This window comes from Flavobacterium sp. (assembly GCF_024710485.1).
Lineage (GTDB): Bacteria > Bacteroidota > Bacteroidia > Flavobacteriales > Flavobacteriaceae > Flavobacterium.
In genome coordinates, this window is the sequence record NZ_JANJUQ010000031.1 from 1 (window position 1) to 57,671 (window position 57,671).

The following is a 57,671-nucleotide window of genomic DNA, read 5'->3' on the forward strand; positions in this document are numbered from 1 at the left end:
ACACTGTAGAAGTTCAATTTATCGGCTATAAAAAAATCACGCAAGAAGTTACGCTGTCTGAGAACAATAAAACAGTCAACTTAAACACCATTGCCATTGAAGAAGAAGCCGTACAGTTAGCCGGAGTTGAAATCGTAAAAGAGCGTTCTACCATCGAACAAAAAATCGACAGAAAAGTGGTGAATGTTGGAAAAGACCTCATCGCTTCCGGAAACACTGCTTCGGAAATTTTAAATAACGTACCAACCGTAAGCGTAGATCCGCAAACCAAAGAACTGAGTTTAAGAGGCAATTCCAATGTAAGAGTTTTAATTGACGGAAAGCCGTCAAATATTGATGCAGCTCAGTTGTTACAGCAAATCCCGTCTTCTTCTATTAAACAAATCGAATTGATTACTAATCCTTCCGCCAAATACAATCCGGAAGGCATGAGCGGTATCATCAACATCATTTTACACAAAAATTCACGAGAAGGCTTCAACGGAAGCATTAACTCAGGCGTTACTTTTGGTATTACCCCAAAAACCAATTCCGCTTTAAATTTAAATTACAAAGTAGGCAAAGTAAATTTCTATACCAACTACGGTTTTAACCATGGGAAAAATGCCAATGAAGGTTATATCAACAGTTCCCAACCGCTTTTTGAAAACAAACAAGAATTTGGCGGTTCCAATTTAAATACTTCGCATTTGGTTAAATTAGGTATGGATTATTATATCGATGAGAAAAACACCCTTTCCTTCTACACCAACCAAAATATTGTAAACGGTGGCGGAAATGGTTTTACCGACATCAACTATACCAATCCCGCCGGCAGAGATTCCAGACAATTGTCTTTTTCCGAAAATGACAATTACACGCAAACATATGATCTGGCTTATAAACATGACTTCACCAAAAAAGGAGAAACCCTCGATTTTCAAGCTAATTTTTCCAACACAGACAGCCCGGAATACTCTGATTATTTGTTCAACCAAGTCAATCCAACTTCAACGCGAATAACTACGAACGATATTGAAAGAAATACCGACTTTTTGCAAATCAACTTAGACTATGTAAACCCATTGTCGGAAACGGTAAAATTGGAGGTTGGTGCCGAAACCCGAATCCAAAAAATCACTAATAATTTTGACGAAACCATTAACGAAGCTTCGGCATCTTATAACCGTGTCGGCAATTCCAACTTTGTTTTCACCAGAAACATTCATTCTTTTTACGCGAATATCGGCAAACAATGGAAAAAATGGAGTGTACAAGCCGGTGTTCGTTTGGAACAATACGAGATCGACGGTGACTTCGAAAATATAGTAACTTCCACTACTCCATCTGAAAACCTTAATGACCAAAGCCGCATTGAAGATGATATTTTTGCCATTTATCCGTCATTGTTTTTCAACTATAAAGCGAGCGATAAAGATTCCTTCAACTTCAACGTCTCACGTCGTGTTGATCGTCCGAGTATCGGGCAAATCAGCCCTATCCGCGAATGGACTACCCCTTTAGTAGAATCCAGAGGAAATCCGGCCTTGGAACCGCAATTCACCAACTCTTTCGAAGTGAATTACACCCGAACTACCAAAATTGGCTCTATTACAACGGGGGTTTTCTACCGACAAATCAACGACGAAATCGGAAGAGTGATTTACAAAAACCCGGACAATATCAATCAGGATATTATCTCTTATGATAATTTTGACAACAACCAAGCTATCGGAACAGAAATATCTGCGAATTTAAAACTAGCTACTTGGTGGTCGGTTAATGCCAGTAGCGATGCCTATTTCAGAACGGTCCGAGGAACAGTTCAAAATGCTGATACACAAGAACAAGAAAGAGCCGAAGCCGATGTGGTGGCCTTTAACATCCGTATGAATCACAACTTTGTCGCCAATAAAAAATTGCGATTCAACTTATTTGCCATGTACCGCGGCAGAGATTTAGGCTTACAGTTTGAAAGAGAGCCAATGTACCGCATGGATATTGGTTCTACTTACACTATTTTAAAAGGAAAAGGAAGCATTACAGCCCGTTTCAACGATGTTTTTGAAACCATGAACTTCGCCTTCGATGGTAATATTCCGTACCGCCAAACCGGCGCTTTCTTTTGGGAAAGTCAAACGTTTTACGTCGGATTCAACTATATGTTTGGTGGCGGTAAAAACAGCGCCATGCAACGCAAACAAAGAGATCAAAATGAAACCCAAGGCAGTGGTGGCCTTTTATAAACACCACATATAAATTATAGATTAGTTGTTACAAAAAAAGCCAAACAAAATTGTTTGGCTTTTTTTATGACGGAAATATTTTTACCATTTAATGATGGCGCTGGCCCAAGTAAAACCACTACCGAAAGCCGCTAACACTACGGTATCGCCTTCTTTAATTTTACCTTGTTCCCAAGCTTCTGTCAACGCAATCGGAATAGACGCTGCCGTAGTATTACCATACTTTTGAATGTTATTGAAAACCTGATCATCGGTCAATTTAAATTTTTGCTGGATGAATTGAGAAATTCTCAAATTCGCCTGATGCGGAATCAACATATCAATGTCCGAAACCTGTAAATTATTAGCTTGCAAACCTTCGTTAATAACTTCGCTAAAACGAACCACCGCATTTTTAAATACAAATTGGCCGTTCATATATGGAAAATAACTTTCGTCATCGGGATTGTTATCTGCAATAATATCGGTAACCCAACGCTTGCCCATGCCCGGCGCAATAACCGTTAATTCTTCGGCGTGTTGACCTTCTGAATGTAAATGAGTAGAAAGGATTCCTTTAGTTAAATCTTCTTCTCTACTCAAAACAGCCGCTCCGGCTCCATCGCCAAAAATCACCGAAACACCCCTACCGCGAGTAGTCATATCCAAACCGGTAGAATGCAACTCCGATCCGATTACCAATATGTTTTTATACATTCCGGTTTTGATGTATTGATCAGCCACCGAAAGCGCATAGACAAATCCGGAACATTGGTTTCTCACATCCAAAGCGCCAACCGTTCTCAATCCTAAATCGCGTTGTACTAAAACACCCGGACCCGGAAAATAGTAATCAGGACTCAACGTGGCAAATATGACAAAGTCGATGTCGTTTCTATCAATTTTAGCTCTTTCTATAGCAATTTTGGCGGCTTTAACACCCATAGAAGTGGTCGTGTCTTCGCCTCTAATAACATGTCTTCTTTCTTGAATTCCGGTTCGCTCCTGAATCCATTCATCATTCGTATCCATTATTTTGGATAAATCATCATTGGTAACAATATTATCCGGAACGTAAAAACCTAAACCTGTGATTTTTGAGTGGTACATCATTTTTAGTTATTTAATAAAATCAGAATCGCAAATTTAAGAATCTTATAGTTCTAAAAGCCTTTTTTGAGTTCTAATTTAGATTTCTTTAAAAAAGCGCAAACTAAAACAGTAAAGCAGTGGCCAACTTTAACAAAATCTTCCCATTATTTGTTACCGAAAAACCGTAAATTCGACCCACTTTTAAACAATCATAAACTACGAGCATATGAAATTACGCTTTACTTTTCTGTTCTTACTCGGATTAGGATTTTCGGCTTTGGCTCAAGAAAACCTGACCTTTCAAAAACCATCTGCCGAAATTTTGGCTTTAGCCGATTATGAGCGAGCGCCATCAGTAAGCATGGATTCTAAAAAAGAATACATGTTGCTAAGCTACCGCAACACTTACAAAACACTGGACGATTTAAACCAGGAAGAAATGCGTTTAGGAGGTTTGCGCATCAACCCTATTACGAATATTTCGAGTACTGTAACTTATCTCAATAATTTGAAGTTGCGAAAAGTCAGCGATAAAGTCGAAACACAAGTTTCAGGATTACCGCAAAATGCCCGAATTACCAACATTTCTTGGTCGCAAAACGAAAAGAAAATCGGTTTTACCAATACTACCAATACCGGAGTAGAACTTTGGGTTATTGATGTAGCTACGGCGACCGCCAAAAGAATTACCGAAGCCAGTCTAAACGCCAACTTAGGAAATCCGTACAGCTGGATGAAAGATAACGAAACGCTATTGGTAAAAATGTTGCCGAAAAACCGCCCTGCTTTAATTGACAGCAAAAAAGATTTACCGAAAGGACCGACAGTTTCTACCAGCGATGGTTCGAAATCACAAAACAGAACGTATCAAGATTTGTTAAAAAATAAAACTGACGAAGCTAATTTTAATGCGTTAGTGACTTCCGAATTATACAGAGTTTCCCTAACCGGAAAAACTGAGTTATTCAAAGGAGCCGACATCTACGCCGGAGAAAGTTTCTCGCCTGATGGCAATTATTTGATGCTAACCACCATTCAAAAACCGTATTCATACATAGTTCCGTTGAGCCGTTTCCCACAAAAGTCTGTAGTTTACGATTTAAACGGAAGAGAGATCAAAGTGGTTAATGAAGTACCTCTTACTGAGGTGATGCCTAAAGGTTTTTCCTCTGTAAGAAAAGGCAAAAGAAGCATGAATTGGAGAGCCGATAAACCGGCAACACTTTCATTTGCAGTAGCCTTAGACGAAGGTGATCAAGCGAAGAAAGTAGATTTCAGAGATGAAGTTTTCACTTGGGATGCACCCTTTAACAATGAACCGAAATCAATCTTAAAAACACAACAACGCTACGGAGGTATTTTGTGGGGGAATGAAACTATTGCCTTTGCTTACGACGATTGGTATGATACCAGAAACCAAAAAGTATATTTGTTCAATCCGTCAAATCCGAACCAAGCGCCTAAAGTTGTTTGGGACCGAAATTCGCAAGACATTTACAGCGATCCGGGGAATTTTGAAACCAAAAGAAATCAGTACAACCGCTATGTGTTGGCTATCGAAAACAACAATGCGTACTTAATTGGCGACGGATTTACCAAAGAAGGACAGTTTCCTTTTATAGACGAATTCAACTTAACTACACTCAAAACCAAGCGATTGTACACTTCTAAAATGAAAGACAAAAAAGAAGATTTACAATCGATTGAAGACTTCAAAAAAGGCGATGTTTTGGTGCAAATCCAGTCGAAAAACGATTTTCCGAATTACTATTTCAGAAACATCAAATCGGGTAAACTCACACCGATTACCAACTTCAAAAACCCGTTTGAAAGCATTAAAAACGTGTACAAGGAAGTCATCAAATACAAAAGAAAAGACGGTGTGGAATTATCAGGTACTTTATATTTACCAGCCGGTTACGACAGAACTAAAAAAACCGAAAAGTTACCGTTGTTGATTTGGGCTTATCCTGAAGAATTTAAGGACAAAAACAGCGCCGGACAAAGCAACAAAAACCCGAACGAGTTTACATTCCCGAACTACGGTTCTTTTGTGTATTGGGTAACCAAAGGGTATGCGGTTTTAGACGATGCTTCTTTCCCTATTATAGGCGAAGGTACTACAGAACCTAACGATACTTTTATGCCGCAATTGATTGCTAATGCCGAGGCTGCGATTGATGCCGTGGACAACTTGGGTTATATCAACCGTAAAAAAGTGGCTATTGGTGGTCATTCCTACGGAGCGTTTATGACCGCTAATTTGTTAACACATACCAATTTATTCGCTTGCGGTATTGCACGAAGCGGTGCTTACAACAGAACGTTAACGCCTTTTGGTTTCCAAAGTGAACAACGCAATTATTGGGACGTACCGGAAATCTACAACGGCATGTCGCCTTTTATGAACGCCGATAAAATGAAAACACCTTTATTGTTGGTTCACGGCGATGCCGACAACAACCCGGGAACGTTTACCTTACAATCAGAGCGTTATTTCCAAGCCTTGAAAAATTTGGGCGCACCGGTAAGATTGGTTTTATTGCCTAAGGAAAGTCACGGTTATGCCGCCAAAGACAATATTTTACACCTGCTTTGGGAACAAGACCAATTCTTGGAAAAATATTTGAAAAACTAGTCAATTCTTTTTTAAAAAATAGAAAACCTCAAGGTGAATACTTTGAGGTTTTTTTGTGATTGACTGTTTTTTACTTTTTTCGAAAAAAAATTATTATTTATTGTTTATCAATAAATATTTATTATTTTTGAACCGTAATTAAAAATCTAAAAAAAATGGAAATCAGAATCACTACTAAAACGATACTCCAAGTATTGCACATATTATCTTGGATTATTTTTATCGGTTTGTGCGTTGAAGCCGGTAGCTTTTTGTTCAATGCTATATTCACTGTAGCTTTCAATCCGTTGGCTGCCGATTATTTCAAACTGACGGAACTGTACCAATACGACTACGGCTTTTTCTTAACCCAACTCTGTTTAGGCTTTATAGTAGCCATTTTGAAAGCCTTATTATTCTACTTGATTGTAAAAATACTACACGATAAAAAGCTCGATTTTTCTAAACCTTTCAGTCAAGCACTTGTTAAGTTTGTTTCTAACCTAGCCTATCTGACAATTTTCATTAGTTTTTTCTCCAATTGGGGCGCTAATTACGCCAAATGGTTAGCCGAAAAAGGCATTAATATGCCGGACATCGCTGAATTAAAATTAGACGGAGCCGATATTTGGCTGTTTATGGGAGTGGTACTTTTGGTCATAGCCCAAATCTTTAAAAAAGGAGTAGAAATGCAAACCGAAAACGAACTAACCATCTAAGTTATGCCAATAATTGTTAATGTTGATGTTATGATGGCCAAACGAAAAATGTCGTTGAACGAGCTGTCCGAGAAAGTCGATTTAACCCTATCGAATCTTTCCATATTAAAAACGGGCAAAGCCAAAGCCATTCGGTTCAGTACTCTCGAAGCCATTTGCAAAGCTTTGGATTGTCAACCGGGTGATATTTTAGAATATGTAGCCGAAGAAAAATAATAGGCGTTTTTAAGAAATAATGGACAGATAAACAACAGTTCCCAACGGAAAGGACTTCGAACTATCGAAGAAGATTGTCTGACCATTGATTGTCGCTTCCACCAAATAATGACTGCCTTTATAGTAGCATTGAGTAACTGTAGCCGGTAAATCCGATTGGGAAACCACTTGCATTTGGTGCGGATAAACATAGCGTTTGTTTCCGTTTATTTCGATTTCATTCACATCACCAAAAAGTGAGGCGATGTATTTACTGGTTGGATTTCGATATAAATTTTCAGGCGAATCAGAAGCGATAATTTGCCCGTTCTGCATCACCAAAACTTCATCGGCAAACGATAACACATCAGAACTATCGTGTGTGGCGACTATAGTAGTAATTTGCTTTTCCTTGAGATAAGCGAATAATTTTCGGCGCAAACTGTTCTTTCTGAAATTATCAATATGGCTGAACGGTTCATCTAACAACAACACTTCGGGCTCTAAAGCTAAAACCCGAGCCAAAGCCACCCGTTGCATTTGGCCACCGCTTAAATATTTGGCTTTTGTAGTAGCAAATTCGGTCATTTCGACAATCTCTAACAATTCGGCTATACGCGCTTGTTTGGCATCGGCATAAATATTCGACAAGTATTTCCCGACGTTTTCCGCTACGGTGATAAATGGCATCAAATCGAAATCTTGTGCCAAGTACTTCATATATTCCATCCCGGGAATTAAATGGTATTTTGGTCCGAGTACTTCATTTTCGTTCCAAAATATTCGGCCTTCATCCAAGTCGTACAAGCCATAAACGAGTTTGAGCAAGGTACTTTTCCCGCAACCGCTTTCGCCTATAATGGCAAGATTTTTACCTCTCTCTAACTGAAAAGAAAGATTACTGATGGTGGTTTGGTCTAAATAGGCAAAGGAAATGTGTTGGACTTGTAGCATGTTGATTTTCTGAAAGGCAAACTTACGAACTTTATTAAAAAGATAAGAGCGACAAGACTCAAACGTGGAGCGTCGCTCTTACCAACCTAACCAATAAATAAACAATTTTTAATGCGGTAAATATTTTTTAAACGACTTCGTGTCGATACGTGCTTTTAAATCGTGTAACAAATTGTACAAACCGAAAAAGGTTCGGTTGATGTACAAGAAATGCTTAGAACCTCTATTGCCGTTCATCTTGCGGAGTTGGGTATCTTTAGAAAAATCTTCTCCCATTTGGGCAATTTTACCGAAGAAATCCGCATCCGAGAAATCAAACTCATCGCCGTGAAACGGTTGTGTGAACAGGCTTAATAAGTCGTAGAATATTTTAGTAAAATACTCAATTTCTTTCGGGCTGTCGTCGTGACGCAATATTTCGAGTTCGTATAATTTCTCATTGAACAGCTTCGGATTATTGATGACTTCCGGTTTAGCCAATTCGAAATACGGAACATAAAATTCTTCCGGTACGTGTTTGATGCAACCAAAATCTATCGCCACCAATCGGCCTTCAGCATCAATCAGGAAATTCCCGGGATGCGGATCGGCATGTACTTGCTTCAAATGGTGCATTTGGTACATGTAAAAATCCCATAACGCTTGCCCGATTTTATCGCCTTTGGCTCGGTCTTTATTGTGCGCCGCAAACTCCGACAAATGCTCGCCTTGTATCCATTCCATCGTTAAAATCTTCTCCGAAGAATATTCCGGATAGTACTTAGGGAAACGCAAATTATCGATTTTACCACACCATTCGGACACTTCCAGACTTTGCTTTAGTTCTAACACATAATCCGTTTCTTCCAATAATTTGTCTTCCACTTCTTTGAAATACTTATCGGAATCTTTTCCTTTGATGTTAAACATTCTGATGGCAAACGGTTTGACCAAAGCCAAATCAGAACTTATACTTTCCGCCACTCCGGGATATTGGATTTTCACAGCAAAATTTTTCCCATCCTTGGTTGCTTTGTGTACCTGACCGATACTCGCGGCGTTCATGGCGTCCGGAGTGAAGGAATCGTATAAGTCTTCGGGATATTTCCCTAAATATTTTTTGAATGTTTTACGAACCAAGGGCGCAGACAATGGCGGCACTGAAAACTGCGATAACGAAAACTTTTCCACATACGCTTGCGGCATGATGCTTTTGTCCATGCTCAGCATTTGAGCGACTTTCAAAGCACTACCTTTGAGGTTTTTCAACCCGTCGTATATGTCTTCCGCGTTGTTTTCGTTGAGCTTGTCACGAGTTAAAGAAGGATTGACCATTTTTTCACCGTAATAGGCTACGTAATTGGTTCCGACTTTAAGTCCGGTTTTGACCAGCTGTCCGGCGCGTTCAATCTTTCCGGTTGGAATTTTATCTAAGGTTTTCATTTATTGCATTTTTTCTTTCCAAAGAAACTTGCCCAAATCGAACAAACTTTCTAAGGGTTTGGTATTTAATAAATCGACTACCGTGTTTACCGATTTTTCAATCAAAACATCCGTCTTTTCAAAACCTTTAGACGTATCGTCCATCCAAAACTTCAATAAGAATAAGAACTGTAGCCAGGCACCTTCAGCGTAAACGGGTTCGGTTACTTTCGCTACTTTCCCGAATGGCTCTGAAGGTTCCGACTTAATACTATCTACGATATATTTTTTAAAATGGTTTCGGAATTCCTTCAATTGTTTCAAATTCTTTAACCCTTCCTGATTTTCTTTGAGCGCATACACCACATAGCTTCTGTTCAAGGTTAAAATTTCGAACAGGGTAAAATACAGAGTCAACAATTTATTTTTATCTGTATAGCTTTCAAAAGCAGCTTCTTTTTCAATAGTCGCCACAGCATTTTCAAAAAACTTCACCCAAATATCTTGCTTGACCGCATCTAGCGAACCAAAGAAAGCGTAAAAATCACTTTCCTCTATATTGTGGTTTTTGCAGAAGACATAAGCATTTTTCGGTGCTTCATTGTTTTCCAATACTTCATTCATGTACAATGAAATGATGGCATTGTCATCTACTGTATTCTTTTTTGATTTTGTTTTTTTTGCTGTGGTCATAGTATTCCTTTTTAGAACAGTGTAAATTTAATAACGTTTAACTATTTTTAAAAATTATTAAACAAAAAGTTTTGTTAAATGTTGTTCAAAAAAATTGAAATCAAAAGAAAAAGCGCTCCTTTTTGAGGAACGCTTTTAACTATACAGTAGTACAACAGAAACTATTTTCCCGCTTCTTTTTGAGCATCTTGTACCATTTTTTCATTGGCAGTGATGGCAAATTCCACACGACGATTTTGACTTCTGCCTTCCGGTGTATCGTTGGTAGCAATCGGATCAGCGATTCCTAAACCGGAAGTTACAAAACGAGAACTTGCCAAACCTTTTCCAATCAAATACGTTTTAACAGAAGCCGCTCTTTGCTCGGATAAAGTAAGGTTGTATTCCGGAGTTCCGGTGCTGTCGGTATATCCGTAAATTTGAATATTAGTATCCGGATATTGGTTAAATACCGGCACTAGTTTGTCTAAATTAGCTTTTGCAGCTGCCGTTAAAGTAGATTTGTTAGTGTCGAAACGCACCGCATTCTCTCCTAACACCAAACGAATTCCTTCACCTACTCTTTCCACTTGTGCTCCCGGTAGAGCCGTTTCAATTTCACGAGCTTGTTTGTCCATCTGATGACCAATTACACCTCCGGCAACACCTCCTATAACACCTCCTAAAACAGCGCCCATAGCTCCTTTTCCGCCTTTACCGAGATTATTTCCTAAAATCCCGCCAATAACAGCACCACCAACGGCACCTATAGCAGCACCACGTTGTGTGTTATTAGAATTTTTCACCGCTTCACAACCTGTAAAAACAGTAGATGAAATTAACATTACAGCTAATAAAAATGCATTTATTCTTCTCATAACTATTTATTTATTTTTTGAAACTGATAAACAACATTGGTAGTCTTCCCAGCTATATCGACTTTATCAATCAATTGAAATGAATTTTCAGTAAGCTCAGCAACTTGTAAAACATACCCTGATTTTACTTTTTTGGCTTTACTTTCATCCAAAATTTTCATCACAAATTGTTCATTCTGGTTGATGTACCATGTAATTGGTGTACTGTAACTCGTACATTTTGAACTATTCAATGAAAATTCTCCCTTATTATTGTTGGAGATAAATTTCCATTGGCTCCCAATAAAACATTTTGAATCGGCCAAATCAAAAGAATTAACCTTAATTACATCTGAACCCGGATAAGTAACCGAAGTAATAGTCCATTCCCCTTTAATGGCAATCTCAGTTTGCATACTTAAACCCGTGTTGGTTGGCGACTTAGATTTGCATGAAAAAATCAGCAAAGACAAGAGGCTCATAAAAATAACTTTCTTCATACCACAAATTTTTATGTTTATATGACAAATATACGGCCATTTTATGATATCCTTTTACAAAATAATACTATAACCCTGTAGAATTCTTATTACGTCAATTTGTCAGAGTATCTTCAAATGGTATTGCTTTTGAGTATTTGAAATACAAAATTGTATAACCTAAAATTTTAAATATGACAACAGGAAAAATTAATGTATCAGTAGAAAACATCTTTCCACTAATTAAGAAGTTTTTATACAGCGACCACGAAATTTTCTTGCGCGAATTGGTATCCAATGCAACGGATGCTACTTTAAAATTAAAACACCTAACCAGTATCGGCGAAGCCAAAGTAGCATACGGCAATCCGATTATAGAAGTCAAAATTGACAAAGAAGGTAAAAAATTACACCTCATCGACCAAGGTATCGGTATGACTGCCGAAGAAGTGGAAAAATACATCAACCAAGTGGCTTTTTCCGGAGCCGAAGAGTTTTTAGAGAAATATAAAGATTCAGCTAAAGATTCCGGTATCATCGGGCATTTCGGATTGGGCTTCTACTCGGCTTTCATGGTAGCTGAAAAAGTGGAAATCATTACCAAATCCTACAAAGACGAACCGGCCGCACATTGGACTTGCGATGGCAGTCCGGAATTTACCTTAGTGCCACACGACAAAACAGACCGAGGTACTGAAATTATTTTGCACATTGCAGAAGATTCGTTGGAATTTTTAGAAGAGTTTAAAATCCGTGAATTGTTGACCAAATACAACAAATTTATGCCGGTGCCGATTAAATTCGGAACCCGTAAAGAAGCGTTGCCAAAACCGGAAGATGCGGGCGATGATTACAAAACTGAGTATATCGACGTAGACAACATCATCAACAACCCGACTCCGGCTTGGACGAAGCAACCGGTGGATTTAACCGATGAAGATTATAAAAACTTCTACCGCGAATTGTATCCGATGCAGTTTGACGAACCGTTATTCAATATTCATTTGAATGTAGATTATCCGTTCAACCTGACCGGAATTTTATACTTCCCTAAACTGGATGCCAACTTGCAAGTGCAAAAAGACAAAATCCAGTTGTACCAAAATCAGGTTTTTGTAACCGATAACGTGGAAGGTATAGTACCTGAATTTTTAGTAATGTTACGCGGTGTAATTGATTCACCGGATATTCCGCTAAACGTTTCTCGTTCTTACTTACAAGCCGATGGTAACGTGAAGAAAATATCGAATTACATTACCCGCAAAGTAGCCGATAAATTGAAATCGCTCTTCAACGAAAACCGCGAAGATTTTGAAAGCAAATGGAACGACATCAAAATTGTGTTGGAATACGGCATGTTGTCGGAACCGAAATTCTATGAAAAGGCAGGCGACTTCGTATTGTATCCAACCGTTGACGGTAAGTATTACACTTTAGCAGAATTGAAAGAAGCCATCACCGCAAACCAAACTGACAAAAACGGAAAACTGGTAGTACTTTACGCTTCTAACAAAGACGCACAACACAGTTATATTGAAATTGCCAGAGAAAAAGGCTATGAAGTGTTGCTGTTAGATTCCCCTATTGTTTCGCACTTGATTCAGAAATTAGAAAGCGACAACGAAAACTTGACATTTACCCGTGTAGATTCTGATCATATTGACAAATTAATTCAAAAAGAAGACACTCAAATTTCGAAACTATCTGAAGAGGAATCAACACAACTGAAAACTGTTTTAGAAGAAATTGTTCCGAAAACCAACTACACCGTTCAGTTGGAAGCCATGGACAGCCAAGCGGCACCATTCATGATTACCCAGCCGGAATTCATGCGAAGAATGAAAGAAATGAGTCAAACCGGTGGCGGCGGCATGTTTGGCATGGGCAATTTCCCCGAAATGTATAACTTAGTGGTGAATACCAACTCGGATTTGGCCACAACCATCTTGAACACGCCAGACAAATCCACTCAAGAAAGTTTGGTAAAACAAGCGCTCGACTTAGCGAAAATCTCTCAAGGTTTATTAAAAGGCGAAGAATTGACCGCTTTTGTTAAAAGAAGTTTTGAGTTGATTAAATAGTAATAAGACGAAATTATTAAGACAAAACCTGTGAGTGAAGACTTGCAGGTTTTTTTATTCAATGCATTTACCGAACTTCGCAATTCATAATTCGTAACTCGTAATTTTTTATGACACTCAACATAGAAACTCCGGCGCTATTATTCTCTGCAACATCTCTAATCTTATTGGCTTATACCAATCGGTTTTTAACGATCGCTCAAATTGTGCGCAGTTTGAAAAAACACTACGACGAAAACCACACGCGCAGTATTTTATTGCAAATCAAAAACTTAAACCTGCGGCTTTCATTGATTCGCTATATGCAGCTTTTTGGTGTATTGTGTTTGTTTCTTTCGGTATTTGCTATGTTGTGTTTGTTTATCGATTGGCATACGGCAGGCATTTACCTTTTTGCCGCCAGTTTATTGTGTTTACTAACTTCCTTAGCGATATCTTTTTGGGAAATAAGTATATCAGTAACAGCCTTGCGCTTGCATTTGAGTGATTTGGAAGAAGAAAGCAAAAAATAAAACCCATAAAAAAATCCCGAGAACATCGGGATTTTTTTTTATTTACTCAAATACATTTTTCTTCTGCTGTACAACTCGTAGAACTGATCGTCTTTTAAATCGTCTATAAACAAAATGCTTTCTCCGGTGGATTTCATTTCCGGTCCGAGGGCTTTGTTTACATTTGGGAATTTACTGAAAGAGAACACCGGTTGTTTAATAGCGTAACCGCTTAGTTTCGGATTGAAGGTAAAATCAGTCACTTTATTTTTCCCTAACATCACTTTGGTAGCATAATTTACATACGGTTCGCCATACGCTTTTGCTATAAATGGTACGGTACGAGATGCTCTCGGGTTGGCTTCAATAATGTAAACAATGTCGTCTTTGATGGCAAACTGAATGTTGATTAAACCAACCGTTCTCAAAGCTAAAGCAATTTTCTTCGTATGGTCTTTGATTTGTTGCATCACGAATTCGCCCAAATTGAACGGCGGCAAAGTGGCATTCGAATCGCCCGAGTGCACGCCACACGGCTCAATATGCTCCATAATCCCGATGATGTATACATTTTCGCCGTCGCAAATCGCATCCGCTTCCGCTTCAATAGCACCGTCTAAATAATGGTCAAGCAACAATTTATTCCCCGGTATATTTTTCAGCAAATCAATAACATGCTCTTCTAATTCTTGTTTGTTGATGACAATTTTCATGCCTTGACCGCCCAATACATACGAAGGACGAACCAACAACGGGAAATCCAATACATCGGCTAAAGCTGAAGCTTGGTCCGCGTTTTCGGCTACGCCAAATTTAGGGAACGGAATTTTTAGGTCTTCCAACAATTCGGAAAATCTTCCTCGGTCTTCCGCTAAATCCAAGGCATCAAACGAAGTGCCTAATATTTTGATGCCGTATCGATCTAACTTTTCAGCCAGTTTTAACGCGGTTTGTCCGCCCAACTGTACAATCACTCCTTCCGGCTTTTCGTGGCGAATGATATCGTAAATGTGTTCCCAAAATACCGGCTCGAAATACAACTTATCGGCCGTATCAAAATCGGTCGACACCGTTTCCGGGTTACAGTTGATCATAATGGTTTCGTATCCGCATTCTTTGGCGGCTAAAACGCCGTGCACACAGGAATAATCAAACTCAATCCCCTGTCCGATGCGGTTAGGTCCGGAACCTAAAACGATGACTTTCTTTTTATCGGTAACGATACTTTCATTGCTCACCAATCTTTGCCCGTCGGCAGTTTGGATTTCGGCTTCGAAAGTGGAGTAATAATAAGGTGTCATGGCTTTGAATTCGGCCGCGCAAGTATCTACCAGTTTGTACACGCGATTGATGTTCATTTCTTCGCGCAATTTGTAAACCTGACTTTCCAAACAACCCATCATGTGAGCAATTTGACGGTCGCCGTATCCTTTTTGCTTGGCTTCGAGGAGTAATTCCTTCGGTAAGGTATCCACTTTGTACTGGGAAATTTCTCTTTCCAACAAGTACAACTCTTCGTATTGTTTTAAGAACCACATATCGATTTTGGTGATTTCGTGGATGCGACTCAACGGAATGCCCATGGCAATCGCATCGTAAATCACGAATACTCTGTCCCAACTGGCAAAAGTCAGTTTTTCGATAATTTGTTCGTAGTTTTTATAGCCTTTTCCGTCGGCTCCGATTCCGTTTCTTTTGATTTCCAAAGATTGGGTCGCTTTATGTAAAGCTTCTTGGAACGAACGTCCGATACCCATTACTTCGCCTACGGATTTCATTTGTAAGCCCAAAGTTCTGTCGGAACCTTCAAACTTATCGAAATTCCAACGCGGGATTTTAACGATAACGTAATCCAACGTCGGCTCGAACAAGGCGGAAGTCGACTTGGTGATTTGGTTTTGCAGTTCGTCTAAGTGGTAACCTAAAGCCAATTTGGTAGCGATTTTAGCAATCGGATAACCGGTTGCTTTAGACGCTAAAGCTGAGGAACGCGATACACGCGGATTGATTTCGATGGCTACAATATCTTCTTTTTCATCCGGCGAAACGGCAAATTGCACGTTACAACCTCCGGCAAAATTTCCGATAGAACGCATCATCAAAATGGCCATATCACGCATTTTTTGGAATGTGGTATCTGATAAGGTCATCGCCGGCGCTACCGTAATCGAATCTCCGGTGTGGATGCCCATCGGGTCCATATTTTCGATGGAACAGATGATGACTACGTTGTCGTTTTTATCGCGCAGCAACTCCAACTCATATTCTTTCCAACCCAATAAAGCCTTATCAATTAAGACTTCATGAATGGGTGAGGCTTCTAAACCTCGGGTTAGTAACTCATCGAAATCTTCTTTTTTGTGAACGAAAGCCGCTCCGGTTCCGCCCAAAGTAAAGGAAGGACGAATGACCAAAGGAAAGCCAAATTCTTGCGCAATTTCTTTTCCTTTTAAGAAAGAAGTCGCGGTTTTGGCCGGCGCGGTAGGTACATTTATTTTTTGCAACAATTGTTTGAATTGTTCGCGGTCTTCAGTAATATTGATGGCGTTAATGTCAACTCCAATTAACCTTACGTTGAAATCTTGCCAAATGCCTTTTTCGTCGGCTTCCAGACACAAGTTGAGCGCCGTTTGTCCGCCCATAGTAGGTAATACTGCGTCAATTTGCGGGTGCTCTTTCAGGATTTGGATAATGGATTTGGTAGTTAGCGGTAATAGATAAACATGATCAGCCATGCTGGGATCGGTCATAATCGTGGCCGGATTGGAGTTGATCAAAATGACTTCGATTCCTTCTTCTCTGAGCGAGCGAGCGGATTGGGAACCGGCATAGTCGAATTCACAAGCTTGTCCGATAACGATGGGTCCGGAACCAATAATTAAAACCGATTTGATGGAGTTGTCTTTAGGCATTGTAGTTAGATTTTTAGACTTCTTAGATTGTTAGATCATTAGACATCTTAGAAAGTTAGTTAGTTGTGTTGTTGTATTTGGTTCTAGCCCCGATGGCAGTGGAAATCCTTTTTATTTGCCATACTGAGCGCAGTCGAAGTATAAAAATAAAAAGATTGTAACGAACAGCGGGAAATAGCTCCTGAAAATTATCAATATTTATGAACAGGTTTAAAAAAAAGCCGCTACTAATAAAAGTAACGGCTTGATATTGATTGATAAAGAATCATTATTTTTTGTGTCTTGGTTCACAAGATACAGTCAATTTATGTCTTCCTTTAGCTCTACGACGCGCAAGGACCTTTCTTCCATTTGCTGAAGCCATTCTGTCCATAAATCCGTGTTTATTTCTTCTTTTTCTTTTCGATGGTTGAAACGTTCTTTTGCTCATTGCTGTATATCTTTAAAATCGTGTAATATTCTGTTTTGGTTGGTTCTTTCAAAACCGAGTGCAAATATACAAACCTTTTTTTTTCCGACAAGAACTTTTTTAAAAATATTTTTAATTCATTTTACTACCTTTGTGCCTCATAAAAATAAAAGACATGTTTCACAGATTTATCAAATTAATTATAGCGGCTTTATTGGTTGCCACCGCCATTTGGCAATTCACGGAAAGTAATATCGGTAATGGTATTTTCTTGATTTTACTGACTGCCATTCCAATCTTTTTGTACTATAAGAACGAATTTATTTTGATGGCTTTCCTAAAATTGAGAAAACAGGATTTTGCCGGCGCCAAAAAATGGTTAGATAAAATTAAAAATCCGGAAACGGCTTTGGTTAGAAAACAACAAGGCTATTACAACTACTTACACGGTTTGATGACATCGCAAACCAACTTACACCAATCGGAAAAATACTTTAGAAAAGCGATTGAATTGGGCTTGAGCATGGATATGGACTTAGCGGTTGCTAAACTGAACTTAGCCGGTATTGCCATGTCGAAAAGACGCAAAATGGAAGCGACGACTTTGTTGAACGAAGCCAAAAAATTAGACAAGCAAAACATGCTGAACGATCAGATTAAAATGATGAAAGAGCAGTTGAAAAAGATTTAATTAGACTTCTTAGACTGACTTAGACCGTTTAGACAATAAAAAACCATCCTGATATTCAGGATGGTTTTTCATTTTAGTATCTAAGTAATCTAATTTTCTAAAAATCTAAGAAATCTCCCTTAATAGCCTTCCAGCGGAATTTCAATTTCATAGCGCTTTTTGGTTGGATTGACCAACTTTTTATCGCGCAGCCACGGATTGTGGATTTTCAGAATCTTATAATTAATCCCTTGTGAAATGGCAAATCCGGTTAAATCGGTGATGGAACTGTCTACCGGTACTTTTTTAGTCGGAATTCGGGTGTACAAATCACTGCTGTAAATACTGAAGCCGTATTTAGCCGGTTGACGCATGATTTCTTTGAGTGCTAAAATTCGGAATACGTAGCGCGAAGTTTCTTCGGTAAGCGCCAAATCGTAATAGTTGTTCACTTTTTGTTCCTCTATTCTCTTATTGATACCGTTCATACCACCGTTATAGGAAGCTGCCGCTAAAGTCCAAGAACCGAACTTTTCTTTCGCTACCAATAAATAACGACAAGCCGCTTCGGTGGATTTTTCCAAATGGTATCTTTCATCAACTACATCGTTCACCTCCATACCTTTTTCCTTAGCGGTTTCGGGCATAAATTGCCATACACCTCGTGCTCCGGCAGAAGAAACAGCGTTAACCAAACCACTTTCGATTACGGCTAAATATTTAAAATCGTCCGGTACGCCGTATTTGGCCAAAATCGGTTCTATGATAGGAAATACGCGATTGGCTCTTTTAATTATGAGCGCTGTCGTGGCATCGAGATTGGCATTAATTAACAATTCTCTATCCAAACGTTCGCGAACATCGGAAATTTGCAACGGTGCTTTTTCGCCCGCAAAATCCACTTCAGACGGGAAGTACATAGCGGAACCTTCGTGCAGTAATTTTTCTTTTTCAGTTCCGGAAATCCCGTAAACCAAAACGCCGGACAATACCCCTATGACCAGCACGGATACTAAGATTTTATTCGTTTTCATAACCCTATTTTTTTTGAATTGCAATGACAATAGCGTTGGAATTGTAAAGCTACAAAAAACGAGCCTAAACGACTACTTCTCTAAGATAATTTTAGGTAAATTTTCGTTTAACCATTTGTATTTACTCAAAATCATGATATGTGTTCCGCCTTTTACTGAGATAAATTCTTTGATGTATTTGGGAGGAAAAACCTCATCGGCATCGCCGTGGATGTGAATAATTTCAGGATCGATTTCTTTTCGTTCCCAATTGATGATTTGTTCAATAGACCAATCCAGATAATGCTTGTTGCGAACCGACAAAAACTTTTCATACAACACCAATCGTTGTTTGATGATGGAAGATCCAAAAGAAAACTTCATCAGCATCTCGACATTTTCAAACAATTGCGTAGGGATAAGCTTGTACGCTTTAGTAGTTTTGGCGATTTTAAAACGACGCGGAAATTCAAAATTCGCTTTCACACTCGAAATGATAATTACTTTTTTCGGTTGCAAAAAGGCTTTCATTTCCTGAACCAAAATACCGCCGAAAGAAACGCCTATCAAGACCGGATTTTCATGAATTACTTTTTGAGCCATTCGCTTGGCATAAGCTTGTAAACTCTCTTTATCCATAGGGATTTCCCACTCCAGCAAATGCATTTCAAAAAGGTCGGTCGGCAGTTGAATGCGTTCAAAAATAGTAGGGCTAGCCGCCAAACCCGGCATGAAGTAAACGTGTATTTTAGCCATTATTTAACCGTAGACTAGTTATTTATTCGTAAATTTGCCTAAAAATAATCCTTTTATTTTACTTGATGATGAACACAACGTTAATTTCAGAAAAAATGGAAATTAAAGACAACACCTTTGCTCGACAATTTGAAATATTGGTTGACGGGAAATTGATTTCTGTTGAATATTCGTTTCAAGAGAAAAAAATATTCCTGACCAGAATTAATACTTTTGACGGCTTTAATGATGAAGAATTGATTAATGAATTGCTGAAAAACATTATGGAAATCGCCTACGAACGCAAGTTAAAAGTAGTACCGATTTTACCTAAAATTGCGCTTTTCTTTAGAAAAAACTCGACGTACAAAGATTTGTTACCTCCGGGAATCAAAATCTAAATTCAAAATACTTTATAGTAAAGTCGCTCTCAAGGCGACTTTTTTTTTATGGATTTTAGTATTTTTATACAATGAATACAGCCGACTTCCGACAAGAAATTATCCACTACTTCGAAAACATCGATAAATACTACGGTTCCAAAACTGAAATTACGGAAGGACTATGTACCGATATTCATAATTTAGATGCCAATCACACGACATGGAATCTCTCCGAATTTGATCTGATTCGTTCCGCTTATCGCAAAACCGGCGATAAATTTATGATGGAAGGCAGTAATATGTATTACGAAATTTCGGCTGACCGAATAGTGGCTTTCCAACAATTAGGCCGACACAAATTTGAGTTCATAGAACAATATAGCGAGACTGTTTTCCGAATTACTAAGATTCGTTTTCACTATAAGTATTGAAAATCAGCTTAAAATCTTTCGGATAAAAACTTTAGCAAAATAGGGAATTTTAGACCTTTAAACCTCAGTCTTAAGATTGGCTTAATTTTTTGGCATCAATTTTGGATGTGCCAAATAAGAAATAATTCTCATGGCAAATCCGGAATGCTGACCATTATTTTTAGTTAAACAATCAGTATTAATTTTCTAAAAACTTATTCTCATGAAAAAAGTTCATTTTTTTTCAGCAGTCCTTGTCATGCTTATTTTTGCCGGCTGTAAACAAGGCTCCATGCAATACGAAACCGTCGCCGACACCACAGCCGTGGAAGCTGCCGACAGTGAAATGTTACTCCCCAATCCCGACGATGCAGTTACTGCCAACGAAAACACGGAAAGCTATGCCGAGCTTATAGAAAACCCTTTTGAATCCCCTAAAACAGCTCCATTATCGACTTTCTCTATTGATGTTGACAATGCCGCTTACACCAACATCCGCCGATTCATCAACAACGGCCAACCCGTTCCTAAAGATGCCGTTCGCGTGGAAGAAATGGTCAACTTTTTCAAATACCAATACCCGCAACCGGTAGACGAGCATCCGTTTTCCATCAACACTGAGTATAGCGAAAGTCCTTGGAATGCAAAGCATAAATTATTGCGCATTGGTTTACAAGGTAAAAATATCCCAACTCATAACTTACCGCCATCCAACTTGGTTTTCTTAGTAGATGTTTCCGGTTCGATGAGCGACGAGAATAAATTGCCTTTGCTCAAAGAATCGATGAAAGTATTGGTAAAAGAATTACGCGCCAAAGACAAAGTTTCAATTGTAGTCTATGCCGGTGCCGCAGGTGTAGTTCTAGAACCTACTTCGGGCGAAGATAAAGAGACCATCTTCGAAGCTTTTAACAACTTAAATGCCGGTGGTAGCACAGCCGGTGGCGAAGGCATTGAGTTGGCTTACCAATTGGCCAAACAAAACTTCATCAAGGATGGTAATAACCGTGTGATTTTGGCCACCGACGGTGATTTTAATGTAGGCAAATCCTCCGACGCTGACATGGAAGACTTAATTGAAGAAAAAAGAAAATCGGGTATCTTTTTGACGGTATTGGGTTACGGCATGGGCAACTACAAAGACAGCAAAATGGAAATCTTAGCCGACAAAGGCAACGGTAATTATGCGTACATCGACAACATCCAAGAAGCCAATCGCTTTTTAGGTAGGGAATTCAAAGGTTCGTTATTCGCCATTGCCAAAGATGTAAAAATCCAAATTGAGTTCAACCCGAAACACGTACAAGCCTACCGCTTGATTGGCTATGAAAACCGAAAACTAAAAGCCGAAGATTTTAAAAACGACGCAATTGACGCCGGAGAATTAGGCAGTGGCCACACCGTTACTGCATTATATGAAATTATTCCGGTTGGAGTAGACAGCGATTTTGTGCCTTCGGATTTGAAGTACACCAAAGTCAAAACCGATAGCGAAAGTCAGTACAGCGAAGAACTAGCGACCATAAAATTCCGCTACAAAAAACCGGACGGCGAAAAAAGCATCGAAATGATTAAAACGATTGCAGACCGCACTGTAACCTTGGCGCAAAGTTCAAAAGACTTCAAGTTCAGCAGTGCCGTAGCTTGGTTCGGATTAAAGTTGAGAGATTCCAAATACATCTCCGAAAAATCAACCGACGCTATCAAACGTTTGGCACAATCCGGCTTAAGTTATGACGAAGATGGCTACAAAGCCGAGTTCATACGGTTGGTCGAAGCCGTTAATTAACACCAAAAAGAAACCCTGATTGTAAAAATCAGGGTTTTGTATTTATACGGTAACGTTGGTAAAAGCCATGCGGACAGCGCCGTCTTCATCGATGTGCGTGAGCTGAATTTCGTGTAAGGTATTAACCAATTCCGGATTCCAAGGCGTTTTTACTTTGACGTAGTTTTCGGTAAAACCGTGAATGTAGCCCTCTTTGTTTTCGCCTTCAAACAAAACCGTTCTGTGCGTACCAATTTGACTTTCGTAAAAAACACGGCGTTTTTTCACCGATAAGCCACGAAGCATTTTACTGCGCTTTGCTCTGACATTCATCGGCACTACGCCATCCATCAAAACGGCTTCGGTATTGTCTCTTTCTGAATAGGTAAAGACATGTAAATACGAAATATCCAACTCGTTTAAGAAGTGATACGTTTCTAAGAAATGTTCATCCGTTTCGCCCGGAAAGCCCACAATTACATCTACACCGATACAAGCGTGCGGCATTACCTCACGGATTTTATTTACCCTATCGACGTACACCTCGCGTAAATAACGGCGTTTCATTTTCTTTAAAATATCGTTGCTACCACTTTGTAACGGAATATGGAAATGCGGTACAAAAGTTCGGCTTTGTGCTACAAACTCGATAGTTTCATTTTTCAACAAATTCGGTTCAATAGAAGAAATACGCAAGCGTTCAATGCCTTCCACTTCGTCTAACGCTTTGACCAAATCCAAGAAAGTATGTTCGTGTTTTTTGTTGCCAAATTCACCTTTACCGTAATCGCCGATATTCACACCGGTTAGCACAATTTCTTTAATGCCTTGTTGGGAGATTTCATAGGCGTTTTTCAACACATTGTCCAACGCATCGCTACGAGAAATACCTCGGGCCAGCGGAATGGTACAATAAGTACATTTGTAATCGCAACCGTCTTGTACTTTTAAAAAGGCGCGTGTTCTGTCGCCTATAGAGTAACTGCCGACATAAAAATCGGCTTCTTCGATTTCGCACGAATGTACTTCGCCCATTTGGTTTTTGGACAAATCGTTGAGATAATCGGTAATTTTGAATTTTTCGGTCGCACCCAAAACCAAATCAACACCGTCAACAGCGGCCAGTTCTTCAGGTTTTAATTGGGCGTAGCAACCAACAGCAGCAACGAAAGCATTTTCGTTGAGCTTAAGCGCTTTTTTTACGACTTGTTTGAATTGTTTATCGGCATTGTCGGTGACCGAGCAAGTGTTGATGACATAAATATCAGCCACTTCTTCAAAGTCAACGCGTTCAAAACCTTCGTCCTGAAAATTTCTCGCAATGGTAGAGGTTTCGGAGAAATTCAATTTGCACCCTAAAGTGTAAAAGGCGACTTTCTTTACTTCGCCAGTTCGCTGACGCTCGTGTTTGTTTTCCATAAGCTTGCTCAATTGATGAAATCGTTGTCAAAAATTGAGTGTGCAAACTTACAAACTAAAATTCTATAAATAAAACAGTTAAAATGAAAAACCGCAAATTCGCTATTTGAAATGATAATTTGCGAATTTGCGGTAATTTAAATTCTGTAAATAGCTATTCTTTCCTATACTTCTGCGTAATTTCAAAAACGTGTTGTAAAATGTTCGCGTCTTGTTCAGTGAATTCAACATTGCGTCGCGCCATTACAATTTTAGCGGTTTGAAAAGCCTTATTGGTCATATAGGTAGTAAAACCGGACGCGCCGCCCCAAGAAAAACTCGGCACAAAATTGCGCGGGAAGCCGGCACCGAAAATGTTGGCAAAAACCCCTACTACGGTTCCGGTATTAAACATGGTGTTAATACCGCATTTGCTGTGATCACCCATCATTAAACCGCAAAACTGCAAACCGGTTTTGGCAAAACCTTCGGTTTCATAACTCCACAAACGCACTTCTTCGTAGTTGTTTTTCAAATTCGAGTTGTTGCTGTCGGCCCCGATATTGCACCACTCGCCCAACACGGCATTGCCCAAAAATCCGTCGTGTCCTTTATTGGAATAGCCCATTAAAACCGAGTTACTCACTTCGCCGCCTATAACCGAATGCGGACCAACTGTGGTAGCACCATACACTTTAGTCGCCAATTTCACCCTACCCGATTCACACAAAGCAAACGGACCACGAATGACAGAACCTTCCATGATTTCGGCATTTTTACCGATATAAATCGGTCCGGTTGAAGCATTTAACGTCACAAATTCTAGTTTAGCGCCTTCTTCAATAAAAATATTTTCGGGAGCTATTACATTAACACTTTTAGGAATGGGTTGCGAATGTCTGTCCTCGGTAATGAGTTCGAAATCTTCGCGAAGCGCCGCATCGTTTTTGGCAAAAATATCCCAAGTGTGTTCAATTTTGAGACCTTCTTCGGTATAATCGATGATTTCATAGGCATCAAAATCGACTTCTTCTTGCGTATCGTTGGTGTAAAAAGCCACTACTTCATCGCCTTGAAAAATGGCTTGGTTTTTCTCCAAACTCTTAACCAGTTCAACCAACACTTCATTGGGTAAAAAAGAAGCGTTAATCATCACATTATCTTCCATTTCTACCATAGGGAATTTTTCCGAAAGGTATTCCTCTGTTAAAGTAGTAGTGGTATAGCCAAGGTATTTTTCCCATTTTTCACGTATGGTTAATATGCCTACGCGAATATCGGCCACCGGTCGGGTAAAGGTAAAAGGCAATAAGGCATTGCGTACCGTTCCGTCAAAAAGTATATAGTTCATCGAAATTGGGAGTTAAAAAAGTTGCGAGTTCAAAGTTTGTAAAAAAAATTCGTTCGGCAAGGTCTAGGAGCAAAGTTTATTGCATAAAAAAACCACTCACTTTCGTGAATGGTCTTTCTAAAATTTGAACACTGAAACTACTATTTTGCGTGTTTAGCGTATTTGCTTTTGAATTTATCAATACGTCCAGCAGTATCGATAAGTTTAGATTTACCTGTGTAGAACGGGTGAGAAGTTCTGGAAATCTCCATTTTGTACACCGGGTATTCAACACCTTCGTGAACGATAGTTTCTTTAGTTTCTACTGTAGATTTAGTGATGAACACATCTTCGTTAGACATGTCTTTGAAAGCAACTAATCTGTAATTTTCCGGGTGAATTCCTTTTTTCATGATAAATCTTTTTATGTTTTTGAAGTAGTTTGTTTTGAAGCTTTCTACTGGAAAGGTGTAAACTGGCTACAACTTTTTGTTATTTGTTTTTTTAATTTGAGTGTGCAAAAATACAATTTTTTTATAATAATCAAAGCCAAGTGTAACTTTTTTTAATTGTTTTCAACTTACTGCTAAGTAATCACGGAATTACTATATTTGTTGATTAATTTAAATAATGTCATTACATAATGGAAAAGACTACTTCACCCTCAAAATCTGCAATTCAATATGGCGTATTATTTGGCCTTATTATGGTTGTTGAATTTGTGATTTCTTACATTTTAAATATTGACCCGACCACAAACAAAGGATTTGGCATCACATTGAACCTTATCAATTTTCTTGTTCTGCCAATTACACTTATTTTACTTGGCTGTAATCATTATAAAAACAAAATCAACTCCGGTTTTATATCTTTTGGCGAAGCCATAAAAATTGGAGTAGTAATTTGTGTTATAGGTGCTTTAATTTATGGTATTTTCACTGCAATATTTAATGTGATTTTTCCGGAATTCACCGAAGAAATCTTAAGAAAAACAAGAGATGTAATGGTACAACAAAATCCGGAAATGCCTGAAGAGCAAATTGAAATGGCACTTTCTTGGACCAAAAAGTTTATGAGTCCGGCAATTGCAGTTCCATTTACGGTAGTCATGTATACCTTTATAGGTTTAATTTATTCGTTAATTATTGGTGCCATCGTCAAAAAAGAACGCCCATAAAGTTTCTAAATTAATGAATCTATCTATCATCATTCCGCTTTTAAACGAGCAGGAATCTTTACCCGAATTACACCAATGGATTGTCAAAGTCATGACAGCCCACAACTATACCTATGAAGTAATCTTTATAGACGACGGAAGTACTGACAACTCTTGGGACATTATTGCCGATTTATCTAAAAGCAATCCCAATGTAAAGGGCATCCGATTCCAGAGAAACTTCGGAAAATCGCAAGCCTTGCACGCCGGTTTTGCCAAAGCCAAAGGCGACGTTGTGATTACTATGGATGCCGATTTACAAGACAGTCCGGATGAAATTCCGGATTTGTACAATATGATTATGCAGCAAAACTTCGACTTGGTTTCGGGCTGGAAGAAGAAACGCTACGACTCGGTAGTGGCCAAAAATTTACCTTCGAAATTATTTAACTGGGCGGCGCGTAAAACCTCGGGCGTTTATTTGAATGATTTCAATTGCGGATTAAAAGCCTACAAAAACGTAGTCATCAAAAATATCGAAGTTTCCGGCGAAATGCACCGCTACATTCCGGTATTGGCCAAAAATGCCGGTTTCGGAAAAATCGGTGAGAAAGTTGTTATCCATCAAGCCCGAAAATACGGCGAATCCAAATTCGGCATGAGTCGTTTTATCAATGGCTTCTTGGATTTAATTACGATTTGGTTTTTGTCGCGTTACGGCAAAAGACCGATGCACTTGTTCGGAGCCGTTGGTGTCCTGATGTTTGTCATCGGATTTTTAGCTACCGGCGCCATCATTACTTTAAAATTAATCAAGCTCTACTCAGGTTTTCATACCATTTTAGTGACTGACAATCCCCTATTCTACATCGCCTTAACCGCTATGATTTTAGGATCACAATTGTTCCTTGCCGGATTTTTGGGAGAAATTATTCTCCGCACCAAAAACAACGAAGAGCGTTACAAAATTGCCACTGAAGTAAATTTATAATTTATCTCAAATACAATACCCTTATTATGCATATCGATAAAGCCATATTAGATAAAGTGAACGAATGGTTGACGCCAACCTTCGACCAAGACACGCAAGATCAAATCAAAGAAATGATGACCACTTCTCCCAAAAATTTAGAGGAGAGTTTTTATAAAAATTTAGAATTCGGGACCGGTGGTATGCGCGGTATCATGGGCGTAGGCACCAACCGAATCAACAAATACACCTTGGGCAAAAACACCCAAGGCATTTCAGAATACCTCAAAAAATCGTTCCCGGGTGAAGACTTAAAAGTGGTCATCGCCTACGATTGTCGCCACAACAGTGATATTTTAGGAAAAATAGTAGCCGATGTATTTTCGGCCAACGGAATTAAGGTCTTTCTTTTCTCTGAAATGCGCCCTACTCCGGAACTTTCTTTTGCCGTAAAATACTTGAATTGTCATGCAGGCATTGTTCTAACGGCTTCTCATAATCCGCCGGAATACAATGGCTACAAAGTATATTGGCAAGACGGAGGTCAACTGGTACCGCCGCAAGACGGCGAAATCATTCAAGTGATTGAAAATCTGAAATACAGTGAAATCAACTTCAAAGCCAATGAAAGTTTGATTCAATATATCGATACCGAAGTAGATGAAGCTTTTGTAAATTCCACCGTGAATAACGCGAGTTTTAACACCTCGGCTTCAGCCAGAGAGGCTCTAAAAATCGTTTACACTTCGCTTCACGGTACTTCTATTAAAATGGTGCCGAAAGTATTAGCCAAAGCAGGTTATACTGACGTAAATATAGTACCGGAACAAGCTGAGCCCAATGGTGATTTCCCAACAGTTCTTTCGCCTAATCCCGAAGAACCGGAAGCGTTAACCATGGCGTTGGCTTTAGCGGATACACTAAATGCCGATATTGTTTTCGGTACGGATCCGGACAGCGACCGATTGGGTGTGGCGGTTCGTGATCTTCAAAACAACATGATATTGCTTAATGGTAACCAAACTATGGTCATCATGACGCATTATTTACTGGAACAATGGCACAAAGGCGGCAAAATTAACGGCAACCAATTTATCGGCTCTACTATCGTTTCTACCCCTATGATGCTGGAGTTGGCTTCGGCTTACGGTGTAGAATGTAAAGTAGGCTTAACCGGATTCAAATGGATTGCCAAATTCATCAAAGATTTTCCGGAATTGCAATTCATTGGCGGAGGCGAAGAAAGTTTCGGCTTTATGGTTGGCGATGCTGTTCGTGATAAAGATGCCGTGGGTGCCATTTTGCTAATGTGTGAAATTGCCGCCCAAGCCAAAGAAAACAACAGTTCGGTTTACGAATACCTGCAACAAATGTATGTGAATTTCGGATTTTACAAAGAACATTTGATTGCTCTGACTAAAAAGGGTATTGAAGGCGCTAACGAAATCAAACAAATGATGATTGACCTACGCGAAAAACCGGTAGCTGAAATCAACGGACAAAGAGTCATTATGGTGGAAGACTACCAGAACTCGACAGCCAAAAACCTACTGAGCGGTGAAATGGAAACCTTAACCGTTCCGAAATCCAATGTGTTAATTTATTATTTGGAAGACGGTTCGAAAATTTGTGCGCGACCAAGCGGAACCGAACCTAAAATCAAGTTCTATTTCAGCGTGAACTGTGCTATTGACAATACAAACGAAATCCCTGAAGCGGAAAAACAATTGGACGAAAAAATTAAAAACATCATTGCGGAAATGCAGTTGAACTAATGGATGAGAATTTAAAAAAAATAATCCCTTTTGCTAAAAAGTACAAGAGTAACGTTGTTTGGAATGTTATTCACAACATCTTGTATGCGCTTTTCGGAACCATCGGAATGGTAATGATTTTTCCGGTGTTAAAAGTGCTTTTCGGTAATGAGGATAAAGTTACTCAATTACCAACTTACAAAGGAATCACCAATATAGACGAATATTTAAATGATACGCTCTTCTATTACGTCAATTATTTCTCGGAAACACACGGTCCTAATTATGCTTTGTTGTTGACGGTTGCTATAGTTGTTGTTACCTTTTTATTCAAAAACCTGTTTGGCTACTTGGGCTTACAAAATCTGACCAAACTAAAAACAGGGGTACTCCGCGATTTACGCGAAAAAATGTTCAAAAAAATCATCGAATTACCTGTCCCTTACTATTCCGAAAAAAGAAAAGGTGACATGATGGCGCGCATGCTGGGCGATATCAACGAAGTACAAAACTCGTTTTTCATGGTATTAGAACTTATTATCAAAGAACCGCTAACGATTGTTTTCTCTTTGATTGCCATGATTAACATCAGTTGGAAACTAACTTTATTCGTTTTTATTTTCATCCCGATTTCAGGATTTATCATTTCCAAAATCGGAAAATCGCTTAAGTCAAAATCGAAAAGAGCCCAACAAGAAAACGGTCACTTGATTTCGGTAGTAGAAGAAACTTTATCAGGTTTAAAAGTGGTAAAAAGCTACAATGCCGAGAATTATTTTTCAAAAACCTTCAACGATTCAATTAACCGCTTGTACAAAATCACCAACAGTATCGGAAAGAAAAACAATTTGGCTTCTCCCATGTCGGAGTTCCTGGGAATTGTAGTCATTTCTGTGTTGTTATTTTACGGTGGTAATTTGGTTTTGGTTGAAAAATCACTCGACGGCTCTTTGTTTATTGCCTACATCGGTTTGGCGTATAACATTTTAACACCGGCCAAAGCCATATCCAAAGCGTCTTATCAAGTGAAAAACGGACTAGCCGCAGCGGAGCGCGTCTTTGAAGTATTGGAAGTAAAAAATACCATTACCGATAAAGCTGATGCGCTAACAATTGAGCATTTCAATACCCAAATCGAATTGAAAAATATCACTTTTGCTTACAACGAAGAACCGGTGTTAAAAAACTTCTCGCTTACCATACCGAAAGGAAAAACCGTCGCCTTGGTAGGACAATCGGGTTCAGGTAAAAGTACCATTGCCAATTTGCTGACCCGTTTTTATGATGTAAACGAAGGTGCTATTCTAATTGATAACCATAACATTAAAGACGTAACCATGAAATCGCTGCGCGGACTAACCGGTTTAGTAACGCAAGACAGCATCATGTTTAACGGCACCATTAAAGACAACATTCGTTTGGGTAAATTAGACGCTACCGATGAAGAAATTATCGAAGCCTTAAAAATTGCCAATGCTTACGAATTTGTCAAAGATTTACCGAGCGGTATCGAAACCAACATTGGCGACAGTGGCAACAAACTTTCAGGCGGCCAAAAACAACGTTTATCCATTGCCCGCGCCGTGCTGAAAAATCCTCCGATCATGATTTTGGACGAAGCCACCTCGGCCTTAGATACTGAAAGCGAAAAGTTTGTGCAAATAGCCTTGGAAAACATGATGCAAAACCGAACTTCGGTAGTCATTGCCCATCGCTTGTCAACCATTCAAAAAGCGGATGTGATTGTAGTAATGCACAAAGGTGAAATTGTAGAGCAAGGCACGCACGACGAACTGTTAGCGAAAAACGGCACCTATTCGAAGTTGGTGGCTATGCAGTCGTTCGAGTAATTAAATCGGCTGGTACGCTACTGCTTTCCACTCTTTGCCTAACAAATCGAGGTAGTAATAATGCAAACGGTCTTCTTTGTCGAACGCACCGTTTTTGTTGGTATCCTCAATCGTTCTGAAATATAAACGATGACGATTATCCAACACATTCCAATCGATTAATTCTTGGAAATCCATCGAAATTTTGGTAAAGTTCTTCCCTGAAATCTCGCTAAGATATAAAGATTTGATATCGTTATTATCCAGCTTATTGTCTTTGTTGGTATCCATATCCGCCACAGAATAAACCATCAATTGCTTTTTGGTCTTATCGGCCGTAGATTTTAAATAAGTAGCGGTTTCAATCAACACATTAGCATCGGTCAAGGCATAAATGGTGTCCTTCCCTATTTCCTGAAATTTTAAATTCTTTAAATAACCGGTAATTTGGTACTCGCTGTAATTGGAAACCGTGTAACCCGAATTAGAATCATAAGACGATTTAATGCCTTTTTTATCGCCCGAAATTGTACCAATCGGAAAAATGAGATAATTAGTACCTTCCATCGTAACCGGTAAATCAGCAATCTCAATTTGAGTAGTATCTTCCGGTACTTCGGTTTTAGCTTTGGAAGTATCTTGATAAATCACTTTAGGTTTTGGTGCTTCTTCCTTTTTACAACTGATCACGGTTAAACCTAAAACTAAGGCTATATAGAAGGTGTACTTTTTCATCTCAATTCAATTTGTCTTTCAAAAATACAGATTTATTTTTAGAGTTTGGCCGTCAACTTCACATTGAATACTCGAGTCGTCATATAGTTCGGAATGCCGTATTGGTTTTTGGTATACACATCGCGAACCCAAGTATTGGTAATCGCATTTTGGTTGTTGAACAAGTTGAAGATTTCAAAACCTAACGACAAATCTTGGAACTTTTTGATCCAATGTCCGTTAGGTCTCTCGTTGTTTCTTTCGGTCAACACATACGAAAACCCGACATCGGCTCTGCGGTAATCGCGCAAACGACTTTGGTAAACATAGGCGTCGGCATAAGATGGCGAACCGCCCGGCAGACCGGTGTTATAAACCAAATTCAGGTACAATTTCATATTGGGTAAATTCGGCATGTAGTCTTGGAATAAAATACCAACTTTCAATCGTTGGTCAGTCGGACGCGCTATATACCCTCTGCCATCTTGGTTTTCTTCGGTTTTCATGTATCCGAAACTCAACCAAGATTCGGTCCCGGGCACAAACTCACCGTTCAATCGCATGTCAAATCCATAAGCATAAGCTTCCGCATTGTTATTGGCACGGTAACGAATACGCACATTTTCCAAAGTATAAGTATTCACGTCGGTCATCGACTTATAATAGGCTTCCGTAACCAACTTGAACGGACGTTTGCTCATTTTAAAATTATAATCGTTGCTCAACACAAAATGCAGTGATTGTTGGGCTTTTACATTCGGATTTACCATCCCGTTCAAATCTCTCAACTCTCGATAAAATGGCGGCTGATGATACAATCCGGTGGCAAAACGAAAAACCATGTCTCGGTTCCAATCGGGCTTCAAGGTAAATTGTGCTCTCGGACTCACTACAATCTGGCTTTTTGCATTCGAAATTCCGTCACCCGAAACCATCCAGTTGTGGAAACGCGCGCCGGCGGTAATCCAGAAATCGCTGTTGCCTAACTTTGTTTCAGTTCGCCATTGGGCAAAACCCGAAAAACGATCGATATCTATAAAATTAGTCGCTCTGACATTTTGATACGGTACGAGCGGTCCTACATAGGGATTATAAGGCTGGTCGTTAGGAATATCAATAATTGGCGGATTGATGGAAAACCCGGCGGAATCAATCACTTCCCACTCTACAATACGATCACGAAAATTCTCGCGGGTGTATTTAATGCCCCAGTCAATTTGGTGTTTTTTGGTATTGATGAAATGCGTTCCTTTCACTTCGGCATTCACGATTAAAGCATCCAAATCGTTACGCGCGTGATTCAACTGGGTTCCTATGCCACGGTTAAAAGTCACTTCTCCTAAGGTTTCCGATCCGATATTGGTATCTACTTCGCCCAAAAAATAAGCCGCAAAAATATCGAAATACTCTTGCTCCTGCGTATGATATACCGAAGTAATAAAACGGTAATTATTGATGTCACTCGGACTGTAAGACGACTTAAAAGCACCGAAAAGCGTTTGGTATTTGTCGTTTTCCTGACCGTCGTAAAAAACCTGCAACGCAATTGGTTCGTCTATGGTTCCAAAGTTGGTTTGACGGGTTAACGGTTGGTAGTTGTACTTGTTTTGTGAAGCATTGCCCAGGAAACTGAACTGCCATTTGTCGTTAGGCGAAAAATTGACATTGGTTTGTACATCTACAAAAGTCGGACGAAAATTGGTTTGCGTTTCCTGACTGTTTACCAAAAGTGAGTTGTCGCGATAACGCACTCCGGTAATGGCCGACCATTTTTTGTTTTTAGAAATACCTTCTCCGGTTAGGCTTCCACCCAAGAAACTGGCTTCAGCGGTTACGCCGAATTTGGTTGGTTTTCGGTACGTAATATCCAAAACCGATGACATTTTATCGCCGTATTTCGCTTGAAAACCACCGGCGGAAAAGTCAATTTTCTGCACCATATCGGTATTGGTAAAACTCAATCCCTCCTGCTGTCCGGAGCGAATTAAAAACGGACGATACACTTCGATTTCGTTAACATATACTAAGTTTTCGTCGTAGTTCCCGCCGCGAACGTTGTAACCTGAACTCAATTCATTATTAGCATTCACACTCGGCAAAGCTTTCAAAACGCTTTCCACTCCGGGCATGGCACTCGGGTTCGTTTTGATGGTTTCAGGTTCTATAGAGGTTATGCCTTGTACTCTACGTCGGTTACTGGTGATAATTACATCCGAGAGTTGCTCGGCTTTGTCGTTCATCATTACGTGGTATTCGAATTCCTCGTTCGGCTTTAATTGCAAGGTTACCGTAATGCTTTTGAGCGAAGTATGGGTAAAAACCAACACTACTTTTTGATTGGCCGGTACCACAATTTGGTAAAAACCGTTTTTATCCGTAGTGGATGTTTTGGTTTGGTAACTGACATTTACATTTTCAACCGGTTTGTTGTTTTCGTCTAACACTACTCCGGCCACCTTAGCCGTAAGATTTTGGGCAGAAACCAAGCAAGTGAACGTTAAAAAAAGAAGCGTAAAAAGGAATTGATTTGTTTTCAAACTGTATTTTTAAAGTTTTTGACTTCTAAAAAATTGTGTTTCAAAGATAGTAGAATTTCCAACATTATCGGTAATGATGATTTTTAAATCATTTTTGCCTTCTGCCACTATACCATCGTCAAAATGATGGACCAGCTTTTTGGTTTTTGGCTCGTATTCCAATAAAATCCATTGACCGTTCAAATATCCTTCCCAGGTTTTTATGCCGGATAAATCATCCGACACGGTAAACTGCAATGTTTTTTGTTGGCTAATCCATTGTCCGCCAATTCGCTTATCCGATTTAATCTTAGGCGGCATACTGTCTTTAAACAATTGATAGCTTCCCAAATATTTGGTGTAAATGGTAAACGAATTTTTGTGCCGTTTAGTATAATTATAATAGGTCTTTTTACCGTTAATTGTGCCGATAAACATCTTTTTCCTATCAGACTCGCCGGCCAAACTGTCCTCAAAAGTAATGGTCAAGTTGGCAAAAGCCGGCTCTACATCATCATGTATATAAGCAATGCCGTTTTTAACCTCAAAATCCATTTTAAAATCTTTCAAAAAAGCTTTGGGTGGAATAGTAACCGTAACATTTTCCAATGCAAAAACCGATTCTTTATCGGCTTTAACCCAATATTTGGAAGTTACCGGTTCTTCAACCACTTTAACTGTCATAGGCGAATATTCAATAGGAATAAAGACGCGTGTGATGTTTTGACTGAAATCGGCAATTTCAATTTTATAATTTTGAGTAACGTTTGAAGCCACTTCAATTACTCCATTTTGGCTTCCGGGTTGGATAATACTCAACGGATACGGTTTTTCAGCAAAAAGTTGCTGAACGCGTTGTCCGGTTTTTTTGTACCGACCGTAATCAATCAAGGCATTGACATAACGGGTTTCATCGAAGGAAAAAGTATCGAATTGGTAGCGAAAATCGAGTTTGCCGTTTTTGAATGTTTGCACCCGGAAAATCCCATTGCCGTTCCACGACACATCATCGTAATCAAAAGCCGTAATCCCAAAACCGATTTTTCCGTCAACCAATACTTTTTCGGCTATATAACTGCCGTCGGATTGTTGAGCAATAGCTACCGAAACGGGGCGTTGCGCATGATTAACCACGGAATTTTTACCCAAAGGATAAACCAATAAATGGGTGAGCTTAGGCCTTTTAGAATCAGTAATAACCGCATCGAAACCAAAATACATCGGATTGATGATTTTTTCAGAAGCTGTGTCGCGAATTTCAAAATGCAAATGCGGTCCGTCGGAACCACCGGTATTTCCGGATAGCGCTATAAGCTCGCCTTTTTTGACTAGCAAATCATTCGCGGGTAAATACACATCTATTTCATACGATTTGGCTTGGTATTGCTCGACTTTGATTCGCTTTTCAACAGTGCCGACACCGGATTGCAAATGACCGTAAACCGTAGTGTAACCGTTAGGATGCGTTATGTAAACCGCTTTTCCGTAACCATTTACGGCTATTTTAATACGCGATACATAACCATCCGCAGCAGCATAAATAGGCAGCCCTTCTTTTTGCTGGGTTTTAAAATCGAAACCCGAATGAAAATGGTTCGGTCGCAACTCACCAAAATTCCCAGAAAGCTGTAAAGGAATATCTAACGGCGATCTGAAGTACTCTTTCGGGTACTGATTTTGAGCGAAAACTAAGGCAGAAAAGCAACAAAAAAGCCAGATAAATTTCATAAAAAGAAGTTTTAGCTAAGTTACGAAAAGTAAGTTAAAATTTACGAAAATTAAAAATCAAATGTAAAACATTGAAAAACAGTATTTTTATAAAAGAAATAAATTTAAGCGATAAATAATTATCAAAACTATTGTGCAAACAAAATAGAATCCTAACTTTGTAAAGTAAGTAATGAATAAAGTAATTTATGAGTGAAATTGCAGAAATAATTGATTCTGTTGAAAGTAGAATTCAAAAACTTTTTATAAAAATAAACAGTTTGGAAGAGAATTCTGCAGCTTTGAGAACAGAATTACAAAAAGCTGCCGCACTGATTCAGCAACAAAATGAGCAAATCAAACTGTTGGAATCAACTTGTGAATCACTTCGAATGACGAATTCATTACTAGGCGGTGAAGAAAATAAAAGAGAGACCAAGCTTAAAATAAATTCATTAATCCGAGAAATAGACTATTGTATTGCGCAATTAGCTGACTAAAATGGAAAATAAGCTTAAAATAAAGTTATCAATTGCCGACAGAGTTTACCCGTTAACGGTTGACCCATCGCAAGAAGAAGGACTGAGAAGTGCTTCTAAAAAAATTGAGGCTATGATTAAGCAATTTGAGGAAAACTATGCAGTACGTGACAAACAAGATGTATTGGCCATGTGCGCTTTACAGTTTGCCTCGCAAGTCGAACAAAAGCAAGTAGACAATGCGATTGACGGAAAGCAAACACAGGAAAGATTGCAAAAGATTAATGATTTATTGCTCGATTATCTCGATAAAAAATAACGTTCTTAACATAGATTACGACACTGCCTACATTAGATTTTAATTGGTAAACTCAACACTAACAAATTAGAATGAGCAAATCGTCGCTACTAAAGCAAGCCGCTGAAACCGCGGATCCTTGAACAGTGAGTTAGCTCAAAACTTGTCTTTACGAGTTTATGCATTCACCTAATGTAGGCTTTTTTTATAGATAAATACTAACTTAAACATGGAAATTACACTAATAATAATTGCACTAATTGCCGGACTCGGCGGAGGTTTCGGAATTGCCAAATTCCTGGAGAAAAGCAATGTCTCCAACATGATTAAAAACGCCAAAAAAGAAGCAAGCTCAATTTTAAGAGATGCTAATATTGAGGCTGAAAACATCAAGAAAGACAAATTGCTGCAAGCCAAAGAGAAGTTTTTGGAATTGAAATCGGAACATGAAAAAGAGATTTTAAACAAAGACAAAAAAATAGCCGAAGTAGAAAAAAGAACCCGCGACAAAGAATCGCAAGTATCCAGCGAATTGGCTAAAGCTAAAAAAATCAATGACGATTTTGAAGCCAAAACCAAAGAATACGAGGCTAAAATTGAGTTGCTCGATAAGAAGCACCAAGAATTAGAAAGACTACACAAAAGTCAAGTAGAACAACTGGAAGTAATCTCAGGCTTGTCTGCTGAAGACGCGCGCGAACAATTGGTAGAAAGCCTTAAAGCTGAAGCCAAAACCAAAGCAATGTCTCATATTCAAGACACCATTGAAGAAGCGAAACTTACAGCCCAACAAGAAGCTAAGAAAGTTATCATCAATACCATACAACGCGTCGGAACCGAAGAAGCTGTTGAAAACTGTGTATCGGTATTCAACATTGAGTCTGACGATGTGAAAGGTAGAATTATCGGTCGCGAAGGAAGAAATATCCGCGCTTTAGAAGCCGCTACCGGTGTGGAAATTATTGTAGATGATACGCCTGAAGCCATCATCCTGTCTTGTTTCGATCCGGTGAGAAGAGAAATCGCCCGTCTGTCATTACACAAATTGGTAACCGATGGTCGAATCCACCCGGCAAGAATTGAAGAAGTGGTAGCCAAAACTACCAAACAAATTGAAGAAGAAATTGCCGAAGTGGGTAAACGTACGGTAATCGATTTAGGAATTCACGGTTTACATCCGGAATTAATCAAAGTAGTTGGTCGAATGAAATACCGTTCGTCTTACGGACAAAACTTATTACAGCACTCGCGCGAAGTTGCAAAGTTGTGTGGTATCATGGCTGCCGAGTTAGGATTGAACGTGAAATTGGCCAAACGCGCCGGTTTATTACACGATATCGGAAAAGTGCCGGATACCGAAAGTGATTTACCACACGCTTTGTTAGGTATGCAATGGGCTGAAAAATACGGCGAGAAAGAAGAAGTTTGCAATGCTATCGGAGCACACCACGACGAGATTGAAATGAAATATTTGATTTCGCCGATTGTTCAAGTTTGTGACGCGATTTCTGGAGCCAGACCGGGCGCTCGTCGTCAAGTATTGGATTCATATATCCAACGTTTGAAAGACTTGGAAAACATTGCCTTCGGTTTCAACGGTGTGAAAAACGCTTATGCTATCCAAGCCGGACGCGAGCTACGTGTAATTGTAGAAAGCGAAAAAGTAAGCGATGATATGGCAGCCAACTTATCGTTTGAGATTTCTCAGAAAATACAAACCGAAATGACTTATCCGGGTCAAGTAAAAATTACGGTAATTCGTGAAACCCGAGCGGTAAATATTGCGAAGTAAAATAAAAAAAAGGCGACCTTAAAAGTCGCCTTTTTTATTGGAATATGTCTTTTATCAACGCACCGGTTACGGGCTTGGTGTAATAGTTATTGATTTCTTCTTTAAAGAATTCGGCTTTACTGAAATCCTCAGTATCTTCAGAAGAGCTAATGATGTGTATAATTATTTCTTTAGAAAGCTCACTTTTAATCGACTTGAATTCTTCCAGAAACTGCCAACCATCTAAAACCGGCATGTTAATATCCAGTAAAATCATATCGGGGAGATTTTCTCCACTGTTGTGTAAACTTTTCAAACCATTTAAAGCCTCAAAACCGTTTTCAAAAAAACTCGGATTGACATTGATTTGATTGTTCTGCAATAGTTTCTTGATCATGAAATGATGAACCTTATCATCATCCACTACAAAAATTTCGTTAAATCTCATGGTAAACAGTTTGGGGTTATGCCTTTTTTGACGCGGCAAAATAACCAAAAAACCGACAAACTACTTTTTTCTCGGATGAAATGTATGTATAATTTGTGTTAAATGTGTGCGGTCTAAGTGAACATAAACTTCTGTGGTTGTTATTGATTCGTGACCAAGCATCATTTGTATGGAGCGCAAATCAGCCCCGTTTTCTAACAAATGTGTCGCAAAAGAATGTCGTAATGTATGCGGACTGATATTTTTTTGCAAATTAATTTTAACTGCCAAGGTTTTAACAATAGTAAACACCATTGCTCTGGTAAGCTGCTTACCACGGCGATTGAGGAACAACGTATCTTCATGACCTTTGGCAATATCAAGTTGGTTTCGAACAGTATTCCTGTATAACTCGATGTAGCGTTGCGTGTTTGGGGCAATCGGAACAAATCTCTGTTTGTTGCCTTTACCGGTAATTTTGATAAATCCTTCGTCGAAAAACAAATCGGAGATTTTCAGCGAAACCAGTTCGGAAACCCGCAACCCGCAACTGTAGAGGGTTTCTAAAATGGCACGATTGCGCTCGCCTTCGGGGGTAGATAAATCGACAGCAGCTATTAAATTATCGATATCTGCTACGGTGAGGGTATCGGGTAATTTCCGACCAATTTTAGGCGCTTCTATCAATTCCATCGGACTGTCGGCCCGATAATCTTCAAAAATCAAATACGAAAAAAAACTTTTCAATCCGGAGATGATTCTGGCTTGCGAACGCGCATTGACTTCTTTTGAAACGGTATAAATGAACTGTTGTATGGTTTCTTCCGTAATCTTCTCGGGAGCCACACTAATAGCATTCTCGTTTAAAAAAGCACACAACCGCTCCAAATCGAAAGTATAATTCGCAATAGTATTCTTCGACAAGCCTCGCTCTATTTTAAGATACGATTGAAAACTTTTAATATACGGATTCCAGTTCATACCACAAAGAAACGAAATGTACGGGTATAAAAAAACCTCCCTAATAGAGAGGTTTTAATTGCAGATACATATCATTAAAAATTACAACCTAGCGAGACAGACAGCACTCTATTGACTACTTTACCGTTTTCACCTTCAGCATTTTCTCCAATATTAGAAAGACCTAAGTTATAGCGTACATTAATAACGGCGCGTTTTGAAATATTATACCCGGCACCCAAATTAAAACCAAAATCCAAACTTTTAAATGCTTCATCTATATTTTGAGTATCAGAACCAAAGCCAACTACTTTCACTTTTAACTTAGCAGAAGTCAAAAAACCAACTTGCGGACCGGCTTCCAAGAAAAATTTACTTTCAGGATAGTATTTGAACATTAAAGGTATATTAATATAAGACAATTTAAATGTGTTTTCAGTATCATATAAATTCCCTGAACCATCATCAAAAAGAAAATCAAATTTTGCTCCTTGTGCGGAATATAAAAGTTCCGGTTGGAAAGCAAACTTTTTGTTTATCATAACTTCGGCATAACCACCAATATGAAAATTAACAATAGAACTGGTACTTGGAAATCCAGCTTCATCAACATTTAAATTAGCGATGTTCAAACCGCCTTTCAATCCATACTTAACTTCTTGAGCTTGCAAGGAACTAAAACCAAACAAGGCAACAATAGCAACAATAAACTTTTTCATTATTAGATGTTTAAAATTAGATGACAAAAGTAGTATTTTATTCACACTACGCTAAACTTAAATCAAAAAAAAACCTCTCGAATCGAGAGGTTTCATATCTTAGCAATTCACTTATTAGAAGTGTAAAGCAAAACCGATGTTGAACTGTAGAACAGCTTTATCAGTATATTTGTCATTCAAACTGTGGTTGTAACGTAAACCTGGCTCGATAGATACATTGTTACCAATGAACCAAGCGTAACCAGCTCCAACTCCTAACCACATTGGAGTTTCTCCAGCGAAGTTCTCAACTGCATCACCAGAAGCTCCTGTTAAGTCTAAAGTTACAGGAATCATACTTTTTACATAGTATTTAGCTCCTAATCTGTAAGCAAAAGCACTGGCAGAACCACCGTCGAAGCTTACACCACCAAAACCTAAACCAGCTTTGATTGCTAAATCATCCATGATAAAGTAACCTCCGTCTAAACCTACGTTGTATTCTGAGTTACCGTCTTGAGATGAATAGTAAAAACCAGTTGTACCTAACATAGCGTTACCAGTATTAGCTTCTACTAACCATTTCCCTTTAGAAGTTTGCCCTGAAGCTCCATCTTTTTTGTCTTGTGCATTTGCAAAAGATACAGCAAATACAGCAGCCATAGTTAAAATAATTTTTTTCATGTTTGTTTAATTTTAAAATTAATATAGGCAAAGTTAAAAGATTAGATTAATAGGAATAATCAGGGGAATTTGACTTATTAACAAGGTTGTTAACAATTTAAAAGACGAAAAATGCTGTCATACAACACTTTACATTTTAAACAGCAAAATTATGCTTTTCTTAACAAATCAAAAATACCCTCCAAATCTAAGACCTCAGCGGTGCAACGCTTAATTATAAAGATTCATAATAAAATGCAACTTCATCCGTTTATACTGTAAATAGAATTTAAACTTTAAACTATTACACTATGAAAAGAGTCATTGTTTTATTCGTTATGTTATTCAGTATAACAGGCTTAAAAGCACAAACACTGAAATTCGGATTAAAAGCCGGAGCTAATTTTGCCAATTTAGAAGGCAACACCGTTGAGGGCTCAACGTACACCAGCTTTCATTTTGGTGCCTTGATGGAAATTAAGGTATTGGAAAACTTATCCTTGCAACCGGAGTTGGTTTACTCATCCCAAGGAACAAAAGTAGATGGAGCGGCTTTCGACGACATAAACTACAATTATATTACAGTGCCTGTTTTGGCCAAATTTTACCTGACTAAAAACAAGCTGAGTTTTGAAGCCGGACCGCAATTCTCGTTCTTAGTCAATGAAAATGTGCAAGATCAGTTTGAAGGCGAAACCTTTGATTTTGGCTTGGCCGGTGGTTTGGGTTACAACATCACCGACCATTTCTTACTCCAAGCGCGCTATGTAGCCGGTTTAACCGAAGCCAACAAAAATGCTGAAGTCAAAAACAGAACGATTCAACTTTCGCTAGGTTATCGTTTCTGATAAAAAAAGAAAGTTTAGCCCCAAACCGTTGTCCGTTCGACAGCGGTTTTTTATTTTTACTTAAAATTCTTCTTATGAAAATCATGATAATAAATGGCCCTAATTTAAATTTATTAGGCAAACGAGAACCTGAAATATACGGCGCCACCACTTTTGAAGACTTCTTTCAACACTTACAAAAGAAACACCCTAACCTTGAGTTGAGTTATTTTCAAAGCAATATAGAAGGTGAACTCATCACCAAAATTCAGGAAGTCGGATTTTCATACGACGGCATTGTCTTAAACGCAGCGGCTTACACCCATACTTCTGTGGGCATAGGCGATGCTGTTAAAGCTATCACAACACCCGTTATTGAAGTGCATATTTCTAATACATTTGCTCGTGAGTCGTTCCGCCATCAATCGTTTATCTCCCCCAACGCCAAAGGCATTGTAATCGGGTTTGGTTTGAAAAGCTATGAATTGGCATTGCAATCGTTTTTATAAACCTATTTTACTTATGTTAAGAAAACTACTTTACGCCTTTACTCTATTATTTAGTATTGTTACTTTAGCCCAAGTCCGCGGCAAAGTAACCGACGAAAAAGGAAATCCGCTACCCTTTGTGAACATCTTCGAGGAAAACACCTATAACGGAACTACATCCAACGAGCAAGGCCGATTTGAAATCAACATTAAAACGCCCGGCAACCATACATTATTATTTCAATACTTGGGTTACAAAACGACCAAGCAAGTGGTTACTATTGATAAAACACCGGTAGAAATAGAAGTAGTGATGGCCGAAGAAAATATCGTCTTAAATGAAGTAGTCATCAACATGAAAGACAATCCGGCCAACGAAATCATCCGAAACGCCATCAAAAACAAAAAAGAAAACTCAGCCAAAACCGCACGTTATACCGCCGATTTTTATTCTCGCGGGATTTTCAGAGTCAAAAATTTACCCAAAACCATACTAGGGCAAAAGCTCGATGTTTTTGACGAAATCATAGATTCCACCCGTAGCGGCATACTCTATCTTTCTGAAACGGTTTCCAAAATTACGTTTCAAAAACCGGACAAAATGAAGGAAGAAATTATTGCGTCTAAAGTCAGCGGCCGAGACAACGGCTTTAGTTTCAACAATGCGTCATCGGCCAACTTCGACTTCTACGACAATTACCTGGAATTCGACGTAAATGTGGTTTCACCTATAGCTGACAATGCGTTTAATTATTATCGTTATCAGTTTGAAGGTTCTTTCTTTACAGAAAACCAGCAACAAATCAACAAAATCAAAATCATCCCACGTCGCGAAACCGAACCGGTGATGTCGGGTTACATTTATATAGTCGACGATACATACGCGATTTATGCCGTAGATGTGAGTTTTACCGGAACCCAAATTCAGAATCCGGCACTCAATACGCTATCGTTAAAACAAAACTTCAGCTACAACAACGCCACTAAAGTTTGGGCTAAAAATACACAAACCCTTGATTTCGACGCCGGTATCTTCGGCATTAACATGTCCGGGCGATTTACCTATGTATTCACCAACTTTACGTTTCCGGAAAAATTTGAAAAGAAAACCTTCAAAGCCGAAGTCATCAGGTTTGAGGAAGATGCCAATAAAAAAGACAACACTTTTTGGGAAACCATCCGTCCGGTGCCGCTAACCGGCGAAGAGACTACCGATTATCTCAAAAAAGATGCTTTACAAGAGAAGAAAAAGTCGAAAACCTACCTGGATTCGATTGATGCCAAAAGAAACAAATTCGGTTTCGCCGATATTTTGAACGGTTACAGCTATTCGAATTCGTTTAAAAAATGGTCAATCAACTACAACGGACCTTTATTAAATACATCATTCAATACGGTTCAGGGTTGGAATACCAATATTGGTTTGTCTTATTTTAAAAGAAATGAAGACAAAAAAACCTATTACCAATTTGGTTCTTCCCTAGCCTACGGCTTCTCGGACGAGCGATTCCGACCAACCGCTTTTTTCTCTTCTAAACTCAGCAATAAAAGCAAAACTTATTTATCCGTTTTCGGCGGAAATTCGGTAAACCAATTCAACCGAGAAGAACCGATTTCTAAATTAATTAACTCGGTAAGCAGTTTGTTCTTCAAAAACAATTTCATGAAATTATACGAGAAGAACTATATCGCAAGTAACTTCTCCCGAGAAATGTTCAATGGCTTAGACATGAGTTTCGGATTGGAATATGCCGAAAGAAAACCGTTGTTCAACACTACCGATTATGCCGTTATCAAATCGGAAGACCAATACAGCTCGAACCATCCGTTGTTGCCGTTGGATGAAACTGCTGCTATCATCGATCGCCACAATTTAGTGAAGATGAACATCGGCGCCCGAATCAAATTCGGACAAGAATACATTACCCGTCCGGACGGCAAATACAATTTGGGGAACGACAAATACCCGTCGATTGCCATCAATTACGAAAAAGGCATGGCCGGCAATGAGGACAATTACAACTACGACAAGCTTTCGGCACGCCTGCAATATTCATTGACCTTAAAAAACAAAGGCGAAATTGACATCAATACCAAAGCCGGGAAGTTTTTCAATGCCGACGGCATTTCATTTGTAGATTTCCAACACTTTAATGGCAACCAAACGCATGTGGTTTTCGGCACTTCGTACACCAATCAGTTCAACTTGTTGCCTTATTATGCGGCAAGTACGAACGACAGCTATTGGGAAACACACCTGGAATACAACGACAAAGGATTTATCATGAATAAAATTCCGTTGCTGAACAAATTGCAATCGAAATTGGTGTTAGGCTTCAAAAACCTTTCCATTCCTAACCGCAATCCGTACCAGGAATTTTCAGCCGGTTTGAGTAACTTAGGGTTTGGCAAATACCGAATTTTACGCATCGATTACGTGCGCTCTTACCAAAACGGTTACCAAGGCGACGGGATTATGTTTGGCTTGAATTTCTAAGCGAAGAAAACATCATACCCAAAACGCAAGAGCGTGAGGATTACCACAAAAAGGAAAAACTTTCTAATGAAGGTATTTCCTTTTTTTATGGCCAATTTGGCACCGAGCCATCCTCCTAAGGCATTGCAAAAAGCCATCGGAATAGCAAAAGCCCAAATAATTTTACCTTTCAGTACAAACAAACAAATCGAACCGAAATTGGTGGCCAAGTTCACCATTTTGGCGTTAGCGGAAGCGTGTAAAAAATCGAATCCCAAAATAGACACAAAACCCAAGACCAAAAAACTGCCGGTGCCCGGACCGATAAAGCCATCGTAAAAACCCACCAGCAAACTGATGAGAACAGCGTAAACCATTTGTCGTTTTACCGAATGGGATTTTTCTTGTTGCTGCCCGAAGTTTTTCTTTTTAAAAGTATAAACCGCCAATCCAATCAGGATAAAAAACAAAAGTGGCTTCATAAAATCGTTGCTTACAACTGTCAGCAAAGCCGAACCGCCAAAAGCAGCACCAAAAGCCACAACCGACATGAGCAGAAGCAATTTCCAATTCAGCGTCACTTGCTTTAAATACTGAAAGGCGGCAAAACTCGTTCCGCTGAAAGCCGGAATTTTAAGCGACCCGATGATACTCGCCACCGACAAATTCGGCATCAATATCATGGCTACCGGTGTTTGGATCAAACCGCCGCCGCCCACGATAGCATCTACAAATCCGGCAAAAAATGAAGCAATACAAAGTAAAACGATGATATAGGTTTCCATGTTTTATAAATTCCAATAAAAAAATTCCAAATTCCAATCAATTAAGTTGGCATTTGGAATTTTATTTTATTTCACTGAACACTGAACTAAACTCTCACAATATTAGCTCCTAAAGCTCGAAGTCTCTCGTCGATTCTTTCGTAACCACGGTCAATTTGTTCAATGTTTTGAATGGTGGAAGTACCTTTAGCAGAAAGCGCAGCAATCAACAACGAAATGCCCGCGCGAATATCAGGCGAAGACATGGTAGTGGCTTTTAATTGCGATTGGAAGTTGTGTCCCATAACCACGGCTCGGTGCGGATCGCACAACATGATTTTGGCCCCCATATCAATCAATTTGTCCACAAAGAACAAACGACTTTCGAACATTTTTTGGTGAATCAACACATCGCCGTTGGCTTGCGTAGCTACGACCAAAACGATGCTCAACAAATCCGGTGTAAAGCCCGGCCAAGGTGCATCGGCTATGGTTAAAATCGAACCATCGATATCGGTTTTCACAGTATACCCTTTGGTATGTGCCGGAATATAAATATCATCACCTTTTTGCTCCAAGGTAATCCCCAATTTGCGGAATACATTCGGAATGACACCTAAGTTTTCCCAACTCACATTTTTAATAGTAATTTCACTGCGTGTCATAGCAGCCAAACCAATCCACGAACCAATTTCAATCATGTCCGGCAGGATTCGGTGTTCGCATCCGCCTAATTTTTCAACGCCTTCAATGGTTAACAAATTCGAACCTACTCCGGTGATTTTCGCCCCCATCGAGTTCAACATTTTACACAATTGTTGCAAATACGGTTCGCAAGCGGCATTGTAAATGGTGGTTGTTCCCTCGGCCAAAACTGCTGCCATTACGATGTTAGCCGTTCCGGTTACCGAAGCTTCATCCAACAACATATAGGTTCCTTTCAAACGGGTTTTGGTTTCTACGCCGTAAAAGTGATCTTCTCTTTCATAACGGAATTTAGCGCCCAAATTGATAAACCCTTCAAAGTGCGTATCCAAACGTCTTCTTCCGATTTTATCACCGCCGGGTTTCGGAATATAACCGCAACCAAAACGCGCTAAAAGCGGACCAACTATCATAATCGAACCCCTCAAACTGCCGCCTTCTTTCTTGAACGCTTCTGTTTTTAAATAATCGATATTCACTTCATCGGCTTGAAAAGTATAATCGCCCGGACCGTTTTTCTGAATTTTAACGCCCAAGTTTCCTAACAATACTATCAACTTGTTCACGTCGATAATATCCGGAATATTGGTTACTCTAACTTTTTCCGAGGTTAATAAAGCCGGACATAACACTTGTAAAGCTTCGTTCTTCGCGCCTTGCGGTTGTACTTCCCCTTTTAATTGGATACCGCCTTCTATTTTGAATGTTCCCATATAGTTTAGGTTCTGAGATACTGAGGTTCTGAGGTTCTGAGGCCTTAGTACCTTTGAACCTTAGCGCCTTAGCACCTTTATTTCTGATTAGTATTCTTTTGAAAGTTCTTTTTCCCGTTTTTGTTTTTGTTTTGCTTGTTGTTATTTTGTTGCGGTTGGTTTTTGTTGGACATTTTTTTATTGGTACGCATCAAATCGTTAGTATTTAACAACTCTTCACTGCTTTGCAATAAGTTCAATTTACCTCCGGACAATTCATACAAATGCTCAAAAATAACGGTGTCGGTCACCGTGTCTTTGTTCCAACTCAAATAAGATTTTTTCATGTGGTTGGCAATCACTTTGACCAAGGCACTCTTCATTTCACCTTCTTCCCAGCTGTTGGCCACATTAATCATGTTCGTGATATTGTTGCCGTAAAATCGGTATTTCGGATTTCTTTGCGGATAAGGCAAACGCTCCGGTTTTAAGTTGATTACATCACGCGTTGGTATAGGATACGGCGAATCAACATCCAAGCGGAAATCGGACATGATGAAGATTTGATCCCATAATTTATGCTGAAAATCAGGCACATCTCGCAAGTGCGGGTTCAAACTTCCCATCACTTGAATGATGTATTTGGCCGCTTTGTTGCGCTCTTCCCTATCCGGAATTTCAGTAGCTTGATCGATCAACTTTTGCAAATGACGACCGTATTCCGGTATAATCAAATGCGGTCTTTCGGCATTGTATTCCAAATGACAAACCACATCATTGGCATTCTCTTTTATATACTTTTCTGCCATTATAGTGAAATTATTCCTTCAATAGTTGATACTTCAATATACTTTTCCACCACGCTGTCCGGGTTTTCCATCATCACATTGACAGATATACTGGTATACTTTCCGTTCTTAGATTGGTTGGTTTGGATCACAGCACCCATATTGTCGAAAGCATTTTCCACTTCCTCAATTTTCTTGGCGTCTGTAGGCACTATAAACTTGTACAAGTACTCATTCGGCCAAGTAGAAGTATTAGCCAACTCCTCGCGCAATCTGATATAAAATTCTTCTGTCTTCTTGTCCATTACATCAAAAAATAAAGGCAAATATACAGTATTGATTTCAGATTCTGTTGCAGAAATCCATCCGTTTTATTTATTTTTTTGAACGAAAGGTTCGGGTTGTTTCAGCCTGCCGTATTCCCGCTTTACGTCTCGTCTGACAACGAGACTCCAATCGGGGTTAGAGGAGCAACTTATCGCACTTTGGGCAACGCTAGAAATAAAAAATAAAAATCCTTTTCTATATCCCATTAGTTTGAATAAATTTGCCGCACTAGAGGCCAAAGGCCGACTGTACGAAGTAATATTTCCAAAACTCTTGAAAAAAGAACTCATTGTCATCACCGGAGGTCCCGGCACCGGTAAAACCACCATCATCGATGCTCTCATCGAACAAGGTTATGCGTGTTTCCCCGAAATTTCAAGACAAATAACCCTCGAGGCCAAAAAGCAAGGCATAGAACAATTGTTTTTGGAAAAACCACTGCTTTTCAGCGAATTACTACTTGAAGGTAGAAAAAAGCAACACCAACAAGCCCGCGAAGATGTATCAGAAATAGTGTTTTTAGACCGAGGCATTCCGGACATCTTAGCGTACATGCACTACATAGGCGACAGCTATCCGGCGTTTTTTGACCAAGCCAGCCGCGAACATCAGTACTCCAAAGTGTTTGTTTTACCGCCTTGGGAAGAAATTTACGAAAGCGACGAAGCCCGTTACGAAAACTTTGAACAGGCCAAACTTATCTTCGGACACCTTTTGGAAACTTACCAAAAATACGGTTACGAACTCATCGAAGTACCGCGCGGAAGTGTGGAAGAACGCATTCAGTTTATTTTGCATCAGCTTTCTTAATACACATTTGTTGTAATTACAACTCAATCTTATTTTATACCTTTAACCCATAAACTGAGTTAATCCATAACTCATAACTCGTAACGCATAACTTGGATAAACCACTCGAAATCCTTACCCAATACTGGAAGCATACAGCTTTTCGAGAGCCGCAAGAAGCCATTATCCAATCGGTATTGGCCGGTAATGACACTTTTGCCTTGATGCCAACGGGCGGCGGAAAATCAATTTGTTTTCAAGTTCCGGGGATGATGATGGAAGGGATTTGTTTGGTCATTTCACCCTTGATTGCCTTAATGAAAGACCAAGTGCAAAACCTCCAAAGTAAAAGCATCAAAGCCATCGCTTTAACCGGCGGTATTCACCAAGATGACATCATCGATTTGTTAGACAACTGTCAGTACGGTAACTATAAATTCCTATACCTCTCGCCCGAGCGTTTGCAAAGCGACTGGATTTTGGAACGCCTCAAAAATTTACCCATCAACCTCATCGCCATTGATGAAGCGCACTGTGTATCGCAATGGGGCCATGATTTTCGACCGGCTTACTTGAAGATTGCACAGCTCAAAGAATACTTCCCGAAAGTCCCTTTTTTAGCCCTGACAGCTTCGGCGACACCGCGAGTGAAAGAAGACATCATCGCTCAGTTGCAATTGAACAAGCCACAAGTTTTCTCCAAATCGTTTTATCGGGAAAACATCGCTTATATGGTTTTTGAAACCGAAGACAAACTCCATTTGTTACAACAAATACTGCATAAAAACCCGCAGCCATCTATAGTATATGTCGGCAACAGAAAGTCCTGTTCAGACACAGCCAAACAACTCGAAAGTTTGGGATTTACCGCTACGTTTTACCATGGTGGTTTATCGGCTAAAGACAAGGAAAAACAAATGCAACTTTGGATGGAAGAAAAAGCGCAAGTTATCGTGGCCACCAACGCCTTCGGCATGGGCATAGATAAAGCGAATGTAAAAACAGTTGTGCATTTGCACTTGCCGCAAAACCTTGAAAATTATTACCAGGAAGCCGGTCGTGCCGGAAGAAACGGTGACAAAGCTTTTGCTGTGTTGCTGCAAAATCCTTCTGATATTTTACATGCCGAAGCTCAATTTATCAATATTTTGCCGGACAAGGCATTTTTAAATACGGTGTTTTCAAAATTGTGCAACTATTTTCAAATTGCTTACGGCGAAGGCATCGACGAACAATTTGGTTTCAACTTGCATCAATTTTGTACCAAATACAACTTCCCAACAGTGAAGACTTACAATGCTTTACAGTTTTTAGATCGGCAAGGCATTATTATATTGTCTCAGGAGTTCTCGGAAAAAATCAGCTTGCAATTCATTATTTCGTCCAAAGAAGTCATTCGCTACATAAGTTTACATCCCAATGACGAAGCCATACTGTTGACCATTTTGCGCACTTATCCGGGCGTTTATGAAATGCAAACCGCTTTGAATGTTTCGTTGGTCGCCAAAAAATCCAATCGAACCGAAACCGAAGTCCTTTCGCTGTTGGAAAACTTAAAAGAAAAGAACATCATCGAAATGATCGCCAAAAACAATGATGCTACCATTACTTTTAACGAAGTCAGAGAAGACGAGCGCACGATAAACCGGGTTTCCAAATACCTCGAAGCCCAAAACAAATTAAAAACCGAACAACTCAAAGCTGTTTTGGCGTATTGCGAAGACCAAAAGACTTGCAAAAGCAAATTACTGATGGCCTATTTCGGCGAAGATCAAAAAGAAGATTGTGGCATTTGTTCGTATTGTATCCATAAAAATAAGAAACCCATATCGCCTGAAACAGCTACCGAAAAAATTGTTGACTTATTGAAGTTACAAGACTTTAATTCGAGAGATATTCAAAAATTGACCAAACTTCCCAAAGACGATGTTATCTTTGCCCTGCAAAAATTGTTGGAGGAAAAAACGATCAGCATTAAGTCGAATAATTTATATTCGTTGACAAAACATGTTGACCCATAATTTAAGCCAAGGATTTTACAGATGATCACAGATTAAAAAAGGATTACAGAAATCATTTTGAATCCTGTAATCTGTGGCTAAAAGAAAACACATAACTAAATAGAACACTGTACCTTATACACATAATGGAAAAATTACGCATTGTTTTTATGGGCACCCCCGAGTTTGCCGTTGGCATTTTGGACACCATTATCAAAAATCACTACGAGGTGGTAGGTGTGATTACAGCTGCCGACAAACCGGCCGGTCGCGGTCAGAAACTGAAATATTCAGCCGTTAAAGAATATGCTTTGGCTAACAACTTGAGATTGCTGCAACCAACCAACCTCAAAGACGAAACTTTTTTAGCGGAATTGCAAAGCTTGAATGCCAATTTGCAAGTCGTAGTAGCCTTCCGAATGTTGCCTGAAGTAGTTTGGCGTATGCCGAAATTGGGCACTTTTAATTTACACGCTTCCTTATTGCCTAATTACCGCGGCGCGGCGCCTATCAATTGGGCAATAATTAACGGTGAAACCAAGACCGGCGTGACCACCTTTTTTATCGACGATAAAATAGATACCGGCGCTATGATTTTGAGCAAGGAAACAATGATTGGCTCTGAAGAAACAGCCGGAACATTACACGATCGTTTGATGGTCTTAGGTAGTGAAGCCGTGACCGAAACCTTAGCATTAATTGAAAGCGGGAACGTAACAACTACTATACAAGTAGACAATGCCGATATTAAAACCGCTTACAAACTCAACAAAGACAATTGCAAAGTGGATTGGCACAAATCGGCTGCAGAGATTCACAATTTAATCCGAGGCTTATCGCCGTATCCGGCGGCTTGGTGTTTTTTTAAAGACAATGGTGAAGAATGGAACGTAAAATTATACGAGGCCAAAGCCATTTCAGAATCACACCCCTTGGCTGTAGGTCAAATCGTAACTACCAAAAAAGAGATTAAAGTAGCGGTTAAAGATGGATTTATTCAGATTTTGAGTTTGCAATTGCCCGGAAAGAAAAAAATGGCCGCTCATGAATTGTTAAACGGCGTGTCGTTTTCCGAAAGAGCGCAAGCAGAATAAGGTCTGACACCGTTTTTAAAGAAAAAGATCGGTAAAAAGTCGTGGTTTATCAACAAAACCCCGAAGTTATCAACAAAACCTTCAAAAAAACGCCAAATCTCTTGTGTGGTAAGGAATTCCTATTAAATTTGTTATCATTAACAGAATGTTTAACCAACAATTAATAACTAACATTATGAACAAATCAGAATTAATCGATGCAATTGCAGCTGACGCTGGAATCACAAAAGCTGCTGCAAAATTAGCTTTAGAATCATTTTTAGGAAATGTAGGTAGTACTTTGAAAAAAGGCGGAAGAGTATCTTTAGTAGGTTTCGGTTCTTGGTCAGTTTCTAAGAGAGCTGCGAGAGACGGAAGAAATCCTCAAACTGGAAAAACTATCAAAATTTCTGCTAAAAATGTAGTTAAATTCAAAGCTGGTGCTGAATTAGACGGAGCAGTAAACTAATAAATTAGTTCTTCTGATATATAAAAACCATCCCGATGCATCGGGATGGTTTTTTTGTTTTTTGTCGAATTTTTTTGGATTTGTAAAAAAATTTTCCCAATTTTAATAAAATTTTTGGGGGAAATGATTTCAGAAAAATTACAAAAAGGGCAGCTATTAATAGCCGAACCCTCGATTATCGGGGATTTGTCATTTAACAGGTCTGTAATTTTACTGGCGGATCACAATGAGGACGGATCAGTAGGTTTCATCCTAAACAAACCTTTAAAATATACTATCAAAGATTTAATTCCTGAAATAGAGGCCAAGTTTAAAATCTACAATGGCGGACCCGTAGAACAAGACAACTTGTATTTTATCCACAATGTTCCCGATTTGATTCCGAATAGCATCGAAATATCCAACGGTATATTTTGGGGCGGCAATTTTGAATTAACCAAAGACCTAATCAATCAAGGCCTAATCAAAAAGAAAAACATTCGTTTTTTCTTGGGTTACACCGGTTGGGATTCGGAACAATTGGAAAATGAAATGCAATCCAATTCTTGGATACTGAGTAAAAACATCTACAAGAAGGATATCCTTAGCAAATCTTCTCTTCACTTTTGGAAGGAAAAAATCATCGAACTTGGTGGTGAGTACCTTATTTGGTCAAATGCACCTGAAAACCCTATCTTAAATTAATCCAACAGTAAGGTGTTGAGTTTTTCCAACAGCTGCTCGGATAATTCTTGACCAAATTCTTTCTTGCGGTATTTTGTAATGGGTTGGATGCCGACAATCACATTCGTAATAAATAACTCATCGGCTTTTTGCAAATCAAATGGAGAAATAGGCTTTTCAACTACCTCAATTCTGTCAAGTTCTTTGGCTAGTTTAAGAATTTGCTTGCGCATTATACCGTTTAAACAACCTTCACTCAGTGGTGGAGTAATCAATTGATTGTCGAGTAACATAAAAAGATTACCGTTAGCCGCTTCCACAACATTTTTATCTTCGTTAATTAACAAACAAGCATCTAAACCGTTTTCCTGAGCAAAAATGCTGGCAGTAATTTGAATGAGTTTGTTATTCGTTTTTAGTGTAGAAAGCAATTGTTTGGTTACGACAAAATCTTTGTATAAATCAACTTCAAATTCTACGTATTTTAAAGCATAAGATTGTGAAGACAAAGCAAAAGCTTGTATTACAAATGAAACTTTGTTGTCCACAGGCGTATAGTAACCGCCATCATTCCTGAAAACCGTCAGTCTTACCCTAGCCGAATCTTGGATATTTTGCTTGTTGACCAATGCCAATATTTGTTCTTCAAGATATTCCAACGTAAAAGACATTGGAATCTGCATGCGTATTATTCGCATGGAAGCCAATAACCTGAAGTAATGATCTTCAAAAAATAAAATTTTATTATTGACTACTTTAAGCGTTTCGAAAACACCATCTCCATAAAGAAAAGAGCGATTGGAAACAGTTAACTGAATATCGGTTTCGGAAATAATTCCATTAAAATTTACCATAAAAAATCCCGTCTTATATTTTGAGTAAGACGGGACAAATATAAGTGTAAAATAGGATTTTAGATAGAACCTATAACGTGTTTTAAATCGGAGATTTGATTTTCCCACAATAGTTTGGACTCTTCAATTTCATCCTCAAAGGCATAATCAACAACCATTAGGGAGACATCTTTGGTAATTTCATCTTCTAAAATTCTTAACTCAAAGTAATAATCAGTATCTTTTTTGTTGTCATCCACCCATTTGAATTTAACTTTCTCACCGGTTTTTTTGGAGGCCAATCGAGCGTTTTCTTCTACATCATCCCAAATAAAAGTAAAATACTCTCCCCTCGAATTTACATTATCAGCAAACCATTCTTGCAAACCCGATGGAGTAGAAATATATTGATAGAGCAATTGCGGCGAGGAGTTTACAGGAAACTCGAGTTCGTAACGTACTTTTTGATTCATGTCTGAACAAATTTTTTGGAAATATATAGAATATAAAATCAAAAAAAAAACGTTTTTTAAAAATAAAAAAAATAACCAATATATGTTTGCAACCAATGATTTTAATTTTATATTTGCACCCGCATTCAGGGAATGCAATGTCTTGGCGAGGTAGCTCAGTTGGTTAGAGCGCAGGATTCATAACCCTGAGGTCGAGAGTTCAAATCTCTCTCTCGCTACTACGAAGGCTCGGTTAACACCGAGCCTTTTTTATTTATATTTCTCTTCTGCACTATTCTGAAATTCAAATAATTAGCGCTAAACTTCACAAAACACTTTAGTTTTTATAAGTTTTATACATATATTTAATGAAAAAACGTGTATTTCATCGGTTTTATTTTGCTTTTAATCGATTAAAAGACTAAAGTACGTAGCTTCGTAAGGTCAATCCAAAGAGATGAATTTCTTAAATCATTTCTGAATAATATTCATTAACTAACACCCCTTACAGTTATGAAAAAAATTACCCACTTACAGCATACCGGTTTTGCTTTACTTTTCATTTGTTTATTTACTACTATCAGTTTTGGACAAAATCTTTATGACTCCAACGGGACTATCATTTGGAACGCAACAACCAACAGTTATTTCGACAACAACGTCGATTTAATAGGTAGAGATGATAATGCCGGAACAAACAAGAAGCAAAACACCGATGTTAATCCGCAACCTATGCTCAAAATTGGTTTGGGAACTATAGCGCCCAACAATGCTTCCAACACTAACTCTTTCGGAACAGATAGATCCTTTTTGGTTTGGGGGGATAACGATGGGAACATGTTTGAAAACGACAACGAATTGGTTCTCTCTTTTGCAGGAGGATCAGGAATGACAACGGTAGCAGATATCACCAATAAGGTATGGAAAATTGTGGAAACTGGAGGTGATGTTGGTACTAGCCTTATTTCAATTCCTACCGCAAGCTTAAGCAACCTACCTGCACTATCAGGCAATAATGCTTATGTACTAATCATAGCAGATGATGAATCGTTTACAACCAATACAGAAACTGTTTTTCTTACCTCGAGCGGTACTAACCAAATTGCAAATTACGACTTCGACGGGGTGAAGTTTTTTACTTTTGGGGTGGCCAAAGAAAGCATAGGCTCTAATCAAGTTACTTTCGACGGGACTGATGATTATATTAAATTTGGCAACGTTAACAATCTGGCGACTTCTTTTACCATAATGTTTTGGATTAAACCCAATGGGCAAAATGATGCTAACAGTGACCGAACTATAGTGTCAAAATTCAATGGTGTAAATGGTTATAGAGTATATTTATCTCCCGACAACAAGATTAATGTGGTTTGGAGCGGTGGAACTATGCTAACCTCGAACACTCCTATTCCAAATGGAAAATGGCATAATGTAACCATAACTTTTACCAACAATAGAATAACCTTATACATTGATTGTGTATTAGACAAAAGTCAAGTATCAGCCCTTCCGCTTGTCAACAATAATCTATTCATAATTGGGGCAGAATACAGAAATAAATCAGATATCAGAAACTATTTCAAAGGGGAAATAGATGAGTTCCGCTTATGGAACAGGGTTATAGGAATCAGTCAGTTAAAATTTATTTTAAACCAAGAAATCAGTCAGAACGGTTTAGATACCAAAGGAGCATTGATGCCCAATACTTTATCAAGAAATGATGTAAGCACTATTAAATGGTCTGCCTTAACGGCTTATTACACTATGAATTCGTTCATCGGAACTCATATTAATGACGATTCATTAAATGACAATCGTGGATATTTAGTATCAGAGAGTAATATAATCGTTGAACCTCAAAAAGCTCCGCTTCCTTACGAATCTTTTTCAAGTGGTTCGTGGACAAATGAATCAACTTGGACAAGTGACTCCTCAATTTATGCACCTAATAGCATTTCTATTGTTGACGATATTACCCCTATTAGCTGGAATATCGTAAAAACAAAACACGATATTTTCTCAAATTCAGACAACAGAGTATTAGGGTTAATAGTGGATGAAAACACCTACTCAGTTTCTAATGATACCCGAATTGAAATTACGCACTACCTAAAATTAAACGGTAAAATTGATTTGGTTGGTAAATCTCAACTCATTCAAGTTCTCAACAGCGATTTAGACCCTACAAGTTCAGGTTCTTTGGAGCGAGACCAACAAGGACAATCTAATAAATTTAATTACAATTATTGGTCATCTCCTGTTAGTTCAATAAACAACAGCACCATTAATCATGGGTACACCTTAAACCACATTTTAAAAGACGGAACCACTTCAACACCACAAAATCCAATTTGGACCTCCGGAGTAAATGGTGCGCCAACAAGCCCGGTAACGTTGTCAAAATATTGGATTTTTAAATTTCAGGATTTCCCTAACGGAACGGCCAACTGGTCCTATGTTGGCAACACAGGTACTGTTTTACCCGGACAAGGATTTACTTTAAAAGGAAGTGGTGCAGCTACGGCCAATCAAAATTATACCTTTGTAGGAAAGCCTAATAACGGTAATATTACTGCTTCAGTAATGTCCAACAATTTAAACCTGACCGGAAACCCTTATCCTTCCGCTATCGATGCCAATAAATTTATTGATGATAATGCCTCAAGCATAACCGGAACATTATATTTTTGGGAACATTATAACACCAATACTTCACATGCTTCACCTGATTACCAAGGAGGTTATGCCACTTATACTAAAACAGGAGGAACAGCTCCGGTGGCTCCTTCCGGAATTAGCGGTTTAGGGTCAAGTTCAAAAAAACCAAAAAGATATATTCCCATTGGACAAGGTTTTTTTGTTAAAGGATCAGCAACCGGCGGTGCAATAAACTTCAATAACAACCAGAGAATCTTCATCAAAGAAAACTCCTCTGCTTCTTATAATCTATTCCGAAGTTCAAATCAAAATACAACAGAAGAAAGCAATACTGACGAAGAAGAATCATTCATGAAAATTCGTTTGGGCTACGACTCGGCCGATCAATACCATCGTGAAACTTTATTGGGCTTTATGAATCACAATGCCTCCTCAGGCTACGATAACGGTTATGACGGTATTAGCATAGAAACCTTAACCAATGATATGTATTTCATTTCGGGAGACTATAAACTTAACATCATGGCTGATGGTTATTTTAACCCAAACAGCATTTATGCCATCGGAGTAAAAAATGCCACCCCGGGCAATGTAAGATTTAACATTGATGAGCTTGAAAACTCAGAAGAATCTTTGCCGATTTACTTGTATGATAATTTAACTAACTCCTACCACAACCTAAAACAAGAAGCTTACAAAGTATATTTACCTGCTGGGACTTTTGAAAATAGATTTTCGTTACGCTTCAGCACCGGAGCGGCCTTATCAACTCAAAATGCGACTTGGAACGGATTACAAATCATTCATCCTATGAATAGTAAAACGTTAACAATCAAAAATGAAGCTTTGCAATGTAACATCAAAAGTGTTGAACTTTACAACTTGCTTGGACAAAAAGTAAACGCATGGAATCTGGAAAATACTACTCAAAATGA

52 protein-coding genes, 1 tRNA gene and 1 other RNA gene (1 of these 54 running past the window's edge) are annotated in these 57,671 nt (G+C 38.9%); 28 read left to right on the plus strand and 26 right to left on the minus strand.

The features are described 5' to 3' along the window. Positions 1-2,225: outer membrane beta-barrel family protein (locus Q0M21_RS07385; RefSeq protein ID WP_295336458.1), on the plus strand; the 2,225-nt coding region annotated here is incomplete at its 5' end. Between the two features lie 81 nt (positions 2,226-2,306). On the opposite strand, the gene Q0M21_RS07390 is transcribed toward Q0M21_RS07385, so the two are convergent. Beyond that, entirely contained in the window at positions 2,307-3,314 is a 1,008-nt protein-coding gene (locus tag Q0M21_RS07390; protein WP_295336757.1) for a 3-oxoacyl-ACP synthase III family protein, read from the minus strand. 208 nt (positions 3,315-3,522) lie between these two features. Between Q0M21_RS07390 and Q0M21_RS07395 the strand changes: the two genes are divergently transcribed. The 3 genes from Q0M21_RS07395 (at position 3,523) to Q0M21_RS07405 (ending at position 6,848) form a co-directional block, all read left to right on the plus strand. Further along, entirely contained in the window at positions 3,523-5,934 is a 2,412-nt protein-coding gene (locus Q0M21_RS07395) for a prolyl oligopeptidase family serine peptidase (RefSeq protein ID WP_295336460.1), read from the plus strand. A gap of 155 nt (positions 5,935-6,089) precedes the next feature. Further along, positions 6,090-6,632: a DUF2975 domain-containing protein gene (locus Q0M21_RS07400; RefSeq protein WP_295336463.1), complete on the plus strand. Its 543-nt coding sequence runs from the start codon at positions 6,090-6,092 to the stop codon at positions 6,630-6,632. A 3-nt stretch (positions 6,633-6,635) separates the two neighbouring features. After that, the gene (locus Q0M21_RS07405; protein WP_290873159.1) at positions 6,636-6,848 is read left to right on the plus strand and encodes a helix-turn-helix transcriptional regulator; all 213 of its coding nucleotides are present in this window, start codon (positions 6,636-6,638) and stop codon (positions 6,846-6,848) included. 9 nt (positions 6,849-6,857) lie between these two features. Here Q0M21_RS07405 and Q0M21_RS07410 read toward each other — a convergent pair whose 3' ends face one another. The 5 genes from Q0M21_RS07410 to Q0M21_RS07430 form a co-directional block, all read right to left on the minus strand. Beyond that, complete coding sequence (locus tag Q0M21_RS07410) at positions 6,858-7,781, minus strand: ABC transporter ATP-binding protein (RefSeq protein WP_295336467.1); 924 nt, start codon at positions 7,779-7,781, stop codon at positions 6,858-6,860. Between the two features lie 108 nt (positions 7,782-7,889). After that, a complete protein-coding gene (locus tag Q0M21_RS07415) occupies positions 7,890-9,203 on the minus strand; it encodes an AarF/ABC1/UbiB kinase family protein (RefSeq protein ID WP_295336470.1) in 1,314 nt (437 codons plus the stop codon). Then, on the minus strand, positions 9,204-9,875 hold the full coding sequence (locus Q0M21_RS07420; protein WP_295336473.1) for a TetR family transcriptional regulator C-terminal domain-containing protein: 672 nt from the start codon (positions 9,873-9,875) through the stop codon (positions 9,204-9,206). 161 nt (positions 9,876-10,036) lie between these two features. Continuing rightward, a complete protein-coding gene (locus Q0M21_RS07425; RefSeq protein ID WP_295336476.1) occupies positions 10,037-10,732 on the minus strand; it encodes an OmpA family protein in 696 nt (231 codons plus the stop codon). 2 nt (positions 10,733-10,734) lie between these two features. After that, on the minus strand, positions 10,735-11,211 hold the full coding sequence (locus Q0M21_RS07430; RefSeq protein WP_295336478.1) for a lipocalin family protein: 477 nt from the start codon (positions 11,209-11,211) through the stop codon (positions 10,735-10,737). A 173-nt stretch (positions 11,212-11,384) separates the two neighbouring features. Here Q0M21_RS07430 and htpG point away from each other — a divergent pair, with 173 nt between their 5' ends. Together htpG and Q0M21_RS07440 are read left to right on the plus strand one after the other, a co-directional pair. After that, complete coding sequence (gene htpG, locus Q0M21_RS07435) at positions 11,385-13,271, plus strand: molecular chaperone HtpG (protein ID WP_295336480.1); 1,887 nt, start codon at positions 11,385-11,387, stop codon at positions 13,269-13,271. 110 nt (positions 13,272-13,381) lie between these two features. Continuing rightward, the gene (locus tag Q0M21_RS07440) at positions 13,382-13,783 is read left to right on the plus strand and encodes a DUF2721 domain-containing protein (RefSeq protein ID WP_295336483.1); all 402 of its coding nucleotides are present in this window, start codon (positions 13,382-13,384) and stop codon (positions 13,781-13,783) included. Positions 13,784-13,821: 38 nt separating this feature from the next. Here the strand turns inward: Q0M21_RS07440 and carB are convergent, their stop codons facing one another. Together carB and rpmH are read right to left on the minus strand one after the other, a co-directional pair. Then, on the minus strand, positions 13,822-16,674 hold the full coding sequence (carB, locus tag Q0M21_RS07445; RefSeq protein WP_295336485.1) for a carbamoyl-phosphate synthase large subunit: 2,853 nt from the start codon (positions 16,672-16,674) through the stop codon (positions 13,822-13,824). Positions 16,675-16,942: 268 nt separating this feature from the next. After that, on the minus strand, positions 16,943-17,104 hold the full coding sequence (rpmH, locus tag Q0M21_RS07450; protein WP_007136275.1) for a 50S ribosomal protein L34: 162 nt from the start codon (positions 17,102-17,104) through the stop codon (positions 16,943-16,945). Positions 17,105-17,258: 154 nt separating this feature from the next. Between rpmH and Q0M21_RS07455 the strand changes: the two genes are divergently transcribed. Next, complete coding sequence (locus tag Q0M21_RS07455) at positions 17,259-17,774, plus strand: DUF2892 domain-containing protein (protein ID WP_295336491.1); 516 nt, start codon at positions 17,259-17,261, stop codon at positions 17,772-17,774. A gap of 119 nt (positions 17,775-17,893) precedes the next feature. Here the strand turns inward: Q0M21_RS07455 and Q0M21_RS07460 are convergent, their stop codons facing one another. Then, positions 17,894-18,787, minus strand: coding sequence for a lytic transglycosylase domain-containing protein (locus Q0M21_RS07460; RefSeq protein WP_295336494.1), 894 nt, complete (start codon positions 18,785-18,787; stop codon positions 17,894-17,896). Positions 18,788-18,859: 72 nt separating this feature from the next. After that, positions 18,860-19,522 (minus strand): alpha/beta hydrolase, encoded by a 663-nt coding sequence (locus Q0M21_RS07465; RefSeq protein ID WP_295336497.1) that lies wholly within the window; start codon positions 19,520-19,522, stop codon positions 18,860-18,862. Between the two features lie 95 nt (positions 19,523-19,617). On the opposite strand from Q0M21_RS07465, the gene Q0M21_RS07470 reads away from it, so the two are divergent. The 3 genes from Q0M21_RS07470 (at position 19,618) to Q0M21_RS07480 (ending at position 22,083) form a co-directional block, all read left to right on the plus strand. Further along, on the plus strand, positions 19,618-19,902 hold the full coding sequence (locus Q0M21_RS07470) for an N-acetyltransferase (RefSeq protein ID WP_295336500.1): 285 nt from the start codon (positions 19,618-19,620) through the stop codon (positions 19,900-19,902). Between the two features lie 71 nt (positions 19,903-19,973). Next, positions 19,974-20,315: a hypothetical protein gene (locus tag Q0M21_RS07475; RefSeq protein WP_295336503.1), complete on the plus strand. Its 342-nt coding sequence runs from the start codon at positions 19,974-19,976 to the stop codon at positions 20,313-20,315. 202 nt (positions 20,316-20,517) lie between these two features. Then, the gene (locus Q0M21_RS07480; protein ID WP_295336506.1) at positions 20,518-22,083 is read left to right on the plus strand and encodes a VWA domain-containing protein; all 1,566 of its coding nucleotides are present in this window, start codon (positions 20,518-20,520) and stop codon (positions 22,081-22,083) included. Positions 22,084-22,125: 42 nt separating this feature from the next. Here the strand turns inward: Q0M21_RS07480 and mtaB are convergent, their stop codons facing one another. From mtaB to Q0M21_RS07495, 3 genes are all read right to left on the minus strand, one after another. After that, positions 22,126-23,481: a tRNA (N(6)-L-threonylcarbamoyladenosine(37)-C(2))-methylthiotransferase MtaB gene (mtaB, locus tag Q0M21_RS07485; protein ID WP_295336509.1), complete on the minus strand. Its 1,356-nt coding sequence runs from the start codon at positions 23,479-23,481 to the stop codon at positions 22,126-22,128. Between the two features lie 154 nt (positions 23,482-23,635). Beyond that, positions 23,636-24,811 carry a GlmU family protein gene (locus Q0M21_RS07490; protein WP_295336512.1) on the minus strand — a complete coding sequence of 392 codons (1,176 nt, stop codon included), beginning with the start codon at positions 24,809-24,811 and terminating at the stop codon, positions 23,636-23,638. Between the two features lie 140 nt (positions 24,812-24,951). After that, on the minus strand, positions 24,952-25,203 hold the full coding sequence (locus tag Q0M21_RS07495; RefSeq protein WP_290875361.1) for a type B 50S ribosomal protein L31: 252 nt from the start codon (positions 25,201-25,203) through the stop codon (positions 24,952-24,954). 230 nt (positions 25,204-25,433) lie between these two features. On the opposite strand from Q0M21_RS07495, the gene Q0M21_RS07500 reads away from it, so the two are divergent. Genes Q0M21_RS07500 through Q0M21_RS07515 form a run of 4 tightly spaced genes read left to right on the plus strand, consistent with a single transcriptional unit; the run spans position 25,434 to position 30,520 of the window. Further along, positions 25,434-25,967, plus strand: a complete 534-nt coding sequence (locus Q0M21_RS07500) for a DUF4199 domain-containing protein (protein ID WP_295336516.1) — start codon at positions 25,434-25,436, stop codon at positions 25,965-25,967. 13 nt (positions 25,968-25,980) lie between these two features. Next, a complete protein-coding gene (locus tag Q0M21_RS07505) occupies positions 25,981-26,937 on the plus strand; it encodes a glycosyltransferase family 2 protein (protein ID WP_295336519.1) in 957 nt (318 codons plus the stop codon). Between the two features lie 26 nt (positions 26,938-26,963). Continuing rightward, a complete protein-coding gene (locus Q0M21_RS07510; RefSeq protein WP_295336522.1) occupies positions 26,964-28,691 on the plus strand; it encodes a phospho-sugar mutase in 1,728 nt (575 codons plus the stop codon). Then, positions 28,691-30,520 (plus strand): ABC transporter ATP-binding protein, encoded by a 1,830-nt coding sequence (locus Q0M21_RS07515; protein ID WP_295336525.1) that lies wholly within the window; start codon positions 28,691-28,693, stop codon positions 30,518-30,520. Before Q0M21_RS07510 ends, Q0M21_RS07515 begins: the two co-directional genes overlap by 1 nt. Here Q0M21_RS07515 and Q0M21_RS07520 read toward each other — a convergent pair whose 3' ends face one another. Genes Q0M21_RS07520 through Q0M21_RS07530 form a run of 3 tightly spaced genes read right to left on the minus strand, consistent with a single transcriptional unit; the run spans position 30,521 to position 35,457 of the window. Beyond that, complete coding sequence (locus tag Q0M21_RS07520; RefSeq protein WP_295336528.1) at positions 30,521-31,234, minus strand: hypothetical protein; 714 nt, start codon at positions 31,232-31,234, stop codon at positions 30,521-30,523. Positions 31,235-31,272: 38 nt separating this feature from the next. Further along, on the minus strand, positions 31,273-33,750 hold the full coding sequence (locus Q0M21_RS07525; protein WP_295336531.1) for a carboxypeptidase-like regulatory domain-containing protein: 2,478 nt from the start codon (positions 33,748-33,750) through the stop codon (positions 31,273-31,275). A 9-nt stretch (positions 33,751-33,759) separates the two neighbouring features. Next, positions 33,760-35,457 (minus strand): M23 family metallopeptidase, encoded by a 1,698-nt coding sequence (locus tag Q0M21_RS07530; protein WP_295336536.1) that lies wholly within the window; start codon positions 35,455-35,457, stop codon positions 33,760-33,762. A gap of 188 nt (positions 35,458-35,645) precedes the next feature. Here Q0M21_RS07530 and Q0M21_RS07535 point away from each other — a divergent pair, with 188 nt between their 5' ends. The 4 genes from Q0M21_RS07535 (at position 35,646) to rny (ending at position 38,005) form a co-directional block, all read left to right on the plus strand. Next, complete coding sequence (locus Q0M21_RS07535; protein WP_295336540.1) at positions 35,646-35,936, plus strand: hypothetical protein; 291 nt, start codon at positions 35,646-35,648, stop codon at positions 35,934-35,936. 1 nt (position 35,937) lies between these two features. Continuing rightward, entirely contained in the window at positions 35,938-36,234 is a 297-nt protein-coding gene (locus Q0M21_RS07540; RefSeq protein ID WP_295336543.1) for a cell division protein ZapA, read from the plus strand. Positions 36,235-36,284: 50 nt separating this feature from the next. Then, positions 36,285-36,392: non-coding RNA, 6S RNA (gene ssrS, locus Q0M21_RS07545), on the plus strand. 50 nt (positions 36,393-36,442) lie between these two features. After that, positions 36,443-38,005 carry a ribonuclease Y gene (gene rny / locus Q0M21_RS07550; RefSeq protein WP_295336546.1) on the plus strand — a complete coding sequence of 521 codons (1,563 nt, stop codon included), beginning with the start codon at positions 36,443-36,445 and terminating at the stop codon, positions 38,003-38,005. A 34-nt stretch (positions 38,006-38,039) separates the two neighbouring features. Here rny and Q0M21_RS07555 read toward each other — a convergent pair whose 3' ends face one another. The 4 genes from Q0M21_RS07555 to Q0M21_RS07570 form a co-directional block, all read right to left on the minus strand. Further along, positions 38,040-38,432 carry a response regulator gene (locus Q0M21_RS07555; RefSeq protein WP_295336549.1) on the minus strand — a complete coding sequence of 131 codons (393 nt, stop codon included), beginning with the start codon at positions 38,430-38,432 and terminating at the stop codon, positions 38,040-38,042. Positions 38,433-38,492: 60 nt separating this feature from the next. Continuing rightward, positions 38,493-39,392 carry a site-specific tyrosine recombinase XerD gene (gene xerD, locus Q0M21_RS07560; protein WP_295336552.1) on the minus strand — a complete coding sequence of 300 codons (900 nt, stop codon included), beginning with the start codon at positions 39,390-39,392 and terminating at the stop codon, positions 38,493-38,495. A gap of 74 nt (positions 39,393-39,466) precedes the next feature. Continuing rightward, a complete protein-coding gene (locus Q0M21_RS07565; RefSeq protein ID WP_295336555.1) occupies positions 39,467-40,090 on the minus strand; it encodes a porin family protein in 624 nt (207 codons plus the stop codon). Between the two features lie 114 nt (positions 40,091-40,204). Then, the gene (locus Q0M21_RS07570; RefSeq protein WP_295336558.1) at positions 40,205-40,753 is read right to left on the minus strand and encodes a hypothetical protein; all 549 of its coding nucleotides are present in this window, start codon (positions 40,751-40,753) and stop codon (positions 40,205-40,207) included. A 290-nt stretch (positions 40,754-41,043) separates the two neighbouring features. Here Q0M21_RS07570 and Q0M21_RS07575 point away from each other — a divergent pair, with 290 nt between their 5' ends. The 3 genes from Q0M21_RS07575 (at position 41,044) to Q0M21_RS07585 (ending at position 44,544) form a co-directional block, all read left to right on the plus strand. Then, complete coding sequence (locus Q0M21_RS07575; RefSeq protein WP_295336561.1) at positions 41,044-41,580, plus strand: porin family protein; 537 nt, start codon at positions 41,044-41,046, stop codon at positions 41,578-41,580. A 74-nt stretch (positions 41,581-41,654) separates the two neighbouring features. Continuing rightward, positions 41,655-42,068 (plus strand): type II 3-dehydroquinate dehydratase, encoded by a 414-nt coding sequence (gene aroQ, locus Q0M21_RS07580; RefSeq protein ID WP_295336564.1) that lies wholly within the window; start codon positions 41,655-41,657, stop codon positions 42,066-42,068. A gap of 13 nt (positions 42,069-42,081) precedes the next feature. Continuing rightward, positions 42,082-44,544, plus strand: coding sequence for a DUF5686 and carboxypeptidase regulatory-like domain-containing protein (locus Q0M21_RS07585; RefSeq protein WP_295336567.1), 2,463 nt, complete (start codon positions 42,082-42,084; stop codon positions 44,542-44,544). Here the strand turns inward: Q0M21_RS07585 and Q0M21_RS07590 are convergent. From Q0M21_RS07590 to Q0M21_RS07605, 4 genes are all read right to left on the minus strand, one after another. Then, a complete protein-coding gene (locus Q0M21_RS07590) occupies positions 44,541-45,308 on the minus strand; it encodes a TSUP family transporter (RefSeq protein WP_295336569.1) in 768 nt (255 codons plus the stop codon). The two genes, Q0M21_RS07585 and Q0M21_RS07590, sit on opposite strands and share 4 nt — an antisense overlap. Positions 45,309-45,394: 86 nt before the next feature. Next, positions 45,395-46,705 (minus strand): UDP-N-acetylglucosamine 1-carboxyvinyltransferase, encoded by a 1,311-nt coding sequence (murA, locus tag Q0M21_RS07595; RefSeq protein ID WP_295336573.1) that lies wholly within the window; start codon positions 46,703-46,705, stop codon positions 45,395-45,397. A gap of 77 nt (positions 46,706-46,782) precedes the next feature. Further along, the gene (locus tag Q0M21_RS07600; RefSeq protein WP_295336575.1) at positions 46,783-47,493 is read right to left on the minus strand and encodes a DUF4290 domain-containing protein; all 711 of its coding nucleotides are present in this window, start codon (positions 47,491-47,493) and stop codon (positions 46,783-46,785) included. Continuing rightward, positions 47,493-47,777 carry a DUF493 family protein gene (locus Q0M21_RS07605; protein ID WP_295336578.1) on the minus strand — a complete coding sequence of 95 codons (285 nt, stop codon included), beginning with the start codon at positions 47,775-47,777 and terminating at the stop codon, positions 47,493-47,495. The genes Q0M21_RS07600 and Q0M21_RS07605 overlap by 1 nt, the downstream gene beginning before the upstream one ends. Before the next feature lie 295 nt (positions 47,778-48,072). Here Q0M21_RS07605 and Q0M21_RS07610 point away from each other — a divergent pair, with 295 nt between their 5' ends. The 5 genes from Q0M21_RS07610 (at position 48,073) to Q0M21_RS07630 (ending at position 52,814) form a co-directional block, all read left to right on the plus strand. After that, complete coding sequence (locus Q0M21_RS07610; protein ID WP_295336760.1) at positions 48,073-48,609, plus strand: AAA family ATPase; 537 nt, start codon at positions 48,073-48,075, stop codon at positions 48,607-48,609. Between the two features lie 92 nt (positions 48,610-48,701). Then, positions 48,702-50,609 carry an ATP-dependent DNA helicase RecQ gene (locus tag Q0M21_RS07615; RefSeq protein WP_295336581.1) on the plus strand — a complete coding sequence of 636 codons (1,908 nt, stop codon included), beginning with the start codon at positions 48,702-48,704 and terminating at the stop codon, positions 50,607-50,609. Positions 50,610-50,734: 125 nt separating this feature from the next. Further along, positions 50,735-51,682: a methionyl-tRNA formyltransferase gene (fmt, locus tag Q0M21_RS07620; RefSeq protein ID WP_295336583.1), complete on the plus strand. Its 948-nt coding sequence runs from the start codon at positions 50,735-50,737 to the stop codon at positions 51,680-51,682. A gap of 175 nt (positions 51,683-51,857) precedes the next feature. Next, a complete protein-coding gene (locus Q0M21_RS07625) occupies positions 51,858-52,130 on the plus strand; it encodes an HU family DNA-binding protein (RefSeq protein WP_290873956.1) in 273 nt (90 codons plus the stop codon). A 123-nt stretch (positions 52,131-52,253) separates the two neighbouring features. Continuing rightward, the gene (locus Q0M21_RS07630; protein ID WP_295336586.1) at positions 52,254-52,814 is read left to right on the plus strand and encodes a YqgE/AlgH family protein; all 561 of its coding nucleotides are present in this window, start codon (positions 52,254-52,256) and stop codon (positions 52,812-52,814) included. On the opposite strand, the gene Q0M21_RS07635 is transcribed toward Q0M21_RS07630, so the two are convergent. Both Q0M21_RS07635 and Q0M21_RS07640 read right to left on the minus strand, forming a co-directional pair. Next, on the minus strand, positions 52,811-53,647 hold the full coding sequence (locus tag Q0M21_RS07635) for an aminotransferase class IV (protein WP_295336588.1): 837 nt from the start codon (positions 53,645-53,647) through the stop codon (positions 52,811-52,813). The two genes, Q0M21_RS07630 and Q0M21_RS07635, sit on opposite strands and share 4 nt — an antisense overlap. Before the next feature lie 59 nt (positions 53,648-53,706). Further along, entirely contained in the window at positions 53,707-54,099 is a 393-nt protein-coding gene (locus Q0M21_RS07640; RefSeq protein WP_295336591.1) for an START-like domain-containing protein, read from the minus strand. A 144-nt stretch (positions 54,100-54,243) separates the two neighbouring features. On the opposite strand from Q0M21_RS07640, the gene Q0M21_RS07645 reads away from it, so the two are divergent. Both Q0M21_RS07645 and Q0M21_RS07650 read left to right on the plus strand, forming a co-directional pair. Continuing rightward, positions 54,244-54,317, plus strand: a tRNA-Met gene (locus tag Q0M21_RS07645). Between the two features lie 274 nt (positions 54,318-54,591). After that, a protein-coding gene (locus Q0M21_RS07650) for a LamG-like jellyroll fold domain-containing protein (protein ID WP_295336594.1) crosses the window boundary here: on the plus strand, positions 54,592-57,671 show its 5' portion. The gene runs 100 nt beyond the window's last position; only the first 3,080 of its 3,180 coding nucleotides appear in the window; it begins with the start codon at positions 54,592-54,594; its stop codon lies off the right edge, out of view.

Excerpts from the sequence above, each read along its gene's own strand:
- Q0M21_RS07390 (WP_295336757.1), bottom strand. The coding sequence starts at position 3,314 with ATGTACCACTCAAAAATCACAGGTTTAGGTTTTTACGTTCCGGATAAT.
- Q0M21_RS07395 (WP_295336460.1), top strand. The coding sequence starts at position 3,523 with ATGAAATTACGCTTTACTTTTCTGTTCTTACTCGGATTAGGATTTTCG.
- Q0M21_RS07400 (WP_295336463.1), top strand. The coding sequence starts at position 6,090 with ATGGAAATCAGAATCACTACTAAAACGATACTCCAAGTATTGCACATA.
- Q0M21_RS07405 (WP_290873159.1), top strand. The coding sequence starts at position 6,636 with ATGCCAATAATTGTTAATGTTGATGTTATGATGGCCAAACGAAAAATG.
- Q0M21_RS07410 (WP_295336467.1), bottom strand. The coding sequence starts at position 7,781 with ATGCTACAAGTCCAACACATTTCCTTTGCCTATTTAGACCAAACCACC.
- Q0M21_RS07415 (WP_295336470.1), bottom strand. The coding sequence starts at position 9,203 with ATGAAAACCTTAGATAAAATTCCAACCGGAAAGATTGAACGCGCCGGA.
- Q0M21_RS07420 (WP_295336473.1), bottom strand. The coding sequence starts at position 9,875 with ATGACCACAGCAAAAAAAACAAAATCAAAAAAGAATACAGTAGATGAC.
- Q0M21_RS07425 (WP_295336476.1), bottom strand. The coding sequence starts at position 10,732 with ATGAGAAGAATAAATGCATTTTTATTAGCTGTAATGTTAATTTCATCT.
- Q0M21_RS07430 (WP_295336478.1), bottom strand. The coding sequence starts at position 11,211 with ATGAAGAAAGTTATTTTTATGAGCCTCTTGTCTTTGCTGATTTTTTCA.
- htpG (WP_295336480.1), top strand. The coding sequence starts at position 11,385 with ATGACAACAGGAAAAATTAATGTATCAGTAGAAAACATCTTTCCACTA.
- Q0M21_RS07440 (WP_295336483.1), top strand. The coding sequence starts at position 13,382 with ATGACACTCAACATAGAAACTCCGGCGCTATTATTCTCTGCAACATCT.
- carB (WP_295336485.1), bottom strand. The coding sequence starts at position 16,674 with ATGCCTAAAGACAACTCCATCAAATCGGTTTTAATTATTGGTTCCGGA.
- rpmH (WP_007136275.1), bottom strand. The coding sequence starts at position 17,104 with ATGAGCAAAAGAACGTTTCAACCATCGAAAAGAAAAAGAAGAAATAAA.
- Q0M21_RS07455 (WP_295336491.1), top strand. The coding sequence starts at position 17,259 with ATGTTTCACAGATTTATCAAATTAATTATAGCGGCTTTATTGGTTGCC.
- Q0M21_RS07460 (WP_295336494.1), bottom strand. The coding sequence starts at position 18,787 with ATGAAAACGAATAAAATCTTAGTATCCGTGCTGGTCATAGGGGTATTG.
- Q0M21_RS07465 (WP_295336497.1), bottom strand. The coding sequence starts at position 19,522 with ATGGCTAAAATACACGTTTACTTCATGCCGGGTTTGGCGGCTAGCCCT.
- Q0M21_RS07470 (WP_295336500.1), top strand. The coding sequence starts at position 19,618 with ATGGAAATTAAAGACAACACCTTTGCTCGACAATTTGAAATATTGGTT.
- Q0M21_RS07475 (WP_295336503.1), top strand. The coding sequence starts at position 19,974 with ATGAATACAGCCGACTTCCGACAAGAAATTATCCACTACTTCGAAAAC.
- Q0M21_RS07480 (WP_295336506.1), top strand. The coding sequence starts at position 20,518 with ATGAAAAAAGTTCATTTTTTTTCAGCAGTCCTTGTCATGCTTATTTTT.
- mtaB (WP_295336509.1), bottom strand. The coding sequence starts at position 23,481 with ATGGAAAACAAACACGAGCGTCAGCGAACTGGCGAAGTAAAGAAAGTC.
- Q0M21_RS07490 (WP_295336512.1), bottom strand. The coding sequence starts at position 24,811 with ATGAACTATATACTTTTTGACGGAACGGTACGCAATGCCTTATTGCCT.
- Q0M21_RS07495 (WP_290875361.1), bottom strand. The coding sequence starts at position 25,203 with ATGAAAAAAGGAATTCACCCGGAAAATTACAGATTAGTTGCTTTCAAA.
- Q0M21_RS07500 (WP_295336516.1), top strand. The coding sequence starts at position 25,434 with ATGGAAAAGACTACTTCACCCTCAAAATCTGCAATTCAATATGGCGTA.
- Q0M21_RS07505 (WP_295336519.1), top strand. The coding sequence starts at position 25,981 with ATGAATCTATCTATCATCATTCCGCTTTTAAACGAGCAGGAATCTTTA.
- Q0M21_RS07510 (WP_295336522.1), top strand. The coding sequence starts at position 26,964 with ATGCATATCGATAAAGCCATATTAGATAAAGTGAACGAATGGTTGACG.
- Q0M21_RS07515 (WP_295336525.1), top strand. The coding sequence starts at position 28,691 with ATGGATGAGAATTTAAAAAAAATAATCCCTTTTGCTAAAAAGTACAAG.
- Q0M21_RS07520 (WP_295336528.1), bottom strand. The coding sequence starts at position 31,234 with ATGAAAAAGTACACCTTCTATATAGCCTTAGTTTTAGGTTTAACCGTG.
- Q0M21_RS07530 (WP_295336536.1), bottom strand. The coding sequence starts at position 35,457 with ATGAAATTTATCTGGCTTTTTTGTTGCTTTTCTGCCTTAGTTTTCGCT.
- Q0M21_RS07535 (WP_295336540.1), top strand. The coding sequence starts at position 35,646 with ATGAGTGAAATTGCAGAAATAATTGATTCTGTTGAAAGTAGAATTCAA.
- Q0M21_RS07540 (WP_295336543.1), top strand. The coding sequence starts at position 35,938 with ATGGAAAATAAGCTTAAAATAAAGTTATCAATTGCCGACAGAGTTTAC.
- rny (WP_295336546.1), top strand. The coding sequence starts at position 36,443 with ATGGAAATTACACTAATAATAATTGCACTAATTGCCGGACTCGGCGGA.
- Q0M21_RS07555 (WP_295336549.1), bottom strand. The coding sequence starts at position 38,432 with ATGAGATTTAACGAAATTTTTGTAGTGGATGATGATAAGGTTCATCAT.
- xerD (WP_295336552.1), bottom strand. The coding sequence starts at position 39,392 with ATGAACTGGAATCCGTATATTAAAAGTTTTCAATCGTATCTTAAAATA.
- Q0M21_RS07565 (WP_295336555.1), bottom strand. The coding sequence starts at position 40,090 with ATGAAAAAGTTTATTGTTGCTATTGTTGCCTTGTTTGGTTTTAGTTCC.
- Q0M21_RS07570 (WP_295336558.1), bottom strand. The coding sequence starts at position 40,753 with ATGAAAAAAATTATTTTAACTATGGCTGCTGTATTTGCTGTATCTTTT.
- Q0M21_RS07575 (WP_295336561.1), top strand. The coding sequence starts at position 41,044 with ATGAAAAGAGTCATTGTTTTATTCGTTATGTTATTCAGTATAACAGGC.
- aroQ (WP_295336564.1), top strand. The coding sequence starts at position 41,655 with ATGAAAATCATGATAATAAATGGCCCTAATTTAAATTTATTAGGCAAA.
- Q0M21_RS07585 (WP_295336567.1), top strand. The coding sequence starts at position 42,082 with ATGTTAAGAAAACTACTTTACGCCTTTACTCTATTATTTAGTATTGTT.
- Q0M21_RS07590 (WP_295336569.1), bottom strand. The coding sequence starts at position 45,308 with ATGGAAACCTATATCATCGTTTTACTTTGTATTGCTTCATTTTTTGCC.
- murA (WP_295336573.1), bottom strand. The coding sequence starts at position 46,705 with ATGGGAACATTCAAAATAGAAGGCGGTATCCAATTAAAAGGGGAAGTA.
- Q0M21_RS07600 (WP_295336575.1), bottom strand. The coding sequence starts at position 47,493 with ATGGCAGAAAAGTATATAAAAGAGAATGCCAATGATGTGGTTTGTCAT.
- Q0M21_RS07605 (WP_295336578.1), bottom strand. The coding sequence starts at position 47,777 with ATGGACAAGAAGACAGAAGAATTTTATATCAGATTGCGCGAGGAGTTG.
- fmt (WP_295336583.1), top strand. The coding sequence starts at position 50,735 with ATGGAAAAATTACGCATTGTTTTTATGGGCACCCCCGAGTTTGCCGTT.
- Q0M21_RS07625 (WP_290873956.1), top strand. The coding sequence starts at position 51,858 with ATGAACAAATCAGAATTAATCGATGCAATTGCAGCTGACGCTGGAATC.
- Q0M21_RS07630 (WP_295336586.1), top strand. The coding sequence starts at position 52,254 with ATGATTTCAGAAAAATTACAAAAAGGGCAGCTATTAATAGCCGAACCC.
- Q0M21_RS07635 (WP_295336588.1), bottom strand. The coding sequence starts at position 53,647 with ATGGTAAATTTTAATGGAATTATTTCCGAAACCGATATTCAGTTAACT.
- Q0M21_RS07640 (WP_295336591.1), bottom strand. The coding sequence starts at position 54,099 with ATGAATCAAAAAGTACGTTACGAACTCGAGTTTCCTGTAAACTCCTCG.